Consider the following 56,773-nt stretch of genomic DNA (forward strand, 5'->3'; position numbering starts at 1 on the left):
TGCGCTGGAGGGAAGAGGGGGCGACGGAAGGAGCTTCCCGCCATGGCCGCACATGCTTCGGTGCAGGCACACGGAACGCGCGCGCCCGCACAGCGTCACTCCATCCTCAGCTGGGCGCTGCCCGTCACGCTCGGGGTGATCCTCGGCTGGTACGCGACGTCCATCGTCCGGGGCGGCGGAGTGCTCACGGGCGGGCAGCTCGCCCTCGGACTGATCTCGGGCGCCGTCCTCGCGGTGCTCTGCTTCGGCCTGGGCCGGATGCAGAAGCGGCTGCCGCGCGAGCTGCGGGCGGCTGCCTACGGCGCGCTGTTCGGCGGCTCGATCGGCTTCCTGTACAGCCTGTCGGACAAGAGCGTGCTCGCGGCCTCGGTGCTGGGCCTGCTGACCGGGGCGGCCATGCTGGTAGCCGCGTTCTACGTCTTCTACACGCACGAGAACTGAGCACCTCGGCCCCGGTGCGCATCCCTCCGTGAGCCATCCTTGACCTTCTCCGCGGGGGAAGGCCAAGGATCGGCGTGCCGGGCGAGCACCGCCCGGTATGAGGAGGCACGAGGTGACGGACGACGGGCAGGGGCGGCCGCCCGAAGCGGCGCTGATGACGATCGGGGCGTTCGCCCGGCTGTCCCGGCTGTCCGCGAAGACGCTGCGCCGATACGACGAGCTCGGTCTGCTGCGGCCCGCTCTGGTCGACCCGGTGAACGGCTACCGGTACTACGGCCGGGCGCAGGCGCGGACGGCCAGGCTGGTGGCCTGGCTCCGCCGGATCGGCATGCCGCTCGCCCGGATCACGGAGGTGATCGCGCTGGACGCCGGCGCGGCCGCCACGGCGATCCGGGGGTACTGGGCGCAGGTCGAGGCCGAGACAGCGGTCCGCCGGGACCTCGCCACCTTCCTCATCGACCAGCTGTCGACGGAGGAAGCCATGACACAGGTGGGAACGCTCGGAATCCGGTACGCGGCACGCACCGACATCGGTGCGGTGCGGGAGACCAACCAGGACGCGGCGTACGCCGGAGCCCGGCTGCTCGCGGTCGCCGACGGGTTCGGCGAGGGCGGCGCGGGGGCGAGCACGGCGGCGATCGACGCCCTGAAACCGGTGGTGCGGGCGGCGGTGCCGGCCGCGGAGCTGCTGAACATCCTGCACGACGCGGCGGAGCGGGCCGCGCGAGCGGTGCGGGACGCGGTGGCGGGGAGCGGGGCGCCCGACGAGTCGGGGACCACGCTGACCGCGATGGTGTGGACGGGTGCGCGGCTGGGGCTCGTGCACATCGGGGACTCGCGGGCGTATCTGCTGCGCGGGGGCGAACTGTTCCGGATCACGCACGACCACAGCCTGGTCCAGTCGATGATCGACGACGGCTCGCTCACCGAGGAGGAGGCCGCCTCGCACCCACAGCGGGCGCTGCTGCTCAAGGCGCTGTCGGGCGGCGGCCAGGACGGCTCCGGGCCGGCCGAGGGCTCCGGTCCCGACCTGGGGGTGCGGGACGCCCGTGCCGGTGACCGCTATCTGCTCTGCTCGGACGGGCTCTCGGCGGTCGTCGACGGCAGGGAACTGGCCGGCGTGCTCGCCGCGGCGGACGGCCCCGGCACGGCTGTGCGCGAGCTGGTCGCGCTGGCCGGTGCGGCGGGCACCCCCGACAACGTGGCCTGTGCGGTGGCGGACGTCGTGGCGCTGTGACGGCACGGGGCGGGCCCGCGCGATCGTGCTGAACGCGCGGGCCCGCCCCCTGCTCGTGTCGCGTCGGGCGTCAGCCGCGCACCACCGTCACCGGGCACGGCGCGTGCTGGGTGACGTGGAGGCTGACCGAGCCGAGCAGGGTGGCCTTGAAGCCGCTGTATCCGCGCGCGCCCACGACCAGCAGACTCGCGCCCTTGGCCCGGTCCAGCAGGGACTGCGCCGGGTTGCCGATCACCACGACCTTGCTGACCGCTGCGGCACCCACCGCGCCGAGGGCCTCCTCCAGCGCCTCGGTGAGCGACACGGTGGCCAGGGCCTGCGGGTCGAAGTCCTCCGGCAGGCCCGGCATCATGGACGCCCAGCTGGTGGAGGGGTACTCCCAGCTGTTGACGGCCTCGACCGTGTCACCGGTCAGCTCTGCCTGGCGTACGGCCCAGTGCAGTGCCTTGATCGACGACTCGGAGCCGTCAACGCCCACCACGATCCTGCCCATCTCTGCCTCCAGCTCGGTTCGGCACGGTTGCAGGGGTGCGCCGTGCGGATTCCCGGCGACGCGCCCTCCCGCCCAACTCTAATCAAATCGGACGAAAGCGCGGCGCCCGGGTCGGTCAGGTCTGCCGGAGGCCGGCCAGTTGCTCCTCGAACGGGACCACCTCGTCGTCCAGGCCGAGGGCCCTGGACGCCCCGGAGACGGCCCGGCCGCCGGTGATCGCGCTCGCCAGCTCACCGCCCGCGCGCCGGATCCTTGCCGGCAGTCCGTCGGTGTACCCGTCGCCCGACGCACCCCAGTCCTCCGACGCCGCGTACACCGACGTCGGCAGCGTGACGGCCCGCAGGTAGCCGAAGAGCGGGCGCATCGCGTGCTCCAGCACCAGCGAGTGCCGGGCGGTCCCGCCGGTCGCCGCGACGACGACGGGCTTACCGGTCAGCGCGGTGTTCTCGACGAGGTCGAAGAACGACTTGAACAGCCCGCTGTACGAGGCGGTGAAGACCGGGCTGACGGCGATCAGCCCGTCCGACTCCGTCACCGCCGCGATCGCTTCCTCCAGCGTGGCCGAGGGGAACCCGGTCACCAGGTGGTTGGCGATGTCGACGGCCAGGTCGCGCAGCTCGATCACCCGGATCTCGACCGGGCGGTCCTGCTCGGCGTCCAGCCGGTCCCGGGCGGCCCCGGCCAGCCGGTCGGCCAGCAGCCTGGTCGACGAGGGGCGGCTCAGCCCGGCCGAGACGGCGACGATCCTCAGTGGTTCGGTGGCGAACACGGTGTCAGCTCTCCTTCGCGTTGGCGGCGACGACGGCCGGGTGCAGGGGCGCGGACTCGGGGACCCCGGCCGGCCGCAGGGCGGCGAACTCCTTGCGCAGCACCGGTATGACCTCCTCGCCGAGGATGTCGAGCTGCTCCAGGACGGTCTTCAGCGGCAGCCCCGCGTGGTCCATCAGGAACAGCTGGCGCTGGTAGTCGCCGACGGCGTCCCGGAAGGACAGCGTCCGCTCGATGACCTCCTGCGGGGAGCCCACGGTCAGCGGGGTCTGCTGGGTGAAGTCCTCCATCGAGGGGCCGTGCCCGTAGACCGGTGCGTTGTCGAAGTACGGGCGGAACTCCCGTACCGCGTCCTGCGAGTTCTTCCGCATGAACACCTGGCCGCCGAGGCCCACGATGGCCTGCTCGGCGGTGCCGTGCCCGTAGTGCGCGTACCGCTGCCGGTAGAGGCTCACCATCTTCTTCGTGTGCTCGATGGGCCAGAAGATGTTGTTGTGGAAGAAGCCGTCGCCGTAGTACGCGGCCTGCTCGGCGATCTCCGGGGAGCGGATGGAGCCGTGCCAGACGAACGGCGGGACGCCGTCCAGCGGGCGCGGGGTCGCGGTGAAGGACTGGAGCGGCGTACGGAACGTGCCCTCCCAGTCGACGACCTCCTCGCGCCACAGCTTGTGCAGCAGGGCGTAGTTCTCGATGGCAAGCGGCATGCCCTGGCGGATGTCCTTGCCGAACCAGGGGTAGACGGGGCCGGTGTTGCCGCGGCCCATCATCAGGTCGACGCGGCCGTCGGCGAGGTGCTGGAGCGTGGCGTAGTCCTCGGCGATCTTCACCGGGTCGTTGGTGGTGATCAGCGTCGTGGACGTGGACAGGATCAGGTTCTCGGTGCGGGCGGCGATGTAGCCGAGGGTGGTCGTGGGCGAGGACGGGACGAACGGCGGGTTGTGGTGCTCGCCGGTCGCGAAGACGTCGAGGCCGACCTCCTCCGCCTTCTGCGCGATGGCGATCGTGGCCTTGATCCGCTCGTGCTCGCTCGGCGTCCTGCCGGTCGTCGGGTCGGTGGTGACATCCCCGACGGTGAAGATCCCGAACTGCATGGCGCCCGCCTCCAATATTGTTGAACATTGAACTATGTGAACACACCCTACAACGGAGTACCCCCTCTCTCTATTCCACGAGGCCGTCCGGCGCCGGGTCTGGGTACGCTGAACGGCTACGGAGGCCGCCCGGGCCCCGCGTCGACGGAGGCAGACATGAGCGGGACCGGCCCCGCGCGAGACGGCGGCGCGCCGCGGCCCGCGCGCGAGACGGACCGCGACTACGGCGGCGGCAGCGAGGCCTGGAAGGAACGCGGCGTCGCCCTGCGCGTCTTCATCTACGTCTTCGCCACGCACCTGTTCGCGGGCTTCGTCTGGATTCTGTTCTACGTGGGCGAACACGCCAAGAAATGAGCGACCCGGCGGGGATCAGGCCGCCGGGCCGCCGGGCTCCTCGGTGTGCGGGCTCCGCCCGCCGAGCAGGCGCTCCCGGCCCCACGCCCCGAGCGGGCTCAGTGCCTCGTTGAATGTGCCGTGCCGTGGGGCCGGGGCGCGCTACCATCCCCGCATGACCTCCGTACCGTGCCGGAACTGGTGGCGCTCCTCCTAGGAGCGGCCACCTCTTCTGCGCGGGACCAGGGCCGTTCGACATGGACGGCCCTTTTTCTCTGCCCTCTTGCGGGTACGGGCTCCTCGCCCGGCGGGCCGTCCTCCACGCACACACCGACGCGAGGAGAGACCCACTCATGAGCACGACCTGTGCCGACGCCGCCCCGGAGACCACTCTGGAGGAGCGAATCCGGCGCGACCCCGCCCGCTTCCGGGTCCTGACCGGCGACCGGCCCACCGGGGCGCTCCACCTCGGGCACTACTTCGGCACCCTCCACAACCGGGTGCGGCTCCAGGACCTCGGGGTGGAGACGTTCGTCGTCATCCCCGACTACCAGGTGCTCACCGACCGGGACGTCGCCGAACGGCTCGTCGCGACCATGGAGGGGCTGCTGCTGGACTACCTGGCCGTCGGCATCGACCCGGAACGCTCGGTGATCTTCAACCACAGCGCCGTGCCCGCGCTCAACCAGCTGCTGCTGCCGTTCCTGAGCCTGGTCTCCGTCGCCGAACTGGGCCGCAACCCCACGGTCAAGGACGAGATCGCGCACTCCCGGCAGTCCTCCGTCAGCGGTCTGATGTTCACCTACCCGGTCCATCAGGCGGCCGACATCCTGTTCTGCAAGGGCAATCTGGTGCCGGTCGGCCAGGACCAGCTGCCCCACCTCGAAGTGGCCCGGACCGTCGCCCGGCGGTTCAACGAGCGCTACGGACAGGTCTTCCCGGAACCCGAGGCGCTGCTCTCCGCCGTGCCGCAGCTGCTCGGCACCGACGGCACCAAGATGAGCAAGAGCCGCGCCAACTCCATCGCGCTGAGCGCCGACGCCGACGAGACGGCACGCCTGATCAAGGGCGCGACAACGGACGCCGACCGCCACATCACCTACGACCCCGAGGCGCGGCCCGGCGTGTCCGGCCTGGTGCTGCTGGCCGCGCTCTGCCTCGACCGCGATCCGCACGACGTGGCCGGGGAGATCGGCGGCGGGGGCGCGGCCGCCCTGAAGCGGACCGTGACCGACGCGGTCAACACCCGGCTGGCACCGATGCGGGCCCGACGGGCCGAGTACGCACGGGACATGGGGTACGTCCGGTCCGTGCTGCGGGCCGGCAACGAGCGCGCCAACGCCATCGCCGACGCGACACTGACGCAGGTGCGGGAGGTCATGGGGGGTCTGGTACGGGGCCACTCGTCCTGACCGGTCAGCGACGCGTCAACGAGCCCCGCCTGCGCAGGAGTTCGGCCAGACCGCGCCGGGTGGCGGCGATGACCACCCGGTCGGTGGGCTGGAGCACGTACCCGGGGTGCAGGTTCCACACGAGGCCGCCGGGGCGCTCCGTGCCCGCTCCGGGGGCCTGCGGGGGCGGGACGGGCGCCGCCAGGTCCGGGCGGCGGTCGGCGGTCGGGGCGACGTCCAGCGCGAGGACCCGCCAGGCGCCGGACCGGAACGCCTGCTCCACCGTCCGGCCCTCCAGCTGCGGATGCCCGGCCACCTCGATCGCGGCGAACAGCATCACCTTCCGCTCGACCGGCACCGCCCCCAGGATCTGCCGGCCCATCATGGCGACGGCGAACGAGGGCGCGGCCAGATGGGAGACCGAGCGGGAGCGGGTCAGCGCCTGCGGGTGGGCGGTGCGCAGGGTGCGGTAGACGGCGGTGGCGAACTCGTCGTCGAACAGGCGCAGCGTCACCCGCAGATCCGGCTTGACCGAGCGGGCGTACAGCGCGGCCTCCAGATTGGTGGTGTCGATGCTGGTCAGGGCGAGCAGGGCGCGGGAGCGCCGGATCTTCGCCGCCTCCAGCACGCCCTCCTGCGTGACGTCCCCGATGACCACCGGCACGTGCAGCCGCCGGGCCACCGGGATGCCGCGCGCGTCCGGGTCGTCCTCCACGCACACCACGGGGATGCCGAGTTCGCGCAGCTGGACGAGGACGCGGGTGCCGATCTTGCCGAGGCCCAGCAGCACCACGTGTCCGGACAGCCCGCGCGGCGGGCGGCGCAGCGAGGAGACGGTACGGAGCGAGCCGAAGGCCTCCAGCACCCCGGCGACGAGCAGCGGCAGGAGCATCAGCCCGGCGACCCCGGACAGGAGCTGGATGATCTGGCGGGCGGTGGGATCGCCGATGGCCGGGTCGCCCATCGCGAACAGGTCGAGCAGGGTCAGATAGGCGGCGTGCAGCGGATCGTCCCCGGTGGTGAACGTGGACGCCACCGCGAGTCCGAGGACGGCCGTGCCGACGCCCAGCGCGGACCAGCGCAGCCGGCGCGAGAAGATCTGGCTCAGCGGTGCGCCCCGGCCGCCCATCCGGGGCGTCGGGGAGGCCGGACCGCTCTGGCTGACGGCCTCCAGGACGACGGTTCCGCGCCCGGTCGCCGCGGCCACCTCGGTCTGGTCGGGCAGGAGCCGGGGGCCCTCGTCGCCGCTGCTGTCGGAGCCCTCGGTGCCCGCCGGGTCATGGGTGGTGGAGGAGAGCAGGGCCAGTGTGCACAGGCCCGGGTCGGCGACCTGGCCGTCGCGGGGCGGGGTGCGTTCGGCGGCCCGAAGGAGCAGGCCCTCCGCCTGGATCACCTTGCTGGATCCGGCGAGCGCGGTCGCCGCGAGGGCGGGGGCCGCGGTGTCGGCGTCGGACAGGACCGTGGTGGAGGCGTCCAGCGCGGTCTGGTCGAGCCCCGGCGAGGCGACGGCGGCCGCCTGGTCGAGCAGGGTCTCCAGATGCTGGCCGAGCTTGCGGTTGTAGAGCCGGATCACCAGCCGGACGCGGGGGTTGAGCCGGCGGGCGGTCAGCGCGGCGCGGATGTTGCGCTCGTCGTCGTCGTAGACGAGGGCGAGCGCGGCGGCCGTGTCGACACCGGCCTCCTCCAACGCCTCGTCGGAGGGCTCGGGCGCCTGGAGGATGCGCACCGCCTCCACCCCGGCGTTGGTGTCGCTGTCACCGTTCCCGGCGCCGTTGCCGCCGTTGCGGCTCATCGCCGACGACATCCGGCCGAACAGGGCGGCCGCCCGCCCGCGCCCGGTCAGCGGCAGTTCCGGCCGTCTCGGATCGGGCCCCGGCGGCAGGACGAGGGTGACCCGTTCCCCGTAGACGTAGCGCAGTTCCACGGCGAGCCGCTGGGCGAGCGCGTCGTCGCCGCAGACGACCATGTGGCCGGAGAACGGGGAGCGTTGGGGCTGCTGCGGAAGTGGGGGCACATGACCCAGCATGCCTGTTCCCTTCTCGGGGTCGCTTCTCCGATCGCCGCCGTCAGTGGTCCCCGGGGGGCCCGGACGGCGGCCGGGCGAGGAGCTGGCGGGGGTCCGCCGCCCGGCTGATCGCCGATTCGACCGCCGCGATCCGGTCCGCGAGCAGTCCCAGTGCGGCCACCGCACGGGTCACGGGGTCGCCGTCCGGCCCGCCGAGCGCCTGGGCGCGGACGTAGCCGGCGGTGACGGCGGACCAGCGGGCGGCCCGCTCCGGACCGAGTGTTCCGCGCAGTGCGGCGAGCTTCAGCAGGGCGGCCTCCGCGCCCGAGGTGAGCGTCTGGGCCTCGCCCGCGTAGTGGTCGTCGATGACGTCGGACAGTTCGGCGTCGTTCATCACGGGCACGATCCGCTCGGCGATCCGGTTCATGTTGCGGTACGAGCCCTGCAGCCGGAACGGCGGTTCGGTGCGCGTCGTGTCCGTCTGCGCCGCCGAGGCGATGTAGGCGGCGTTGACGGCGAGAACGGTGTCGCGTGCGGTGAGCAGATGGCGCAGCACGGCGACGACGCGTTCCACCTCGACGGGCGCGTACGGGTGCTCCAGCCGGTTCGCACCGGAGGCGGGTTCCGTGCCGGCGGCGAGCCGCAGCAGCAGTGCGAGGTCGTCGCGGGACCGCCCGGCGAGCGGGGCCAGCACCGGGTTGGCGGTCAGCGCGTTCTCCACGAAGCTCAGCGCGAAGACGTCCTCCCGGCCGCTCAGCACCTCGCCGAGATTCCAGACGTCGGCCCGGTTGGCGAGCATGTCGGGAATCCGGAACCGCTCCCCGGACTCGGTGTAGGGGTTGCCCGCCATGCACACCGCGAACCGCTTGCCCCGCAGGTCGTAGCTGCGCGGCTCGCCGTCCCGCACGCCCTCGATCCGGCGGGTGGCGTCGCAGAGCGGGATGAACTTCTGGAGCAGTTCCGGTGAGGTGTGCTGGATGTCGTCGAGGTAGAGGAGGGTGTTGTTGCCCGCCTCCAGCGCGAAGTTGATCTTCTCGATCTCCTGGCGCGCGGTCGCGCTGCGCGCCTGCGCGGGGTCCAGCGAGGTCACGTCGTGGCCGAGGTTGGGTCCGCTGATCTTGACGAGGACCAGGCCGAGCCGGTCGGCGACGTACTCCATCAGCGTCGTCTTGCCGTAGCCGGGCGGCGACACGAGCAGCAGCAGGCCCTGCGAGTCGGTGCGCCGGTCGGCGTCGGCGGTGCCGAGCTGCTTGGCGAGGCTGTCGCCGATCAGCGGCAGGTACACCTCGTCGAGCAGCCGGTTGCGGACGAACGCCGACACCACGCGCGGCCGGTGGTCGTCCAGCCGCAGCCGGGTGCGCTCGGCTGCGGCCAGTGCGGTGCGCCGTCGCTGGTAGGCGCGGAAGCCGGGCGCCGTGACCGTGCGGAACTCCTCGGTACGGGAGAGGAGTTCGTCGATCCGCAGGGGCAGCCGGCCCCGGTCGATGCGCGGGTGGACACCGAGGAGCCCGTCCACGGTCGCGGTGAGCGGCGCCTCGCCCTCGTACCGGCGCACGGTGGGTTCCGGGCAGAGCTCCACGGCGACGGCCTCCGCGAGATCGCCGTCGTCGAGGTCCGAGCCGCTCGCGCGGGAGTACGCGCTGAGCCACCCCTCGACGAGCTGGCGGCGGGCCGGCAGGTCGTCCCCCAGGGCCGCGAGATCCTCGTCGTAGGCCGAAGTGCCGGTGGTACGGCGGAACTTGTCCAGGAAGGTGCGGACGCCGGCACTGGTGACGAACCCCTCGGGGCCGCTCGTCAGTTCCTCGAAGAGGTACGAGGCGACGGCCCGCGAGCCCTCGCCCGCGATGACGCCCGCCCACTCCTCCTGGAGCGCGGCGACGGCCGGGGCGAGCCCGAAGGTGTCGCGGGCGCGGGCCAGCGAGCGGGCCCGGCGGGTCCAGGAGGTCCGTCGGGCCTCGTCCGCCCGGTGCGCCCAGAAGAGCTGGGCGGCGGCCCGGACGGCGGGCGGGCAGCGCAGCAGTCCGGCTCCGGCACGCAGGCGCAGCAGTACGGTCAGGATCGCTGCGGCGTCCTCGTCGTGGACGCCGCGCTGATACCCCTCGTCGTACGCGGCTGCCGCGGACTCCCTGACCAATGCGGCGAGTTCGTCCGGTTCCAGGGAGGCCAGCCGGTCCGCGCCCTGCTCGGCCAGCAGCCGGGCGGCCAGGTGCTCGCCGCGGTAGACGGACGGGGACTCGGAGGGCAGCTGCTGGTCCCAGTACGGGCGGGTCTCGACGAAGGCCGGGTCGGTGACCGGCATCCGGTAGTCGGTCCCGGTGACCGCGAACGCGAGCCCGTCCCCCTGGGGGACCAGCGTCAGATCGAACGGCTGGGTGTTCACCGCGAACCGATGGCGGCCCAGCCGGATGGTCGCCCCGCCGTCCGCGTACAGCTCGCTGCGGTCGCGCAGCGCCCGCAGGGCCTCCTGGCGGGCCGCGAGCAGCTGCCCCTCCAGCTCCTCGGCCCGTACCGCGTCGCCGAGTTCGCGCAGCTCGGCCGCGGTGCGGCGGACCTTGGCGACCATCGGGTCGGAGGCGAAGCAGGTGTGGACGGCGTCCGCGTCGGGCAGCGCGGCGCTGCGGCGGGCGACCGTGTCCAGCACCCGGACGGCGGACTGGGCGAGGCGCTCGGTGCGGCGGGCGACGGCGTCCTGAAGGGTCTGCCTGCGGGCCGAGAACGCCTCGTACACCTCCGTCCGCCGCTCGCCCAGCGCGGTCAGGAAGTCGTCGAACTCGGCGAACCGCGCCTCCAGGTTCTCCAGCTGGAGCAACAGCCGCGCGAGCTGCTCGTCGCAGGCACCGGGGGTGCCCGCGGCGGCCAGCGCCCCCGTCACCGCCTGTCCCAGCAGGGCGAACTCGGCGGCGAACTCGGCCCGTCCCTCGTGGTCGAGGAGTTCACGGCGGCGGGCGTCGAGCGTGGCGCGGGCCCGGTTCACCCCGCCGAGCACCTCGGCGATCCGCTCCAGGATCGAGGTACGGACCACGCCGTCACCGATGTCGAGCCCGGTGACGACGTCGGTGACCGTGCTCAGCCCGTCCGTCATCCCCGCCAGCCGGTCGCCGAGCGCGGCGGCGTCGGTGACGGTGGCGAGCGCGGACGCCTCCTCGGTGAGGCGGGCGATGTCCTCGTGGTACCCGGCGAACGCGCCGTCCCTGGCCAGGAACGCGACCGCGCGCCGGCCGGCCGAGGCCAGGTCGTCGGCGGTGGCGGCGGTGAGTTCGGCGATCCGCTCGGTGTCCGCGTACCGCATCTCGCCGAGCGTGGCCAGATGGCCGTGCGCGGTGCGGAGTTCGGTGAGCCGGGTGACCCAGTCGGCGGCGTACTGCGGGGCCTCGCCGCGGACCCGGCGCACCAGTGCGGTGATCCGGTCCGCGCTCTCGGCGAGCGCGTCGGCGGCCTGCCGGGTCAGTTCCTGGACGCCCTCGAACTCTGCGAGGACCTGCTGCGCGGTGTCCCGGAGCGCGGTCAACGGGTCGGCGAGAGAGCCGAGTTCGCTGTCCCCCAGCCAGTGGTAGCGGTCGGTGGCCCGGGTGCAGTCGGCCACCAGCCGCGCGTAGACCGCGCCGGTCGGGCTGGTCGCGTCGGCGCTGTGCGCGAGCGCGAGGCAGTCGGAGATGCCGCGCACCAGGTCGGCGTTGCCGATCCGGGCCAGCGGGCCGGTGCCGGCGGGGCGGGAGGCGGCGTAGGTGTCGGAGACGTACGGCGTCTGCCAGCGCTGCAACGGGTGCACCCGGGCCGGTCCGGCGTCCGGGCCCTCCACCGGTTCCCGCAGGAGTACGAGCGTCCCGTCGTCGAGCAGGGCGTGGCCGCGGCCCTGGAGCGGGGTGGCGACCTCCTGGCGGATCACGTTGTAGGGGAGCAGCAGGCTGCGGCCGTTGTCCCGGGAGCGGAACGCGTAGAGGACGTCCTCGCCGTTGGGGGAGCGGACGGCCCCCTCGAAGGCGGGCTCGGTGAGCGGCCGCGCGATGTCGAAGGTCTTGGCGGCGCCGGTGGTCAGGTAGAAGCCGCCGGGGAAGATGATCCCCTGGTCCTCGGGGAGCCGGTGGCAGGCCGGGCCGATGCCGTCCAGCCGCAGCACGGTGCCCAGGAGCGAGTTGAACACGAGGTGGCGGGTGGCCTCCTCCTTGTACGGGCGGATGCGGAGCAGGACCAGCGGGCCGAGCTCCGCGTACTCGACCTCGGCGTCGGCGAGTGACTGGAGGGGCTCGGTGACCGGCTCCCGGTAGATCCCGTCCGGGGTGTCCGTGTCGTTGACGGTCTTGACGGTGAGGTGGCCGCCGAGGGTGGTGACGTACAGCCGCGCGTCGCTCCCGTCGCCCGTACCCCCGATCGCGATGTGCGGGTGCCGGCCGGGGAGGTGGGACTCGCGTCCGGCGACGGTCCAGGTGAAGTCGTGCGACGGCGGGAACACGTGGTCGCGTTCGCCGCGGGCGTCGAGGAACGCGCCGGGTGTGCCGTCGGCGTCGAGGGCCCAGCGCAGGACGCGGATGTCCTCGGCGCTCTCGCCGGTCCGGAACACGGCCAGGAGCCGGCCGTCGGTACGGCGCAGCCGCAGCAGCCGGGCGTCGCGGTAGTAGCGGTGCAGCCCGTTGAACTCGCGGACGAACGCCTCGTCGGTGAGGAGCGGGCCGGTGCCGGGTGTCAGCTCGGCGTCGTACAGCGCGAGTACGTCGTCGACGGCGGGCTCGTCGCCCCGGCCGGGGCCGCGTTCGAAGCCGAACAGCAGCCGGCCGCCGATCGCGACGAGGTCGCGGGGGGTGGAGGGCTGCTCGGTACGGATGCGCTCGCTGCCGAGCAGCCGCAGTCCGGTGGAGCCGAACTCCTCCGTGCGGCGGGAGTTGAGCGCCTCGGCCCGGCGGGTGAGCTCCGCGGCCTGGGTGCCGAGCCGGCGGCGCAGCACGTCGTAGGCCCCGGCCTCCACGGGGCCGCCCGGGGGCGGCGGGGTTCCGGTGTCCATGCGGGGCGGCTCCTTACGGGTGGGCGGATCTGTGGGGTCCGGGGCGGCCGGGCGGCCCGGCGTTGTCCTCGATCGCCGGACGGGCTCGACCGGGGTTCGGGTGCCACCGGGGCACCGTCCGTCCTCAACCGCCGGACGGGCTTGACCGGCCCGCCCCTGCCGTGGATCCGCGGGCGGCCTTTCCAGCCCGTCCGGCGATCGAGGACAGGGCGTTGCTCCGGAGGGGCCGGGGCGACGCGTCCGGCTACGACACCGGCGTACCGTTCCGGGACGGGGCCGGTACCTCGTTCAGGCGTACGTCCGCGAGGCCCAGCTCCCGCGCGTGGTCCAGGAGCCGGCGGACCTGGTCCGCCCCCGCACCCCCCACCCCCGGCGCGGCCATCATCCGCATCAGCAGCGCCGACACCGTCAGGTTCTGCACATCACCCGACGACACCGACCCCAGCACCCGCGTCAGATCGTCCGTGAACGACGAGGTGCCGTTCAGCCACGGCCCCGCGAGCGCCTGCGCCGTGTCCGAGTTCCCGACGAAGCCGTCGAGGCTCTTGCCCATGGAGATGGACGAGACCAGCCGGTCGAAGAAGACCGACTCCCCGCCGACGATGTCGATGTCGGCGTTCTCCAGCCCGGCGGACACGATCGTCGCCTGCGCCTCGGCGACCTGCCGCTGCACATCCAGCCCGGCGAGCCGGATCTCCTTCTCCGCCTCCAGCCGCAGCCGGTACTCCTCGTGGCCGCGCGAGGCGTCGTCCAGGGCGGCCATCGCGGCCGCCTTGTCGGTGAGCCCCGCCGCCTCGGCCTTCAGCTTCTCGCCGATCATCGCCGCGTCGGCCGTCGCCTGGGCCTGTGTACCCTCCGCCGCCGCCAGCGCCTTCAGCCTGGAGCCCTCCGCCTCGGCCCTGAGCCGGGCGGACGTCGCCTCGGCCTCGGCCAGGCCGGTCTTCTCGATGACCTCGGCCGCCGCGTCCCGTACCTGCACCTCCGCGAGGCCGGCCGCGGCCGACTCCGCCTGGACGCCCTCGGCCAGCCGCAGCTTCGCGCGGGCGTCCAGGTCCGCGGTCTTCAGCCGGGCCTCGGCGAGCGTGAGCTGCTCGGCCGCCCGGTGGGTGGCCGAGGCCTCGGCGGCCTCCGCGGCCTTGATGTCCTTGACCAGCTGCTCCTGGGCCTCCGCCTCGGCGGCGATGATCACCGACTTGCGGGTGCGCTCGGACTCCTCGACCGACCGCAGCGTCTTGATGGACTCCTCCTGCTCGGCGACCGTACGGTCGACCGCGATCCGTTCCCGGATCACATCGGCGACCTCGCGGCGCTCGGCCTCGACCTCCTTCGTCGCGGCGATCCGGTTGAGCTCGGTCTGCCGCTCGCGCCCGATGACCTCGATCATCCGGTCCTTCTCGATGCGCTCGTTCTCCACCGCGATGACGCGCTCGCGGTTCTTCTGCGCGACCGCGATCTCCCGCGCCTGGTTCTCCCGCTGGATGCCGAGCTGCTCCTCGGTCCGGATGAACGCCCCCTGCGCACCCAGGCGTTCCTCCTCCTGGACCCGGGCGGTCGCCGCCTCCTCGCGGGCGCGCAGCGTCTCGACCTCGCGGCGCTGCTTGATCTCGGCCTCGGCCTGCCGGCGTTCCAGCTCCAGAATGGTCTCCCGGGCGTCGACGTCCTGCCGGGTGATCTCCTTCTGCTCGGTGCGCTGGAACTCGTTGGTCCGCACGTGCTCGATCGCGGTCAGCTCGGTGATCTTCCGAATGCCCTGTGCGTCAAGGATGTTGGCGCCGTCCAGCTGCACCATCGGCGTCTGCTCGAGGAAGTCGATCGCGGCGTCGTCCAGGTGGTAGCCGTTCAGATCGGTGCCGATGACGCGGATGATCCGGTCCCGGAACTCCTCGCGCTTGGTGTACAGGTCGACGAAGTCCAGCTGCTTGCCGACGGTCTTGAGCGCCTCGGAGAACTTCGCGGCGAAGAACTCCTGGATCGCCACCTTGTCGCTGGCCCGTTCCGTCCCGATGGCCTGGGCGACCTTGATGACGTCCTCGACGGTCTTGTTGACCCGTACGAAGAACGTGATGTGGATATCGGCGCGGATGTTGTCCTGGCAGATCAGCCCCTCGCGCCCGGTGCGCCGGATCTCGATGGTCTTCACCGAGATGTCCATCGATTCGGCCTTGTGCAGCACCGGCAGGACGACGGCACCGGTGAAGGTCACATCGACCTTCTTGGTCTTGGAGATGATCAGGGCCTTGCCCTGCTCCACCTTGCGGAAGAGCCGGGTGACGATCAGCAGCAGGGCGATCGCGATGAGCAGGACCACGGCGATGAGCAGGCCGAGGCCCAAGGAGATGGCTTCCATGACAGTCCTTGGCGGCTGGTGGTACGGAGAATGAGAGGTGGAGGGGCACGGCTCGCTGTCCGGGCGTGGCGGTGCGGACCGGTGCCGCGCGCGGCGGTGCGGTGCGGGTGGGCGCGGGGCTCAGGCGGTGTGGCCGGGGGCCGCACGCCGGTGCGTGGGCAGCGGCTGCGGCGGTCCCGGGTCGAGCGCCTTGTCGTACGGCGAGACCCAGAAGAACTCGCCCGCGGCGTCGTACGCGTACAGCAGCCCCGAACTCCCCGAGGTCAGCTCCGCGTCGTGCGGCCGCAACTGCCGCACCTGGACGATCGCGGTGGACCCGTCGGCCGCGGCGACCTCGGCCTGGCCGAGGTCCGAACCGACCGAGCCGGTACGGACCGTGCAGACCCGGCCCAGGAAGTCCTGGCGCGATGGCGGGGGCTGGTCCGGGAAGAAGCGGCGGAAGTGGTGCACGAGCACCCGCACCACGGCCCAGGCGATCAGCAGCGCGCCGACGAGGACGCCGACGGCGAGCGCGGCCCGGGTGGTACCGGTGGTGGCGGTGCGGTGCAGCAGGACCGAACCGGTCAGGGACGTGAACCAGGCGACGGCCACCATCACGGATACCGAGACGGTGACCGGCACACCGCCGACCCCGGCCAGATCGGCGTCGAGGTCCGCGTCGAACGCGTGGTGGTCGGCCGCGCCGACCAGGACGAGCAGCCAGAAGGCGATCACGACGACGAGCGCCGCGGCGAAGAGAACGGCCGGGAAGGACAACGTCGCTGTCAGGAACTCCCGCATCGGTCCCACCCCCTGCCGTCGCGCCGGCACGACGTGCCGGCGTCTGCGCGTGGTCCGGCGTGACCCAGGTGCTGCGGTACCGCCGTCAGCGGTACCGCAGCAGCCGGATCGTCCCCCGTCCCCCCGTTGCACCCCCGTGTTTCCCCCGTGGTCCCCCGGTTGGTGCTGACCGGATCGTGTCATCCGGGGCCGGGCCGTCGCACTGCCGGAATACGGCAATCTTTCTCCACCCTCGATGCCGGGCACCGGCACTGGGCCGTAAGCGTTGTGTAAATATCAGTAACGAAGCAGAACTGGGGGCGTACGCGTGCCGGAGCCGGAGATTCCCGACAGCTTTCTCGAGGGCTACGCCCGCGTACTGGGGGAGGTCGCCGTCACCGGACGCCGGCTCACCCGGGAGGAGGTGGAGACCCGCCGCGCCCTGGGCAGGCAGGCCGCCGAGGCCGGACACCAGCTGCGCGCCCTGGTCCGTATGCACCTGGCCGAGACCCGTACCTCCTGGCCGGCCGCCGCCCCCGGCGCCACGACGGCCGCCGTGGCCGCGGTCGCCGAGAGCGTGCTGGCCGCGGCGGAGCAGGCGGTCGACGCGTTCGCCGAGGGCTTCGAGCGGGCGCAGCGGCTCACCGTGCGGCGGGAGGAGGCGGCCCGCCGGGAGTTCATCGACGACCTGCTGTACGGGCGCAGCGACCTGGGCCGGCTCGCCGAGCGGGCCACGCGCTTCGGGCTGCGGCTCTCCCGCGCCCATGCGGTGGCGGTGGCGGCGGGCCCCGAGGCGTACACCGAGACGGATGCCGTGCCCAGGCATGTGGAGTCGGCGCTGCTGGCCCGGTTCGGCGGCCGGAAGATCCTCATCACGACGAAGGACGGGCGGCTGATCTGTATCGCGCCCGGCAGTCAGCCCGACGTCCTGAGGTACTTCGCCAAGCAGGCGCACGCGGCGACGGACGGCGGCCGGGTCGCCGTCGGCCGCGCCCACCGGGGCCCGGGCGGTGTCGTCCAGTCGTACGACGAGGCGCTCGACGCGCTCGATCTGGCCGACCGGATGGGCCTGGACGATCCGGTGCTGTACTCCGCCGACCTGCTGGTCTACCCGGTGCTGACCCGGGACCGGCAGGCGATGTCCGATCTGGTGCGCAGCGAGCTGGGCCCGCTCCAGCAGGCGCGGGGTGGTGCGGAACCGCTGCTCAAGACGCTGTCCGTGTACTTCGAGTCGGGCTGTGTCGCGGCCGAGACGGCCCGCCGGCTGGCGCTGAGCGTGCGCGCCCTCACCTACCGGCTGGAGCGGATCCACCAGCTGACCGGCTCCGACCCCTCCGACCCGATGCACCGCTACACGCTGCAGACGGCGGTGATCGGGGCCCGGCTGCTGGACTGGCCGGCGAAGGAGGTGTGAGCCGCCCACCTGCCGATCTCCCGGTTCTGCCGGGTCCCGGCAGGACCGTGCCCCGGCGACGCTCCCCGCATGCGGGCAGGCCCACCTCCACCTAGCGTGATCAGTCGGGGGATTCTGGCGGTGTGCGCAACGAGGGAGATCCACACCATGGCCCGACACGCGCGTCAGCCAAGGAAATCGGCCGAGAGCGGGGAGGGGCGCGGTCCGTCGCACCGTTGGTGGGTGCTGGCGGTGATCGGGCTCGCCCAGCTGATGGTGGTGCTGGACGCGACGATCGTGAACATCGCGCTGCCCTCCGCCCAGCAGGACCTCGGCTTCAGCGACGGGAACCGCCAGTGGATCGTGACGGCGTACGCCCTCGCCTTCGGCTCGCTGCTGCTGCTCGGCGGCCGCATCGCCGACCTGGTCGGCCGCCGGGTGGTGTTCCTGACCGGGCTGGTCGGCTTCGCGGTGGCCTCGGCGATCGGTGGTGCCGCCCCGAGCTTCGAGGTCCTGGTGCTGGCCCGCACCCTCCAGGGCATGTTCGGCGCGCTGCTGGCCCCGGCCGCGCTCTCCCTGCTCACCACGACGTTCACCGTCCCGAAGGAACGGGCGAAGGCCTTCGGCATCTACGGGGCCATCGCGGGCACGGGCGGCGCGGTGGGGCTGCTGCTCGGCGGGGTGCTCACCGAGTACCTGGACTGGCGCTGGTGCCTGTACGTGAACCTGCTGTTCGCGCTCGTCGCCTTCGTCGGCGGCTGGCGCCTGCTCACCGCGGGTGCGCCCACCGACCGCCCGAAGCTCGACATCCCGGGGACCGTGCTGGTCTCGGCCGGGCTCTTCTGCATCGTGTTCGGGTTCTCCAGGGCCGAGACGCATCCGTGGAGCTCACCCGACACCTGGGCATTCCTGCTGGCCGGGGTGGTGCTCGTGGCGGCGTTCGTGTGGTGGCAGACCAGGGCCGCGCATCCGCTGCTGCCGATGCGGGTGGTGCTCGACCGGGACCGGGCCGCGTCGTACCTCGCGATGTTCATCTCCGGCGGCGGCCTGTTCGGGGTGTTCCTGTTCCTCACGTACTTCCTGCAGAAGAGCCTGTTCTACTCGCCGGTCAGTACCGGTCTGGCGTTCCTGCCGATGATCGCCGTGATGATCGTGACGTCCGTGACGACGACCAACGTCCTGGTGCCGAGGGTCGGCGCCAAACCGATCGTGCCGCTCGGCATGGGTATCGCGGCGGGCGGCATGGTGTGGCTGACCACCCTGGACCTGAACAGCACCTATTTCGCCCATGTGCTGCCCCCGCTGGTCTGCCTGGGGCTCGGACTGGGCATGATCTTCGCCACGGCGATGAACCTGGCCACCGCCGGGGTCTCCGCCCGGGACGCCGGAGTGGCCTCGGCGATGGTCAACACCAGCCAGCAGGTGGGCGGCTCCATCGGTACGGCGCTGCTGAACACCCTCGCCACCAGCGCGGCCGCCGACTACCTGGCCGGCCGCCGCCCGACCCCGGCCGCCGTCGCCCAGGCCCAGCTGGAGAGCTACTCCACCGCGTACTGGTGGTCCGCGGGCTTCTTCGCCGTCGGACTGCTGCTCACGGTGACCCTCTACCGGCGGGGCGTGCCGCAGTCCCACCTGGTGGACGAGCCCGCACCCGTACGGGCCTGACCCCGGCCCTCAGCGGTCGCTGCCCGCTCTCAGCGGTCGCTGCCGGCGGTCCGGACGCCCTCCGTGAGCCGTACGAACGCGATGGACTCGCCCACGGCCCGGTAGCCCTCCGCGCTGCCGTCGACCGCGAACCCCAGGTACGAGCAGAGCCGCCGCGCGATCCGGGGGTGCCGGGGCGCGTACCGCACCATCAGCTCGCCGCCCTCCTCGGCCGGCAGATCGGCCGCCGTCACCGCGTGGAACCGGCGGCCGACCTGCACGGTGGCCTGCGGCGTACGTTTCAGATTGGCGTACCAGTCGGCGGCGGGCCCGAATCCGGACGCCACCGTCCAGCTCCGCCGGCCGTCCACCGTCGCGGACTCGACGACCTCGACGGCGGTCCGGCGCGGCTGTCCCGAGGTGCGCCCGGTGTGGACGAGGAGCAGCAGGCGCCCCCGGAACAGTGGTCCGAGCCCGACCCGGAACATATGGACGGGCAGCCGGACGGCGGTACGCCGCCAGCCGGTCGGAGGGGCCGGGTGCCGGGGTTCGGGCGAAGCTTCGGATTGATGCGTCACGGTGCAAACGTTGCACAATCCAAAGATGTGCGCCACCGTCGCACGCCGTGGGCCGGGGGGCCGGTACGACACCTTTCGGTCACGGTCCGGCCCGGGTGCGAGTACGGCCGTCCGGCACGGTACAAAGGGGCATGGCCGCGCACGAACAGGCATCTGAGGAACGACCGTCCGCCCCGCGCCGGGACGACGTCGATGCGGTGACGCGGGCGGTGCTGACGGCGTCGAGACTGCTGGTGGCCGTCTCCGCGCGGTCGCTGGCGGCGTTCGAGGACCGGGTGACGCTGCCGCAGTTCCGGCTGCTCGTGGTCCTGGCCACGCACGGGGACGCCAAGCTGGTCTCACTGGCCGAGCGGCTGGGCGTCAATCCGTCGACCGCCATGCGCATGCTGGACCGGCTGATCGTCGCCGGTCTCGCCGAACGGCAGGTCAACCCGGCCAACCGCCGCGAGACGGCGCTGCGGGTGACCCCGGAGGGGCTCCAGCTGGTCGAGGACGTCACGGCCGGCCGCCGCCGGGAGATCGCCTCGATCGTCGAACGCCTCGCGCCGGAGCAGCGGTCCGCGCTGATCGAGGCGCTGACGGCGTTCACCGCGGCGGGCGGCGAGCCGGCCGTGTCCGGGGGCGGCGCGGACGCGTACCCCCTGGGCTGGGTGCCCGACCTCCCCGCCGCCCCGGACGGCTGACGTTCAGTCGGCGGTCGGAGCCAGCTCCTCCCGCGGCACGGTCACCCGGGCGGCGGGAGCCGCGCCGCTGCCGGCCCCGGGAGCCGTGCCGCCGTCCTTGCCGCGCCACTTCTGGATCAGTTCGACGGCGGGCTGGGTCCAGCGCGCGGTGAGCGGGCCGACGATGACCAGGATCAGGACGTACGCGGTGGCGATGGGGCCGATGCGCGGCTCGGTCGCCACGGCCAGACCGGCGATGACGATGGAGAACTCGCCGCGGGCGACGAGCGTGCCGCCCGCCCGCCAGCGCCCACGCGATCCGATACCGGCCCGCCGGGCCGCGTACCAGCCGGTGGCGATCTTGGTGAAGACGGTGACGACGGCCAGCAGCGCGGCCGGGAGCAGCACCGGCGGGATCTCCGCGGGATTGGTGGAGAGCCCGAAGAACACGAAGAAGACGGCGGCGAAGAGATCCCGCAACGGGGTCAGCAGCTTGCGCGCGCCCTCCGCGACCTCTCCGGAGAGCGCGATGCCGACGAGGAACGCCCCGACGGCCGCCGAGACCTGAAGCTGCTGGGCCACCCCGGCGACCAGGACGGTCAGCCCGAGCACGACGAGCAGCAGCATCTCGGGATTGTCGGAGGACACGGCCCGGCTGATCAGCCGCCCGTGCCGCAGCGCGAGATAGAGCACGAACCCGACGGTGCCGAGCGCGACGAGCAGCGCGATGCTCCCCCCGGCGAAGCCCACGCCCGCGAGCATCGCGGTGAGCAGCGGCAGATAGACGGCCATCGACAGGTCCTCGATGACCAGCACCCCGAGGATGACGGGCGTCTCCCGGTTGCCGAGCCGCCCCAGATCGGCGAGGACCTTGGCGATCACCCCGGACGAAGAGATCCAGGTGACCCCGGCCAGCGCCACGGCGCCCACGGGCCCCCACCCGAGCAGCAGCGCGGCGACGGCGCCGGGGGTGGCATTGAGTACGAAGTCCACGGCCCCGGACGGATATTGCGTCTTCAGACTGGTGACGAGCTCACTGGCGCTGTACTCCAGCCCCAGCAGGAGCAGCAGCAGGATGACACCGATCTCGGCGCCGACGGCGGTGAACTCCTCACTGGCCCCGAGCGGCAGCAGCCCGCCCTGGCCGAAGGCGAGTCCGGCCAGCAGATAGAGGGGGATCGGCGAGAGCCCTATTCGCCCGGCGAACCGCCCGATGATGCCCAGCCCCAGAATGACGGAGCCGAGCTCCACCAGCAGTGCGGTCGTGTCGTGCACGATCAGCCCTCCGCAATGATCTCGGAGAGCGTGTCCACGCCCTCGCGCGTACCGACGGCGACGAGCGTGTCCCCGATGGCCAGCCGGAAGTCCGGCCCGGGTGACGGATGCGCACTGTGCGTCCGCAACACCGCCACGATCGAGGCCCCGGTCCGGGTCCGCGCCCGGGTGTCCCCGAGCAGCCGGCCGCCGTACGGGGATCGCGTCCCGAGCGGTATGTGCTCGGTGACCAGATCAATGCCATCGGTCCGTACGGCGTCGATCGGCGCAGCGTCGATGAGGTGCGCGAGCCCGGTGGCCTCCTGTGGAGTCAGGGGTACGGAGAGCCGGCACGAATCAGGATCGTCCTGGTCGTAGAACCCGATGAACCGGCGCCCGTCGTGGTGCACGACGACGGAGATGTGCTGGCCCGACTCGGTGGTGTAGTCGTACTGCACTCCGACTCCGGGCAGCGTGGTGCGGTGGGTTCCCATGGCTTCCTCCCGAGGAGTGCGACGCTCACAAAACGCACTTGGTGATCTCTTTAGTCCCGCATTACCCTAACCGGACCTTCCGCTGCGCCGGGGGTGCGGGTTTCGGCCCTCCGGTGACGGGGGCGGGCGGTTTGATCACCGGAGGGGTGCCTCGTTTTGATCAGGCCGCATACCCTCGGCCACATGCCTCGCCGTTCGGATACACCGCGCCGGCTGGTCGCCTCCGGGCGCGTGTACATGTGGACGATGCGCCACAGCCACCGGAACAAGGACGGCAGCCCCGCGGACTGCCGCCAGACCCTCACGCTGTCCCCGCAGCCGTCCGGCACCGGCGGCCCGCTGCGCATCGTCTTTGACCGCGGCCCCGGCCGGTACGTCCCGGGCGGGGCACCCCTCGGCTCCGGGGACGTGGGCTTCATCCGGGGCCCGGACCTGAACCTGCACGAACCGGGCGCCGTCCGGGCGCTGCTCGACGTGGCACTGGCCCGTGGGTGGCAACCGGACGAGCGGAGGGTGGAGGAGGTCGACGGCTGGTCCCTGTTGGAGGCGGCCGCCGCCATGCGAGCGAGAGACACCGGCCCCGAGGGCCCGTAGGGGTGCTCCCCTTCGCCTGATCTGGACAGGGGCGCTGACCGTGCGCGTCGATCTTGCGGGGCGAGGGTGGACGCACGCGTGCCCGGGCGGTGGGGAACCGGCCGGGCACGTGTGGGTGTTGCTGTGGTGGACGGTCAGTCCGTGACTTCGATCTTGCCGTTCTGGGCGGTGGTGGTGGCGGTGTCCGACTGGGCCGGGATCTCCGTCTTCGGGGTCGCGCCCTTGAGGTTCTTGAGCAGGGCGGCGAGGTCGACGCCCGTGGTGGAGCTGAGGAGCTCCATGCCCTGGGCGACGTTGTCCGTGACGGTGCGCGAGAGCTGGCTCGCGCCGTCCGTCGAGATCACGGTCAGCTTGTCGATGGCGCTCAGCGGCTCGGACGCCTTGGCGACGACCTGCGGGAGTACCTCGACGAGCATCTGGAGCACGGCCGCGTCGCCGTACTGGGCGAAGGCGTCCGCCTTCTTCTGCATGGCCTCGGCCTCGGCCGAACCCCTCGCGGCGATGGCGGCGCCCTCGGCCTCGCCCTCGATGCGTACGGCGTCGGCCAGTGCGGAGCGGTGCAGCTTCTCGCCCTCACCGGTCAGGCGGGAGCGCTCCGCGTCCGCCTCGGCCTGCTTCACCTGGGCGATACGGCGGGCTTCCGCCTCCTGCTCGGCCTGGTAACGGGCGGCGTCGGCGGGCTTGCGGACCTTGGTGTCGAGCTCGCGGTCGGTCAGTGCGGCCTGGCGCTCGGCGACCTTCTCCTGCTCCTGGAGGACCTCCTGCTGGCGGGCGGCCTCGGCGAGGGGACCGGCGGCGTTCGCCTTCGCGGCGGCCGCTTCCGTCTCGGCCTTGATCTCGGCCTGCTTGAGGTAGAACGTCCGCTCGGCGATGGCGATTTCCTCGGCGGCCTTCAGCCGGGCCTGCTCCGAGGCGCGGCGGGCGATCGCCTCGGCGATGTCCGCCTCCTGCTTGGCGCGGGCGGCCTCCGGGCGGCCGAGGTCCTCCAGGTAGGAGCCCTCGGTGGTGATGTCCTGGATCTGGAAGGCGTCCAGGATCAGGCCCTGGCCGGACAGGCTGGCCTCGGCCTCCTCCGCCACCTGGCCGGCGAACGCGGCCCGGTCGCGGATGATGTCCTCGACCGACATCCGGCCGACGATGGCGCGCAGCGCGCCGGAGAGCACTTCCTGGGTGAAGCCGACGATGCCGTTCTGCTGCTGCAGGAAGCGCTGGGCGGCGGCCCGGATCGCGTCCTCGCTGCCGCCGACCTTGACGATCGCGACGCCTTCGAGGTTGGACTTCACCCCGCGCAGTGTGACGGCCCCGCGCACGGCGATCGGGATGTGCCGGCTGGAGAGGTCCAGGGTGAACTTCTGCTGGACGAACGGCACGACGAAGACGCCGCCGCCGACGACGACCTTCTGGCCGCTGTTGTCGATGCTGGCCCGCCCGGTCACCGGGTCGACGGACTTTTTGCCGCGGCGGCCGGTGATGATGAACGCCTCGCTGGGCCCGGCGACCTTGTAGCGGGTGATGACCACGAGGGCCAGCAGGACGAGGAGTACGACGACTCCGACGATGGCGATCAGGACTGGACTCATAAGGGTGTCCCCCTCTGCCTCCCGACGGGGACGGCAGTTCTGTTGCGAGCGGTGGTGGCCGGCCGGCTTGCCGGCTCAGCGTTCGACGGGGCGGACCGAGACCGAGGTGGTCGAGAGTGTGGCCTCGACCCAGATCTCGGTGCCGCGTTCGACCGGCACGGGGCTCTTCGCCGACAGCTTCACGACATGACCCCCCAACCGCAGCAGTACCTCGCCGTAGCCGTCGGCCGGAATGGCCGTGACCACGGAGCCGGCCGAGCCGATGAGATCCGCGTCCCGCGGCGTGGCGTTGGTCTGGTCCCGCATCAGGGCCTGGCTGAACTTCCAGGTCAGCCAGGCGGCGACCAGACCGGCCAGGACACCGGCCCCGACGGCGGCGAACGTGCCGACGCCGGTCGTGCCGAGCACGATGGCGCCGCCGAAGCCGAGCATCGAGACGAAGCCGGCGATCACCGGAAGGGAGAGCAGCCCGTCGAAGAGGCCGTCCAGTACGCCTCCGAAGAGGCCTTCGAGGATTCCGTCGAAGATCAGGGACAGTGCGAGCAGCACGACTCCCGCAATACCGAGACCGAGAAACAAGGTCACGTGATCACCCCTCCCGATCTGCGGAATCCCCCGAACATTTCCGTCGAACTGGCTGGATGGTCCCATACATACCGGTCCGGCGACACTGCCGGGGCCCGGCAGTGTTCTAAGCGCTCTGGATGCCGGAGAGGTGGCCGGCCAGCGTGTCCAGTGACTGGAACGTGGCGCCGAGGAGCGCCACGTGCTTCCAGCGCAGTACCCCTTCGGCGTCGATCAGGAACACCGCCCGCCGTACCCCGATGCCGGGCGCCGCCACCCCGTACGCCCGCGCGATCTCACGGCCGGTGTCCGCCAGCAGCGGCATGCGCAGGCTGTGGGCGCGGGCGAAGGACTCATGGCTGTCCACATCCTGGGGACTGATCCCCCAGACCTCCGCGTCGAGTCCCTCGAAGGTCTCCATGCCCAAGGAGTACGAGCAGAGCTGCTTGGTGCACACGGCCGTGTTGTCGCCGGGGTAGAAGGCGAGGACCACGGCCCGGCCGCGGGCGGCGGAGAGCGTGTAGTCGCGGCGTTCGAACGCGTCACCGTCGAGCGCGCCGCCCGCGAGTGTGAAGTCCTGGACGGTGCTGCCGAGTTGCGGTGAAGATCCCATGGCGTGTCCTTTGGTGTCCGGCGCTGCGGCGGTGGTGCCGCCCGTGCTCCGTACAGCATGCTCGGTACGGCTTCACCCATCCGCACCAGGAGGTATGCATGACGCTACGACAACCGCCCGAGGCGGCGGTACTCCTGCTGCACGGCGGACGGGAGACCGGGCTCGGGGCGCCGCTGCCCGGACCGTTCAACCTGCCGGCGCTGCGGATGCGTCCGTTCGCGCAGGCACTGGGGCGGGCGATGGCGGGGGGCGTCCTGGTGCGCGCCGTCCGGTACGGGCACCGGGGCTGGAACGGGTCCCGGGCGGACCCGCTGCACGATGCCGTGCGCGCCCTGGACGAGCTGCGGCGTGCGGCGGGGGAGATTCCGGTGGTGCTGGTGGGGCACTCGATGGGCGGCCGCGCCGCACTGCACGCCGCCGGGCATCCGCTGGTACGGGGTGTGGTCGGTCTCGCCCCGTGGTGCCCGGACGGGGACCCGGTCGAGCAGCTCGCCGGGCGGGACGTCGTCCTCGTGCACAGCACCCGCGACCGCGTCACCAGTCCGGCGGCCTCCCGCACGCTCACCGCACGGGCCCGCCGGGCCGGGGCCCGTACCTGTCTGGTCACCGTGCACGGCAGCGACCACGCGATGCTCCGCCGCGCCCCCGCCTGGCACCGGCTGACCACCGCCCTGGTCACCGGGCTGCTGGGTCTGTCCCCGCTCCCCGGCCCCGTCGCCGAGGCCCTGCGGCTGCCGCCGGGGGCCCCGGCGGAGGACGGGGCGGTGGATGCGGACCGGCTGATCCCGGCGGCGCGGACAGCGGGATGAGCGGGGCGAGCGGGGCGGTGCCGCCGGGCAGCCCCCGCTGATCGGCGGCGAGCGGTTCCGGTTCGGGCGGCCGGTGCGGGCGGTCTGGGGATGCGGGGGCGGTGCGGGCGGCCGACGATGGAGGGCCGGGCAGTCGGGCGGCCCGCGCCCGGTCACAGGAGGTTGCCTTGCAGGCCGATGTGTACGCCGACAGTCCGCCGCCGCTCGACACCATGGCGCTCGCGGCCCTGATCGGCGGAACCACGGCCGGGGTGGGGGTCCTGGACACCAAGCTGCGCTACCTCTATGTGAACCCGGCCCTCGAACGGCTCAACGGCGTCCCGGCCGCCGATCACCTGGGCCGCACCGTCGCCGAGGTGCTCCCCGAGGTCGACGCCCGCGAGGACCTGATGCTGGCGGTGCTCTCCGACGGCCGGTCCCGTGAGATCACCTCCAGCGGCCGGACCCCCGCCATGTCCGCCTCCGCCCGGCGTTACTGGCACGGCGCCTACCACCGGCTGGAGGTGGCCGGCCGGGTGGTGGGCGTCGCCGGCATCCTGCTGGAGGTCACGGCCTCCGACGAGGAGCAGCGCCAGCTGGCCCAGGCCCGGCGCCATCTGAGTCTCCTGGACAGTGCGAACACCCGCATCGGCACCACGCTCGACATGGACACCACCTGCGCCGAGCTGGTCGACCTCGTCGTCCCGGGGCTCGCCGATCTCGCCACGGTCGAGGTCTTCCCGCCGGACGTCGCCCCGCCGGTGCGTCCCGCACCGCCCGGGGTGACCCGACTGAGGCGGGCGGCGGTGACGGCGGTGCCGAGGCTGCGCGCGCGGGTCGCGCGGTTCGGGGTGGCCGGCGACTACGTCGACTACCAGGAGGAAGCGGCGGTGACGCGCTGTCTGGCCACCAACCAGCCGGTCATCGAGAACCTGACCGGGGACGAGCGACTGGGCCGCGCCGCGCCCTCCCCCGAACGGGTTGCCACCTACCGGGCCCTCGGGATGCACTCGGCGGTCATCGTTCCGCTCTCCGTGCGCGGCGGGCCGATCGGCGTCCTCGGCCTGGTCAGGGCGGGGGACTCGCCGGCCTTCACGGAGCAGGACGTGGTGGTCGCCCGGGAGCTCGCCGGACGGGCCGCCGTCGACCTCGACCACGCGCGCCGGTTCGCCCACGAGCACACCATCGCCCTGGAGCTCCAGCGCTCCCTGCTCTCCGAACCCCGCCAGCCGCACCCGCACATCGAGGTCGCCACCCGCTATCTGCCGGCGGACCGGAGCGTGCTGGTGGGCGGCGACTGGTTCGACATCATCCCGATGCGCGACGGACGCCACCTGAAGGCGATCGGCGATGTGATGGGGCACGGGGTGGAGGCGGCCGTCGCGATGAGTCACTACCGCTCGCTGCTGCGGCTGCTCGCCGACGAGGAACTGCCGCCGCACCGCATCCTGGAGCAGCTCGACCGGATGGTGGAGCGGTCCGGTCTCGACCGGGCGGCGACCTGTCTGCTGGCGGTGGTCGACCGGTCCGGCGCGATGTGCCAGGTGTCGAGCGCGGGCCATCTGCCGCCGGTCTTCATCGATCCCGGGGCGGCGGGCACCCGGCTGGGCGACGTAACGGCGGGGCCGCCACTCGGCACCGGGTTCGGCGGCTACCGGACGACGGAGGTGCGGTGCACCCCGGGCACGGTGCTGTTCATGTACACCGACGGCCTGGTGGAGCGGCGCGGCGAGGACATCGACGTGTCCGTCGGCCGGCTCCGGGAGCTGACCCTGCCGGAGAGCGGGAATCTGGAGGAACTGCTGGACGAGGTGCTCGACCGTTTCGGTCCGGGCGCCGAGGACGATATCGCGGTGATGGCCTCGCGGGCCCGTTTCGCCCCCTGGCGGCGGATGCGCGGCGGGGCGAAAGCGAGGAGGGGCGAGCCCGGGGCAGGTGAGCCCGAAGAGGTGTGAGCCCGACGGCCCGGGGCGCTGTCAGTGGCGGCTGCGAGGATCGGTGTCATGAAGCCGTTCCTCCTCGCCGACATCGAGGCCGCAGTGCGCAGCAGCTGGGGCGCCGACACCACCACGCCCGAGCACCGGCCGCACTGGACCCCCGGCAATCCTGCCCGGGACCAGTGCGGGGTCACCGCCCTGGTCCTGCACGACCTGCTGGGCGGTGACCTCATACGCGGTGAGGTCCGGGTCGACGGGGTGCGCACGGACTACCACTGGTGGAACCGGCTGGGCCCGGGGACGGAGATCGACCTGACCCGTGAGCAGTTCGCCCCCGAGGAGATCGTCTGCGGCGGCACGGTGATTCCGCGTCCCCCGGAGATCGTCCGCCTGCGCGAGGAGTACGAGCTGCTCAGGGACCGGGTCCTGGAGCTGCTCCACGGCCGGGCGTAGCGGTCAGCCCAGTTCGAGGCTGGTGATGCCGAACAGCCCGGTGTGATCGACGTCCGGAGCCGGCCCGGTGTACATGCGGGCCGTCTCGAACGACGGGGTGAGCCCGAGCTGTCCGGCGAGCCGTACCGCCGCCGGGTTGACGTCGGGTACGTCCACGGCGACCGGGGTGGACGGGTCGGTGGCCGCGAGCGCGCTGACCAGGGCGGCGGCCGTCTCCGGCGTGGCCGCGTACAGCGGGCCGATGCGTGAGGACGTACGGCAGGCGCGCAGCACGGCGAGCCCCCGCACCTCTCCCTCGCGCAGCGCGACCAGCGCGGTGCGGCCGGGGATGGTGGTCCAGGCCGCCAGGAAGCCGTCGCGCTCCGCCGGGAAGAACCGGCGGTCGTACGCGGTGACCTGGCCGAAGGGCAGGGTGCGGGCGTCGGCGAGGGTGACGCCGGGCGGCGGCGCGATGTCCACCGGCACCAGTCCCTCGTACCGCATGTTCGTCCAGGCCGGGCGGAAGCCGGATCTGCGGTAGTTGGCCTGCTGTTCCACCACCCCGTCCAGGCCGGTGTTCCGCCCGCCCAGCCGGGCCGTCCCGGTGGCCCAGAGCCGGCTCCCGTAGCCCTGGCCGCGCAGCTCCGGGCGGGTGAGGTAGAAGCCCAGGAAGCCGTGGTCCACGCCGTAGCGGATCACGGAGACGCAGGAGACGGGCGCACCGTCGAGCCTGCCGATCAGGAAGCCGCAGGGGTCGGCGGCGAAGAAGGCCTGACCGTCGGTCAGGCCGGGGTTCCAGCCCTCGGCATGGGCCCAGTCCGCCATCATCCTGATGTCGTCCGCGCTTGCTGTGGTGATCTCGAATGTCGGCACGGAACCACCCATACCCGGGGCGCGGGTGGTTCAACGACCACCCGTCTCGTTCACCACCCCGTCCAGAGCAGGTGGTTGACGAGCAGGGCGACGACGGCCTGGGCGGCCAGCCAGCCGCGGCGGCCGGGCGCGGGCAGCAGGGCGGCGGCGGGCAGCAGCCAGAGCATGAAGGGCTGCCAGATCCGTTCGGTCTCCGCCTTGCTCATCCCGGACAGGTCGGCGGCCAGCAGCATGAGGAACGCCGCGAGCACGAGCAGGACCAGCCGCTGCGGTGCGGCCGTGGTCCCCGTCCGCAGCGCTCGCACGGCCCCGGGCGCGGCCGCCGCGGTCCGGCGCAGACCCGCGACCGTCGCGAGTCCGACGGCGGTCACGGTGCAGGCGAGGTTGGCCCAGACCCAGTACCAGTACGGGCGGAATCCGCCCGCCGCCTGGTAGTAGCGCTCGACCAGCAGGTGGTAGGCCTCCCACCAGTTGAAGCCCGCCAGTGTGAAGGCGACCGGGACGACCAGGGCCCCCAGGGCGAAGAGGGGGAGGGGCCGGGCGGTCCGGGTGAGCAGGAGAACGGTCAGGAGCAGCAGCGCGATGAGCGCCAGACCGTAACTGAGGTAGCAGGTCAGGCCGTACAGCAGCCCCGAGCCGAGGGCGGCGGCCCCGGGGCTGCGGACCTTCCCGGTCGCGGCCAGGGCCAGCAGGGCGACGGACCAGGCGGCGACGGCGGCGAAGTAGCCGTCCGCCGAGGTGCCGGCCCAGACCGCGACCGGTGCGAGGACCAGGAAGGGCGCGGCGCGGCGGGCGGTGCGTTCGTCGGCCAGCACGCGGACGGCGATCAGCGCGGCCACCGCGGCGGTGCTGCCGGTCACGATGCACCAGACCCCGGCCCAGGCGCCGCCGCCGAGCCCGATGCGGTCCAGCAGGACGAAGGTGAGGGTGGCGCCCGGCGGGTGGCCGGCCACATGGGCGGGCCAGTTGCCCGGCGGGCCGATCAGGATGTGGTCGTTGAAGCCGCGCAGGGCGGCGCCGATGTCGTCGAAGCGGCCGATGACCCTGAGGTACTCGTGCTTGGTGGTCAGGCGTTCGGCGATGCCGCGGCCCCAGCCGTCGATCAGCGCCAGGGAGAAGACCCAGGCGAGCGAGGCGCCCCAGCAGCTCAGCAGCAGGGTCCGCCAAGGCAGCCGTTCGGCGAGGACGGGACCGTACGCGATGACGGCCACGGCGACGGTGGGCGCGGCCGCGGTGCCGGGGCCGATGTGCGGGTACCAGGTCGCCAGCAGCGGTGGCCAGTGGACGTACAGGGTGTGGTCGGCGTTCTCCACGGCCCAGCCGACGAGGGCGGCGGCGACGACGAGCAGTGCGCCCGCACCGGCCGCGGCCAGGTCGGGGCGGTGGCCGGTGCGGTGGTCGCTCTCCGGTTCGGTGCGCTGCTCCGGGCGGTCCTTGGTCTTCACCCAGGCACGGTATGCACGCCGGGGCGGTGCGGGCGGGTGCTGACGGGGCGCGTCACCGAACCGTCAGATTCCGCACCCGACCGGGGCCACGGCGGACAGCAGCCGGATGACGTCAGACGGCGGGTCTGCTGCTGCTGCGGCGCTCGCTCGGCCCGCGCCCCGGCCTGGTCGGCTTCGTCCGGTGCCGGTCTTCCTGTCCGGTCTGCTCCTGCTGATGTGGTGGCCGCTGATCACCCGGCACACGAAGCGCTACGAACCGGCGAGCGGCCTCTCCCCCGACGTGTTCCTGGGGAACTGGCTGCTGATCACGGCCACGCTGTTCGCGTGGTCGGCGCTCTGGCCGGTCGTCAGGACGCTGCGGCTGCGGCGCAGGGAGACGAACGTGCGGCCGTCCGCCTCCCACTGATCCGCGGTGAGCCAGCCCAGGAGCCCGGCGTACCGGAGCAGTGCCGGGGTGCCGAGCCGGGCCCAGGGGAAGGGTGCGGCGGGCGCGGGCCGGGCCCGGTCGGCGCGTCCGTCGTCCAGCTGGACCCGGACCCGCTCGTCGATGTCCTGCGGCGCGGTCTCCGCGATGAGCAGCCCGCCGGGGGCGAGCACGGCCGCCGTCCGGTGCAGGAGCCGGCGCGGGTCGCCGCCGATGCCGATGTTGCCGTCGACGAGCAGGACGGTGCCCCAACGGCCCTCGCCCGGAAGGGGTTCGAAGACCGAGCGGTGCAGCGCGGAGCCGCCGACCCGCAGGGTGCGGGCCACCGCCGCCTCGCTCACGTCGATGCCGAGCGCGCGGTGGCCGCGGGCCGCGAGCGCCGCGACCAGCCGGCCGGGCCCGCACCCGATGTCCAGGACGGGTCCCTCGCAGCGGTGCAGCGCCGACAGGTCCGCGGCGTCCGCGCCCGCGCACCAGCGCTCCACGTCCAGCGGCAGCAGCCAGCCGTCCGTGCGGCGCAGGAAGAGCGGGCCGTGGCCGTTGCGCAGGGCGTTGGCGTACGGGTCGGTGCTCCAGGAGGTGGCGTCCGGGGGCGGCGGGCGGACCGTTTCGTGCTGGGGAACCGTCTGGCTCATCGGGCCACCGCCCCGGTCAGTGCGGCGAGCACGGCGGCGAACCGGCCGTGCGGTGCCAGGGCGGCGACGTCCACGGCGTCGGCCGCCGTGTCCACGTCCCGCAGCCGGGGCAGATCACGCACCGTCAGCCCGGCTTCGACCAGCCGGCGGCGCTGCACCGCGCCGGTCTCCGGCACGGACATCGGTACCCCGCGCAGCAGTTCGGGGTCCGGCTCGGCGAGCCCCAGCGCCCAGAAGCCGCCGTCCTCGGCCGGGCCGAACCAGGCGTCGCAGCCGTCCCAGGAACCGGGGGAGAGCGCGGGCGCCAGATCGGCGGCGGTGATCTGCGGGGTGTCCATGCCGATGAGGAGCGTCGGCCCCGTGCAGCCGCCGAACGCGGCGGCGAGCCGTTCGTCGAGACCGCCCGCGCACTGGCCCACCACCTCGATGCCCGGCGGCAGCCAGGGTCCGGGCGCCCCGTCGAGGACGAGCACCCGCCGCGCGGCGGGCAGGGCGAGGACGGTGCGCAGGGTGTCGGCGAGCGAGGCCTCGGCGAGCCGGGCGGCCTCCTGCGGGGTGAAGGGCGGCGTCAGCCGGGTCTTGACCCGGCCGGGCAGCGGTTCCTTGGCGATGACCAGCAGGGTCACCGCCCCGACGGCTTCGCCTTCGGCTCCGGTGACGGCTCCGGTTGTGGCGCGGTTCGTCGTTGCGTCCGCTCCGGCCCCTGTGCGGCTCGTTCCGCCGGTCGCTCCGGGCCCGGCGCCGGTACACGCGGTCGGGTTCACCGGGTCACCCCCACGGGAACGGGCGCCTCGCCCAGCACGGCGCGCATGTCGCGCACCGCGTGCCAGGTGCCCCGCCAGGTGCCGGTGACCTTCGACTTCCCGGTGCGCGAGAGGTACGGGACATCCGTCTCGGCCACCCGCAGCCCCGCGTCCGCCGCCCGCACCACCATCTGCAACGGGTATCCGCTGCGCCGGTCGGTGAGGCCGAGCGCCAGCAGGTCCGCCCGGCGCGCGGCGCGCATCGGCCCCAGGTCGTGCAGCCGCAGCCCGGTACGTCTGCGCAGCAGCCGGGACAGCGCCAGATTGCCCGCGCGGGCGTGCAGGGGCCAGGCGCCGAGCCGGTCGGGGCGGCGGCGGCCGAGCAGCAGATCGCTCTCGCCGTCCGCGATCCGGCGGACGAAGCCGGGGAGCAGCCCGGGGTCCAGGGACCCGTCGCAGTCGCAGAAGCAGACGAACTCCGCCTCGGCGGCGAGCAGCCCGGCGTGGCAGGCGGAGCCGAAACCGCGCCGCGGCTCGTGCACCACCGTCGCGCCGAGTGAACGGGCCAGTTCGGCCGAGCCGTCGGTGGAGCCGTTGTCGACGACGATCGCGCGCCAGCCGCGCGGGATCGCGCCGAGCACCCCGGGCAGGGCGGCGGCCTCGTCCAGACAGGGCAGCACGATGTCGGCGCGGGGGCCGGAGTTATCGGGGGAGTCGGTCACCCGGCTCACCCTACGGAGCCGAAACCGACAATTCGGGCCACGGTTTCTTACGAAACGTGGACATCGACCGTGTGGCGGTGTCCGCGCGCCCGGCGCGCGGGGAGCGGGTGCCAGGGTGGGGCCATGCAGCCCGCCATTCCAGCCCGTCCGGCGTCCGAGGGCCGGGGAGCCGGGGGCGAGGCCCCCGACCCCGCCCCTGCCCCCGACCCCGCCCCTGCCCCCGGCCGTGAACCTGCCCCTGCCCCCGTCCCCGTCCCCGGCCACGTTCTCGTCGTGGACGACGATCCGACCGTCTCCGAGGTCGTCGCCGGATACCTGACCGGTGCCGGCTACGACGTGGCCCGCGCGGCGGACGGCCCGGCCGCGTTGGAGTGCTTCGCCCGCCGCCGCGCCGACCTGGTGGTGCTGGACCTGATGCTGCCCGGCATGGACGGCTTCGAGGTCTGCCGCCGGATGCGGGCACACGGACCGGTGCCCGTGATCATGCTGACCGCGCGCGGCGACGAGGACGACCGCATCCTCGGCCTGGAGACGGGGGCGGACGACTACGTCACCAAGCCGTTCAGCCCCCGCGAACTCGTCCTGCGTGTCGACTCCGTGCTGCGCCGTGCCGGCGCGGCCGCCGTACCCGCCGGCCGCTCGGCGCTGATCGAGGGCGCGGGCCTGGTCCTCGACCCGGCGGCCAGGCGCGCGAGCCGGGACGGCCGGGTGCTGGCCCTCACCCTGCGCGAGTTCGACCTGCTCGCCTTCCTGCTGCGCCACCCGGGCCGGGTCTTCACCCGGGAGGAGCTGATGCGCGAGGTCTGGGGCTGGGACTTCGGCGACCTGTCGACGGTGACGGTCCATGTGCGCCGACTGCGCGGCAAGGCCGAGGCGGACCCGGCCCGCCCGGAGCTGATCCGTACGGTCTGGGGTGTGGGCTACCGCCTGGACCTGCCGGCCGGCGCCCCCGACGCCTGCGGAGCGCCGTCATGACGGACATGCTCCTCATCGCGCTCTTCGCGTTCCTGGGCGCGGCGGCGGCCGGGCTGCTGGGCGCGCTCGTGCTGCGGTTCTTCCGGCACCGCTCGCTCGTCGTCTCGCTGACCGTCGTCGCCGCCGTCGCCGTGACCGCGATGCTCGCCGGGACGCTGGCCGTCGCCTGGGCGATGTTCCTGTCGCCGCACGACCTCCAGGTGGTCACGACCGTCGTCGCCATGGCCGCCGTCGTCTCGCTCCTCACCGCGATGCTGCTCGGCCGCTGGGTGGCCGCGCGGAGCCGCGACCTGACCCTCGCCGCCCGCTCCTTCGGCGACGGCGGCACCTTCGCGGCCCCTGCGGCCCCGGCCACCGCCGAACTCGCCGCGCTCACCCGCGAACTGGCCGCCACCAGCGCCAAGCTCGACAGCTCACGCGAACGGGAGCGCGCCCTGGAGACCTCGCGGCGGGAACTCGTCGCCTGGATCTCGCACGATCTGCGTACCCCGCTCGCCGGACTGCGGGCCATGTCGGAGGCGCTGGAGGACGGCATGGCCGTCGACTCGCGGCGCTATCTGCGGCAGATACGCACCGAGGTGGAGCGTATGAACGACATGGTCGGCGACCTCTTCGAGCTCTCCCGCATCCACGCCGGTTCGCTCACCCTGACCCCCACCCGGATCTCCGTGTACGACCTGGTGGGCGACGCGCTCGCCGGTGCCGACCCGCTGGCCCGCGAGCACGGCGTACGGCTGGTCGGCGACCGGATCGAGGCGGTGCCCGTCGAGGTCGACGGCAAGGAGATGAGCCGGGTCCTGGGCAACCTCCTGATCAACGCGATCCGCCGCACCCCCGCCGACGGCACCGTGGCGGTGGCCGCGCAACGCACCGGCGGCGGTGTGGTCCTGTCGGTGACCGACGGCTGCGGCGGCATCCCGGAGGAGGACCTGGCCAGGGTCTTCGACACCGGATGGCGCGGCAGCCACGCCCGTACGCCCCCGGCCGGCGCGGGCCTCGGGCTCGCCATCGTGCGCGGGATCGTCGAGGCGCACGCCGGCCGGGCCGAGGTCCGCAACGTCACCGGCGGCTGCTGCTTCGAGGTCACCCTGCCGGTGGCGTGAGCGTGCGGGGGCGGCGGACGCGGGGGCAGCGGGCCGGTCAGCTCGTGGCCATGTCCCGCTGCGGGGCCGCCGCGAACTGCGCCATCCCCTCGGCGAAGCCCACCGCGGGCTTCCAGCCCAGCTCGTCGCGGAGCCGCCGGGAGTCGGCCGTGACATGGCGTACGTCCCCGAGCCGGTACTCACCGGTGATTACCGGGGCCGGGCCGCCGTGGGCCGACGCCAGCGCCGCGGCCATCTCGCCGATGGTGTGCGGCTCCCCGCTCCCGGTGTTGTACGCGGCGAAGCCGCCCGGCCGGAGCCCGGCAACGGCCTCCAGCGCCACCACGTTCGCGGACGCCACGTCCCGCACATGGACGAAGTCCCGCCGCTGGGCGCCGTCCTCGAAAACCTGCGGCGACTCGCCCCGGGCCAGGGACGAGCGGAAGAACGAGGCCACTCCCGCGTACGGGGTGTCGCGCGGCATCCCCGGCCCGTACACGTTGTGGTAGCGCAGCGACAGCGCCCGGCCGCCGGTGGCGCGGGCCCAGGAGGAGGCGAGGTGTTCCTGGGCGAGCTTGGTCGTCGCGTACACATTGCGCGGGTCCACGGGCGCGTCCTCGCCGACGAGCCCCGGGGTCAGCTCCGTACCGCAGGACGGGCAGAGCGGCTCGAACCGGCCCGCGGCCAGATCGGACTGCGCCCTCGGCCCCGGCCGGACCGGCCCGTGGAGCCGGCAGTCGTAGCGGCCCTCGCCGTAGACCACCATCGATCCGGCGAGCACCAGGCTCCGCACCCCGGCCGCGGCCGCGGCGGCGAGCAGCACGGCCGTCCCGAGGTCGTTGCACCCGACGTACTGCGGGGCGTCCGCGAAGTCCTTGCCCAGGCCGACCATCGCCGCCTGGTGGCACACGGCGTCGATGCCGCGCAGCGCGCGGTCCACGGCCTCGCGGTCGCGCACGTCCGCCACGATCAGCCGGCTGTCGGCCCGCCGGTCCGCTCCCTCGCCGTGCGCCGAGGGGAGCAGGGCGTCGAGCACCACCGCCTCGTGCCCGGCCGATGTGAGGGTCCGGACGATCTCCGACCCGATGAACCCGGCTCCGCCGGTGACCAGTACGCGCATGAGCGCAACGCTAGGGCGCGGCGGCCGGTGGGCGCGGTTGCGCGGTCGGCACGTCACGGGACCGTAAGAACCGACCCGTTCGGCGGGACGGCTTCCGGCGTCCCCCTCTTCCCGCCCCCGGACGGCTCAGCCGAACAGGAACGCGCAGGCCGTGGCCGCGCCCAGCGCGGTCCCGGCGGTCACCTGGCCGACCGTGTGGTAGCCGAGCGCGACCCGTGACCAGCACACGGCGGCCGTCATCAGGTACCCGAACAGCCACCACGGCGAATGGACCACGGCGAGCAGGGCGACGACGGCCGAGGCGACCGAGGCGTCCACCGAGATCTTCCAGACCGTGTTCACGGCCAGCAGGACGACGGTCATCGCCCAGAGCCCGAGCATCGCGGTCAGGATGCCGGTGGGGGCGCCGCCCAGCACCATGACCGCCGAACCGGTGCCGATGGAGCCGAGGATGACGAGGAAGATCGGGGCCCGCTTGGTGCGGTCGACGACATGGCGGTCGCCCCAGGTGCCGCGTCCGCGCTCCCACTCGATGTAGCCGGCCGGGACGATCCCGGCGCACAGGGCGCCGAGCAGTCCCCACAGCAGCCCCGTCCACTCGCCCGCCGCCGCGAATCCGGTCGCGAGCATCCCGGCGAGCAGGAGATTACGTGGCTGGAAGACATCGGTCACCGTACGGGCGGTGGAGGTGGTGCGGGCGGCGGTCCCCGCGCTGTCGGCGGTGTCGGACGGGCCGGACGCGTCGGCGCTGTTGGCGGTGTCGGACGTGTCGGCGGTGCTCATGCTGTCTGCTCCTTGGCTGCTGCGGAGGACTCCAGGACCTGCCGGGCCCGTTCCGCCGTGACCGTCCGGTACGCGGCGGCGACCCGGACCAGCCAGGCGACCTCGCCGTCCTGGTCGGTCGCGTGCTGGGTGCCGAAGGCCGCCGCGTCCCCCGGGGCCGCGCCGTCGCCGTGGGCCGCGAGGGCTGCCTTGATCCAGTACGCGTCCGTGAGCGGTCCCGTGCGCTCCCGGTCGGTGGTGCCGGCCCCGGCGGCGGCCCCGGCGGCCGCGAGGAGGGTGTCGGGGGCGTAGTGGCGCAGCTTCTCCACCGCGTCGGCGATGTCCGCCGCCCAGCGGTCGATCCGCAGGTCCGCCGGGGTGTCGAACCGGGTCAGCTCGCGGACCAGCGATGCCGGGGGGTCGAAGGGCTGGTCGGGGAAGGCCGCCATCAACTCGTACCAGAGCGCGTGCAGTCGCACCTGGGCGCGCCAGAGCTTCGCCCGGCGGCGGACGTTGCTCAGGGCGGGGATGGAGGCGCCCACCGCGAAGAAGGTGAACAGCACGACCTGCGAGGCCTCGGTGATCTCGTCGAAGTCCAGCGCGAAGGCCTCGCTCGGCGGGTCGATCACGCTCACCCAGAGGAACAGCGTCCGGCTGACGGTGTATCCGACCCCGATGAACATCGCGAACGTCATCATGCCGAGGCCGATCCGCAGCCGGCGCAGCCCGGCGCTCGCGGTGGCCAGCGCCCACTGGTAGGCGCAGACGGCGGACGCGGTGCCGAGGTAGAGGTAGAACACGCTCATGTAGAGCGTCGCGCCCCACTGCCCGGCGTGGTCGGCGACGAAGCGGTCCGAGGGGACGGAACGGTCGACGACCGTGAAGAACAGCACCGTCAGCAGCACCAGCGTGGCGACCGACGCCTTCGCGGCGACCTGCTGGATCAGCCGGGCGAACCGTACGTGCCGCGGGACGTCCCCGGCGTCGGCGTACTGGCCGTAGATGGCGACGATGTAGCTGAGGATGGCCAGGATCGCGACGGTCGCCGTGTAGTGCTTGATCAGCACCGAGAGGTCGGTGACGGAGCTGTCGTTGAGCCCGATGCGCACGACCCGGGTCTTGGTCCACAGGGCGGCGGCGAATCCCGCGTAGCAGCCCCACAGGGCCCGGCGGCGTCTGTCCTCCTCGTCGCCCCAGAGGGCGGCCGGCATGCGCCACAGGGCGACGGCTGTCATCAGGCCGGCTATCAGGTAGCCGGCCAGGTCGAGCGGGGTCACGGCGGACGTCCTCGGGGTGGGGGGAAAGGGGTCGGCTGCGGACCGGGGGCCGGTCCGGTGCTACGTGCGGCGGAACAGACCGCGGCGGCGGTGGGCGACCGGGCGGGAGAGCGAGTTGGCGAGCCGCCCCACCATGTCATCGCTCGTCACCTCCCTGGCCATCCGAGGGATGAGCGAGGCACCGAATTCGGCCATGCGTTCGTCGTGGGTGTCGTACTGCGCGCGGGCCTGTACGGCGTCCGGGGACCGGAGCGCGTCGGTGCCGACGACCCGGGAGATCAGCGAGGTGTCGAAGACGGGCAGCAGCCGCTGGAGCTGCTCGGCGTCCAGCGAGGTGCCGTGGTCGAACCACTCGTGGCACAGCTCGTGCAGGATGACGTGCTGGGTCTGGTACGCGGTGGGGCGCCGGCGGTGGAGGACGAAGCTGGTCCCGCCGGCCTTCAGCCGCAGCCCGCAGGCGCCGTTGACGCGCGCCAGCCGGTCGGGCATCTCGTGCAGCACGATGGTGCGGCCGCCGGCCGCCTCCATGTTCGCCACCAGTCCGGCGATCGAGAAGGGCGCGGGCAGGGGGAGCCCGGCCAGTCCGGCCTCGCACTCTTTCCGCAGTTGGCGCAGGGACATGGGGCCTAACTCCGTGGTCCGCCGTCGACCGGGCGCTGCCGGCTCTTCGCGTCCTCCAGCAGAGCGAGCGCGAACTGCAGCAGCTCCGGGGGCAGTCCGTCCTCGTCGAGTCCCCGTCCGGCCAGTCCGCTGATCTCCCCGGTGCGCCGCTTGGCCAGGAACTGCAGACCGTCGACGACGTCGTCGACGACCTCGGACTCCTCCTTGAAGAAGCGCCAGTCCACGCCGAAACCGAGGCCGAGCGCCTTGAGGATGTCCTCGGAGGGCTGGGTGACCTTGCCGGCCAGGATGTTGGAGAAGTAGCTGTGCGAGAGCGATCCGCCGCGCTCCTTGACCAGGTCCGCGAAGACCCGCCCCGAGATCTTCCGGCCGGGGAAGGTCTTCTCGACCATGTACTCGACCTTCTGCCGCAGCGTCCGCAGCTCCGGCGCGCGTTCTTCGCCGCTGTCCATCCGGCCCCCCACGTGTCCGTCCCCCGCCCGGTGCCTGTCCGGCGCCGCGCGGTGTCCGATTCGGTCAACGGGCTCGTACTGTAACCAACCCGGTCCGTCGTCCCCGGCGCGGGAGCCGCGGGCGCATCGAACGGGGACGTAGCGGCACATCCTGTGCCGGTGTACAGAGGCAGGGTTGCGCAAATACTCTACGTCACTGTTAACTCGAAAAAACACGGGCAGGGGACCACGAGGGGAGCCCCTTGCCCGTGAATTCGGCGACGAGGCGTGCGCGAACGAGGCCTCCCGTGACGGGGAGAGGTGCGCACAGGGGTGTAGCCCTTCACGACGGGGGATGCGTGAAGGGCTACCCGTGCATTATGGCCCGAGGTCCCGCAGTCATCAACTGACCCGCCGGTCAGTGTTCTTGGCGGGTGCGGTGTCCGCTGCCCGCGGATACGGCGGAAACGGCCGGGAGCGCGGCCGGGCCGGCGGCCCCGGGGACGGCCTGCTCAGATAACTTCCCCCGTCCGGCCAGGTAAATCTGTCGCGGCTATGATAGAGACGATGGCTCGCACAACGAGAGTTTCTCCTCCGGTCAACGAAGTCGGCGACACGCGGCAGGTGCCCATGCCCCCCGATACCCCTCCGCATCCCACCGACCGTCTCGATGACGACGACTACCCCGCCTACACCATGGGCCGCGCCGCGGAGATGATCGGCGCCACGCCCGGATTCCTCCGTGCGATCGGCGAGGCCAGGCTGATCACCCCCCTGCGGTCCGAGGGCGGCCACCGCCGCTACTCCCGCTACCAGCTCCGCATCGCCGCCCGGGCCCGGGAGCTCGTCGACGGGGGTGCGCCGGTCGAGGCCGCCTGCCGCATCGTGATCCTGGAGGACCAGCTCGAAGAGGCGCTCCGGCTCAACGAGGAGCTGCGCAGGCCCGCTCCGGGCGGCTGATCAGCCTCTGAGGCCGCGCTTTCCGGCTGTTCACCCCACCGCCGCCTCCGCCGTGCTGCCCCGTTCGATGAGGCGGGGCAGCGGCACCTGGATGGTGTGCGCCGTGCCGCCGTCGAGCAGCGCGGTCAGCTCCCGCGCCGCGAGCCGCCCGAACGCGACCGTGTCCCTGGACAGCGCGGTCAGCCACGGAGCCGTCAGCCGGCACAGCGCGGAGTCCTCCCACGACACCACCGACACATCGGCCGGGACCCGGAAGCCGAGGCCCGCCGTGACCGCCACCCCGGCCGCGGCCATCACGTCGTTGTCGTAGATCAGCGCGGTCGGCGGGGTGTCCTGCTCCAGCACCCGGCGGGTCACGGCCGCGCCCTCGGTGTCCGAGTAGTCCGTGGTCACCGAGTGGGCCTCGGTCAGTCCGCGCCGGTCGGCCTCGATGCGCAGGGACCGGATGCGCCGGTCGGTGTGCGCGAGTGAGGGCAGCCCGGCGATGTGGACGATGCGCCGGTGCCCCAGCTCGTGCAGCCGGCCGACGACGGCCGCCATCGCTCCGGCGTCGTCGGCGCGGATCTGCGAGAGGCCCGGGTGGGGGCCGGTGTCGCTGCCGGGGAGGGCGCCGATGACGACGCCGGGCAGGCCCAGTTCGTCCAGCAGGCCGACGCGGGGGTCATCGGTGCGCGGGTCGACGACGAGTACGCCGTCGACCCGCCGCTCGGCCCACCAGCGCCGGTAGACCGCGCACTCGGCCGTCACGTCCTCCGCCACCTGGAAGAGCAGCCCGAGCCGGCGTTCGGCCAGGACCTCCTGGATGCCGGAGATCAGCTGGAGGAAGAAGGAGTCCACGCCCAGGTTCGCCGCCGGACGGGCCACCACGAGACCCACGGTGGCCGAGCCCTCGCCCGACAGCGCACGGGCCGCGGTGCTCGGATGCCAGCCCAACTGCTCGGCCACGCGCCGGATTCGGTCACGGGTGATCGCCGAGACCCCCGGGCGGTCGTTGAGCGCGAAGGAGACGGCGCTCTCCGACACTCCGGCCCGCTGGGCGATGTCCTTCATGGTCGGCCGTCGTGCGGGCGTGCGTCTGGCCGGCGAAGTGTCCCCGGCCGGCGGCCTCTTCGGTGTCACCGAGTGCCTCTCTCCTGCGTTCCCTGTGGCTCTCATGGGTCGTCGGGTTCGCTCTCCCCCGGGGGCATCGTAGGGCTTCCGGGTCCATTGGTCGAGTGAGGTGCTCCGACAACTAATGCGCTTGAGCTGATGGCACCTAAAGCGCATTAGTCATTGATCTTCAATGTGTCTCGACTCCGCTCTGACCTGCGAGTATGCCGAAGGGTGCGGCTTAGTTGCGGGAAATGTATTGACTTTCAGTCACGCGCATTGCAGGGTCTGCTGGGCGAACGCATCCGGCCGGTCCGCGACCTCCGGTTCGCCGTCCGCACGCCTGGTCCGAGCAAAGGAGCCGTTCACCGTGCGCATCTCTCGCAGAGCAGTCGCCACTGCCGCCGTCCTCGCCACCGTCCTGCCGTTGAGCGCCTGTGGCGGCGGGTCGGGGACCGGCTCGTCCGATGCCTCGGGCAAGGTCGAAGGCAAGATCACCTTCCAGACCTGGAACCTCCAGGCGAACTTCAAGGACTACTTCAACGGCGTGATCGCGGACTTCGAGAAGAAGTACCCGGGAACCGACGTCAAGTGGGTCGACCGGCCCGGCGAGGGCTACGCGGACAAGATCAGCGCGGACGCGGCCGGCGGCACCCTGCCGGACGTCGTCAATGTGTCGCCCGACCTGGTGGCCCCGCTGGCCAAGGCGGGCATCGCGCTGGACCTCGACAAGGCGGCGTCGAAGTACCGCAAGGAGTACCTGCCCGGCGCCTGGCAGAGCCATCAGATACCGGGCACGGAAGGGACGTTCGCCTTCCCCTGGTACCTCAACACCGGGCCGATGTTCTACAACAAGCGCCTCCTCAAGGACGCCGGGCTCGACCCGCAGGATCCGCCGTCCACGTACGACGAGGTCTTCTCGGACGGCCTGAAGCTGGCCGAGAAGAGCAAGGGCAAGGTCGCCACCCTCGCGAACGTGCCCACCATCGAGGACTTCGGCCGCTACGGCGGACAGCTGATGAACAAGGAAGGCACCGGCTTCGCCTTCAACGACGCCAAGGGCATCGAACTCCTCACCCATTTCAAGGAGTTGTACGACGCCAAGGCGCTGGACCCGCAGGCCCTGACCGCGACCCCGGAGTCTTCGGGGCACAAGTTCCTCACCGAGTCCGTGGCGATGAACCCCGGCAGCGCGCTGGACCTGGCCAACTTCAAGAAGCAGGCCCCTGGCCTCTACAAGAACATCGGGATCACCGACCAGGTCAGCAGCACCGGCAAGGCCAACATGTACGTCATGGGCATCATGGTGAACGCGCAGACCAAGCAGAAGCCCGCCGCCGTGGCCTTCGCCCACTACATGACCGACGCGACCCGCCAGATGGAGTTCGCGAAGAAGGTCGCCATCTTCCCCAGCACCGCCGGATCGCTCGACGACCCGTACTTCACCAAGGAGGACGGCACCGACGAGACCCGCGTCCGGGTCGCCGCCGCCAAGTCCCTGAAGACGGCCGTCAATTACACGCCGGTCCTGTTCAGCGACCAGATGAAGACCGAGCTGCGCAACCAGATCGCCAGGGCGCTCCAGGGGAAGCAGAGCCCCAAGGAAGCCCTTGACAACGCTGTCAAGGCGTGTAACCGGCTGTTGCAGCAGAGCTGAGCCCCCCAGTGACTACGCCTGCCCCCGCCCCCGCCCGCCGGATCAGCCGCCATCTGCCCCTCAGCCCCTGGCTGTTCGCGGCCCCCGGACTGATCGTGGTCGGCGCCTTCAGCCTCTACCCGTTCCTCAGCACGCTGATCAACGCCTTCACGGACCGGCGGACCCTGGTCCCGGGGAAGTTCGTCGGCCTGGCGAACTTCCGGGAACTGCTGCACGACGAGATGTTCTGGACCGGTCTGCGCAACAGCGCGCTGTACGTCCTGGTCGTCGTCCCGGCACTCGTCATCCTGCCGCTGCTGCTGGCGATGCTCGTCCAGCGGCACATCCCCGGCATCACCTTCTTCCGCTCCGCCTTCTACACCCCGGTCGTCGCGTCCATCGTCGTCGTCGGCCTGATCTGGGTGTGGATGCTCGACGACCGGGGGCTGATCAACGCGGTCCTGGAGGCCGTGGGCATCGGCAAGGTCGGCTTCCTCAGCGACCAATGGCTGCTGCTGGGCAGCGCGATGGCGGTCACGGTCTGGAAGGGGCTCGGCTACTACATGATCATTTACCTGGCCGCGCTGTCGAACGTACCGAGGGAGCTGCACGAGGCCGCCTCCGTGGACGGTGCCGGGGTCGTGCGCCGCTTCTTCACCGTCACCGTTCCCGCCATCCGCTCCACCATGGTGCTGGTCGCGGCGCTGTCCTCGGTCTCCGCCTTCAAGGTCTTCTCCGAGGTCTATCTGATGGCCGGCCCCTCCGGCGGCCCGGCGGGTGAGGACACCACCCTGGTGATGCTCGTCCAGCGGGTCGGCACCGGGCTGACCGGGCGGGTCGGATACGCCTCCGCCATCTCGGTCGTCATCTTCGTCGTCACCGTCGGCCTGATGCTCCTGGTGCTGCGCGCCGACCGCAAGGAGGACGCGTGAGTTTCCTGAAGACCACCGACGCCGAAGGGCGCCGCGTCCCGCCCTGGCAGCTCGTCCTGCGGTACGTGCTGCTGCTCGCCGTACTGGTGCTGACCGTGGGGCCGTTCCTGTGGCAGCTCTCGACCTCGCTGAAGGGTCCGGGCGAGGACATCTTCAGCTCGCCGCCGAAGTTCTTCCCCAGCGATCCGACCCTGGACAACTACAGCAGGGTCGCCGACACCATCCCGGTGTGGGACTACGCCTTCAACTCCCTCAAGGTCGCCGCCGCCAACGTGGTCACCAACTGCGTCGGCGCCGCACTGGCGGGCTACGCACTGGCCCGGCTGCGCTACCGGGGGCGCGGGGCCGCGACGCTGGCGTTCATCCTCGCCATGCTGGTCCCCGTGGAGGGCATCATCATCGCCCAGTTCACCACCATGCGTGATCTCGGGCTGAACAACACCCTGCTCGGGGTGCTGCTGCCGGGGTCCATCGGGGCGATGAACGTCCTGCTGATGCGCAACGCCTTCCTGAACCTTCCGCAGGAGGTGGAGGAAGCGGCCTTCGTGGACGGTGCCAATGTCTGGCAGCGCTTCCTCCGGATCGCGCTGCCCTCGGTCAAGGGCACCCTCGCCGTTGTCGCGATCTTCGCCTTCATGGGCTCATGGGACGACTTCCTGTGGCCGCTGATCGTCCTCAGTGACCCGGAGAACTTCACCCTGACCATCGGGCTGAACTACCTGCACGGCACCTTCGCGAACGACGAACGGCTCGTCGCCGCGGGCACCATCATCGCCGTGCTTCCGCTCATCGTGCTGTTCGCCGGTCTGCAGCGCTTCTTCTTCCGGGGCGTCGGCGAAGGCGCCGTCAAGGGCTGACCCGCCCGGCCCCGGCCCGCAGGACCGGCCGCAACCGACCGCCGCCCCCGCACCACAGAACCAGGATGCCTGTTCCGTATGAGCCCCTCCCCGCTCCGATTCGGCGCCAACTACACGCCCAGCCAGGGCTGGTTCCACCACTGGCTGGACTTCGACCTCGACGCCGTGCGGGCCGACCTGGACTCGATCGCCGGTCTCGGCCTCGACCACATCCGGGTCTTCCCGCTCTGGCCGCTCTTCCAGCCCAACCGCACCCTGATCCGCCCGCGCGCCGTCGAGCAGCTCGTCCAGCTGGCCGACGCCGCCGCGGAACGCGGGCTCGACGTCAGCGTGGACGGGCTCCAGGGCCATCTGTCGAGCTTCGACTTCCTGCCCGCCTGGACCCGGACCTGGCACCGGCGCAACATCTTCACCGATCCCGACGTGGTCGCCGGACAGGCCGAGTACCTGCGCACCCTGGCCGCCGCCCTCGCCGACCGGCCCCACTTCATCGGGATGACGCTCGGCAACGAGATCAACCAGTTCTCGGGGGAGCCGCACCCCGACCCGGACCGCATCACCCCCGAGCAGGCGGGCAGTTGGCTGACCCGGATGCTCGACGCCTGCGAGGAGGGGGCGCCCGGGAAGCTCCATCTGCACGCCGAGTACGACGCCTCCTGGTACCAGGACGACCACGCCTTCACTCCCGCGCACGCGGCCCGGATCGGGGCCGTCACCGCCGTGCACTCCTGGGTCTTCAACGGCACCGCCCAGCGGCACGGCCGTACCGGCACCGCCACCGAGCACCACGCCGCCTACCTGATCGAGCTCTCCAAGGCCTGGGCCCTCGACCCGCACCGGCCGGTCTGGCTCCAGGAGGTCGGCGCCCCCGCCCCGCTGATCCCGGCCGAGCACGCCGCCGAGTTCACCGCGGCGACCGTCGAGAACGCGCTGGACTGCGAGGACGTCTGGGGCGTCACCTGGTGGTGCTCCCACGATGTGTCCCGTTCACTGGCCGACTTCCCCGAACTCGAATACGGGCTGGGGCTGTTGACCAACGACCGGCAGGTCAAGCCGGCCGGGCGGGCCATCGCCGCGATCGTCGAGGAGCAGCGCGGCAGGACCCGCCGACCCGCGCCCCGGACCACCGCCCTCGTCGTCGGCACCGGCGACGACACGACCGCGCCCCGCCGCTCCACCTGCGCGCCCGGGGGCGAGGTCTTCGAGGCCTTCGCCCGGCTCACCGCGGACGGGGTCCGGCCCACGACCGTCCTCGCGAGCAGGGCCGGGGACCCGCAGTACCTCGCCGCCCGCGGCATCACCGAGGTCATCACACCCGACCAGGTCCGGTGACCGCGCCCCGGTCCGTGACCACCCCGCCCCCAACCGCCCCGCACAGCACCGGAATCGCACCTCACACGATACGGAGCGCACCATGAACCGGCCCCAGCCCCGCCCGGCCGCCCCCACCCGACGCACCGTGGTCCTCGCGGGCGCCGGAACGGCCGCCGCCCTCCTGGCCCCCGCCTCCGCGGGCTCCGCCGCGGCCGCCACCGGCGACCGGACCGGGGGCGCGCGGCAGCCGTACGCCTCCTACTGGTTCCCGGACTCACTGCCGGCCGGGGACCCCGGCGACGGTGTCACCTGGCGCAGCCTGAAGGCGTGGCGCCCCGAGAGCGACCCCGACCTGGCGTTCAACACCTCGGCCGTCCCGCTCGCGGAGCGTTTCACCCCCGTCCCGGTGAACACGACGGCCCGCACCGGCCAGGCACGGATCACCTCCCTGGTCGCCTTCGGGAACACCGCGGGCAACCCGTCCCAGGGCTCCGCCACCGCCGACACCTACGCCCTGAACCACTGGGCGTACATCGACGAACTCGTCTTCTGGGGCGGCTCGGCGGGCGAGGGGCTGATCCTCGCGCCCAACGCCCCGGTGGTGGACGCGGCGCACCGCAACGGCGTCCCGGTGCTCGGCACCGTGTTCCTGCCGCCCGTGCACCACGGCGGCGAGCTGCGCTGGACGCGCGACCTCGTGCAGCGCGACGGTGCCGGACGCTTCCCGCTGGCCGCGAAGCTCGTGGCGGCGGCGCTCGCGTACGGCTTCGACGGCTGGTTCATCAACGCGGAGACGGAGGGCGGGGACGCCGCGCTCGGCGCCGAGATGCTCGCCTTCGTCACCGACCTGCGGGCCCGCGGCGAGGCGGCGGGCCTGCGCATCACCTGGTACGACGCGATGACGGTGCGGGGCGAGGTCGGCTGGCAGGGCGCCCTCAACGCGCAGAACACGGCGCTGTTCGAGCAGGCGGACTCGATGTTCGTGGACTTCCGCTGGACCCCCGCGACGCTCGCCGCCTCCGGGAGGGCCGCCGAGGCCGTCGGCCGGAGCCGCTACGACCTGTGGGCGGGCGTCGACGTCGAATCGACCGGCTGGAACCGGTCCGTCGACTGGGACGCGATCATTCCGGCCGAGGGGCCGCACACCGTCAGTTACGGCTTCTACCGGCCGGAGTGGACCCTCAACCACCTCCCCGACGACCGCACCCCCGGCCAGTTCCACGCCGCCGACCAGCGGTTCTGGACCGGGCAGTCCCTCGACCCGGCCCGCCCCGACCGCGCCGGCGGCTGGCGGGCCCCCGCGACGGCGGTGGCCGACCGCTCGACCGTCGACCGCCTGCCGTTCGCCACCACGTTCAACACCGGCCACGGTCTGCGCTGGTACGAGGACGGCCGGGTCTCCTCGGACTCCGAGTGGAACCACCTCGGCCTCCAGGACCGGCTGCCCGGCCGCCGCTGGGTGGTCCGTACCGAGGGCCGCACCCCGTCCGTCGCCTTCGACTTCACCGACGCCTGGCGCGGTGGCAGCAGCCTGCTGGTCGACGGCGACCTGGACGCCCCCGCCACCGTCGAGCTGTACGGCACCCGGCTGCCGCTCACCCGGCGCACCGTCGTCGAGCTCACCCACCGGACCGACACGGAATCAGGACCGGTCACCGTCGAACTCGCCGTCGCCCTGCACGAGCCGGACCGGCCGGGGGACCCGATCGCGTACACCTGTGTCCCGGCGGGCGAACTCCGGGCGGGCGGCACCGGCTGGACCACCTCCACCCTCCGGCTGAACTCCCTCTCCGGGACCGTCCGCGCGCTGGGGGTGCGCCTCACGGCGGCCGGTCCGGTGCGCTGGCGGCTCGGAGCCCTGGCCGTACGGGACACGGCGCGGACCCCGTCCGCACCGGCCGGACTGCGCGTCACCGGCGCGTCCTCGGGAGCCGGCGGCACCGACCTGCGCTTCGGCTGGCACCGGGCCCCCGCCGCCCCGCGCCACTACGAGCTGCACCGGGTCCTGCCCGACGGCACCCGGCGCTTCCTCGGCGGCACCTGTGGAACCGCGTTCTTCGTGCCGGGCCTTCGGCGGGAACCGGGCGAGAAAAGCGCTCGTTTCCAGGTCAGGGCCGTCGGCGAGCTGTACACGACCTCCGGCGCCGCCTCCGTCGCGCACCGCTGGTAATCCACCCCACCCGCACCCCACCCATATCGGAGCCACCCTCATGCACGACGACCGCAGTCTGGTCGAAGCCCGTCTGAAGCGCGTCCTCGACGAGCGCATCCGGCCGGCCGTATACCCGGAATCCGTACCGCTGGACGTCGCCGTCTGGAACGCACCGGGCGAGCCCGTCCCGGTCGCCGAGGGGCTGGCCGGTGCCACCGAACCGATCGCGGTCGGCGACCGGTGGGGCGCCCCGTGGGGCACCTGCTGGTTCCGGGTCTCCGGGACGGTCCCCGAGGCCTGGGCGGGCCGGACCGTCGAGGCGCTGCTCGACCTCGGCTTCGACGAGAACATGCCGGGCTTCCAGTGCGAGGGCCTCGTCTACCGCCCCGACGGCACTCCGGTGAAGGGCCTCAACCCGCGCAACCAGTGGGTGCGCGTCGGCGCCCCCGCAGCCGGTGGCGAGGAGGTGCTGCTGCACATCGAGGCCGCGTCCAACCCGGTCATCCTCGACTACCACCCCTTCCTGCCGACCCGGCTGGGCGACAAGGAGACCGCGGGCAGCGAACCGCAGTACACCCTCGCCCGGATGGACCTCGCCCTCTTCGACGAGAACGTGTGGAACCTCGTCCAGGACCTGGAGGTGCTCGGTGAGCTGATGCAGGAGCTGCCGGTCGAGGGCGCCCGCCGCTGGGACATCCTGCGGGCCATCGGCCGCTCGCTCGACGCGGTCGACCTCCAGGACGTCAACGGCACCGCGGCCGCCGCCCGCGAGCAGCTCGCCGCCGTCCTCGCGACGCCCGCGCAGCCGTCCGCGCACCGCATCAGCGCCGTCGGCCACGCCCACATAGACTCGGCCTGGCTGTGGCCGCTGCGCGAGACGGTCCGCAAGGTCGCCCGTACGACGTCCAACATGACCGCCCTGCTGGAGGACGAGCCCGACTTCGTCTTCGCGATGTCGCAGGCCCAGCAGTTCGCCTGGATCAAGGAGCACCGCCCCGAGGTCTACGCCAAGGTCAAGCAGGCCGTGGCGGACGGGCGGTTCGTGCCGTCCGGCGGCATGTGGGTCGAGTCCGACACCAACATGCCCGGCTCCGAGGCGATGGCCCGCCAGTTCGTGCACGGCAAGCGCTTCTTCCTCGACGAGTTCGGCATCGAGAACGACGAGGCGTGGCTGCCCGACACCTTCGGCTTCGCGGCCGGACTGCCGCAGATCATCAAGGCCGCGGGCTCCAAGTGGCTCCTCACGCAGAAGATCTCGTGGAGCCAGACCAACAAGTTCCCGCACCACACCTTCCAGTGGGAGGGCATCGACGGCACCCGGATCTTCACGCACTTCCCGCCCGTCGACACCTACAACTGCTCCATGAAGGGCAGCGAGATCGCCCACGCGGCGAAGAACTTCAAGGACAAGGGAGTCGCGCGGCACTCCCTCGCGCCGACCGGCTGGGGCGACGGGGGCGGTGGCACCACCCGCGAGATGATCGCCAAGGCGGCCAGGATGCGCAGCCTCGAAGGCTCCGCGACGGTCACCTGGGAGACGCCCGCCGACTTCTTCACCAAGGCGGAGGCGGAGTACCCGAACGCACCGGTGTGGGTCGGCGAGCTCTACCTGGAGCTGCACCGCGCCACCCTGACCAGCCAGGCGAAGACGAAGCAGGGCAACCGCCGCAGCGAGCACCTGCTGCGGGAGGCCGAGCTGTGGGCCGCCACCGCCGCCGTGCGGACCGGCTCCGCCTACCCGTACGAGCAGTTGGACCGGATCTGGAAGACGGTGCTGCTGCACCAGTTCCACGACATCCTGCCCGGCTCGTCGATCGCCTGGGTGCACCGCGAGGCGGAGAAGACGTACGCGGCCGTCGCCGAGGAGCTGAACGGCATCGTCGACACCGCGCAGCGCGCGCTGGCCGGCGATACCGCGACGGGACGGACCCTGCTCTTCAACTCCGCCCCGCACGCCCGCGGCGGCGTCCCGGCCGGTGCGGCGACTGCCGTCACGGCCGCCGGCGGCGGCACGCTCGCACCGCGCGAGGGCGGCGGGTTCGTCCTGGACAACGGTCTGCTCCGGGTGGAGATCGACGCCCGCGGACTGGTCGTCTCGGCGTACGACATCGGTGCCGGGCGCGAGACGGTGGCCCCGGGCCAGGCCGCGAACCTGCTCCAGATCCACCCGGACTTCCCGAACATGTGGGACGCCTGGGACGTCGATGAGTTCTACCGCAACACCGTCACCGACCTGACGGACCTCGACGAGCTCACCCCCGTCCAGGAGGAGGGCGCCGTATCCGTACGGATCGTCCGCGGCTTCGGTGACTCGAAGGTCACCCAGCTGCTGACCCTCGCGCCGGGCGTCAAGCGGCTCGACATCGACACCGAGGTCGACTGGCACGAGACGGAGAAGTTCCTCAAGGCGGCGTTCCCGCTGGACATCCACGCCGAGCGGTACGCCTCCGAGACGCAGTTCGGGCACTTCTACCGGGCCACCCACACCAACACGAGCTGGGAGGCCGCCAAGTTCGAGGCCTGCAACCACCGCTTCGTCCACCTGGAGGAGCCGGGCTGGGGCGTGGCCCTGGTCAACGACTCGACGTACGGGCACGACGTGACCCGCACGGTCCGCGACAGCGACGCGGGCACGACCACCACCGTGCGGGTCTCCCTGCTGCGCGCCCCCCGCTTCCCCGACCCGGAGACCGACCAGGGCGTGCACCGCTTCCGGCACGCGCTCGCACCGGGTGCGGGGATCGGCGACGCGGTCCGTGAGGGCTTCCGCATCAACCTGCCGGAGCGCCGGGTGACGGGTGAGCGCGAGGTGGCTCCGCTGGTGACCGTCGACAACGACGCGGTCGTGGTCAGCGCGGTCAAGCTGGCGGACGACGCGAGCGGCGACCTCGTCGTACGGCTCTACGAGTCGACGGGCGGCCGCGCCGGGGTGCGGCTCGCGGCCGGTTTCGAGGCCGTCGGCGTGGCGGTGACCGACCTGCTGGAGCGGCCGCTGGCCGACGCGGTGGTGCCCGAGCTCGGTGACGGCGGTGTCCAGCTGTCGCTGCGGCCGTTCGAGCTGATCACGCTGAGGTTCGCGCGCGGCTGAGGCAGCGGTCGAACTGCCCGTAATCTCCCCCCTGGTCCTGAATCAGGGGGGAGGTCAGGGCGTCGGGAGCCGGAGCACTGCCCCGTGCGGCGGCGAATATCTACAGCGACAAGCACAGAATTTTACGCAATGTGCGATGAGGGTTTATGACACGCCGGGTGGAGTGTAATTACTTGCCGCGCCCGGCCGCTTTCATTGTGCTACTGTAGATCTCAGTTGCAGTTGTGGTTCCCAAAGACTCCAAGTGCTCTCCTCAGCTAAATGGGCTGGTGGGTGCACTTTTGTATTTCCGGTTCATTATCCGGATGGGGTAATCATCGCGGCGACGTGGGACTGGCACAGTGCGAGTCCCCGGGCTCTGCCCCAGAAGGAGATAGAACATGGCTACTGGCACCGTCAAGTGGTTCAACGCGGAAAAGGGCTTCGGCTTCATCGAGCAGGATGGTGGCGGCGCTGACGTCTTCGCCCACTACTCGAACATCGCCGCCAGCGGCTTCCGTGAGCTGCAGGAGGGCCAGAAGGTGAACTTCGACGTCACGCAGGGCCAGAAGGGCCCGCAGGCGGAGAACATCACCCCCGCGTGAACCTGATTGCTCCGGCGCTCACGCGCTGAGATGCTTTCGCGCAGCTGGGGCCCGCACCTTGGGGTGCGGGCCCCAGCTCGTTGCTTTTCCGGGCCCACCCCCGAGCGATGCCGTGCCGGTGCACCACCGCCACGAGCTGCCGGGCAGGCGCCCAGAACCACGATCTTCACCGTGTGGCGGACGATCCGCCATGGCTCCCGGACCGGAACACCGGCCCGCCGGAGCCCCGTGACGTGACCTGCAGGACCGCTCCGCGGGCCCGCTCGCCGCGTCATTGCGAAGCACCGGACCCGGTTCGGCCGGGCCCGTATCGGCTCAAGACCGGCTGCCGGGCTTCGTTCACGTATGCCAACGGCCCGTTCTTGCGATTCTTGTGCCGCTCGTCGCCGCAATGAATTCCTCGATACGCGCCATATCGAGGAAGGGTTCTGTATGAACCGCGACCGCACAGCTCGCTCAAATGACCGTTATTCCCGCACTTCCGGCGGCTCCCGTTCGGGCGGCGGCTTCCGCTCGCAGGCCCCGGGCCGCCAGGGCGGCCAGGGCCGCTTCGGCGCCCCGGCCCAGCGTTCGGGTGGCGGCGGTGGCTACGGCCGCCGGCCCGCCGCCAAGCAGGGCGAGTTCGCACTGCCGCAGACCATCACCCCGGCGCTGCCCGCCGTGGAGGCCTTCGCCGATCTGGACATGCCCGCGCCGCTGCTGTCGGCGCTCGCCACCGAGGGCGTCACGGTACCGTTCCCGATCCAGGCGGCCACGCTGCCGAACTCGCTGGCCGGCCGTGACGTACTGGGCCGCGGCCGTACCGGGTCGGGCAAGACGCTCGCCTTCGGTCTGGCCCTGCTGGCCCGTATCGAAGGCCGTCGCGCCGACGCCCGCCGCCCGCTGGCCCTGGTGCTCGTCCCCACCCGGGAACTGGCCCAGCAGGTCACCGACGCGCTCACCCCGTACGCCCGCTCGCTCAAGCTGCGGTTGGCCACGGTCGTCGGCGGCATGTCGATCGGCCGTCAGTCGGCCGCGCTGCGCGGCGGCTCCGAGGTCGTCGTCGCCACTCCGGGCCGGCTGAAGGACCTGATCGAGCGCGGCGACTGCTCGCTGGACCGGGTCTCCATCACCGTCCTGGACGAGGCCGACCAGATGGCCGACATGGGCTTCATGCCGCAGGTCACCGAGCTGCTCGACCAGGTGCAGGCGGAGGGCCAGCGGATGCTGTTCTCGGCCACCCTGGACCGCAACGTCGACCTGCTGGTGCGCCGCTACCTGCACGACCCGGTCGTCCACTCGGTCGACCCCGCCGCCGGTGCGGTGACGACGATGGAGCACCACGTGCTCTACGTCCACGGCGCTGACAAGTACGCCACCACGACGGAGATCGCCGCTCGCGACGGCCGCGTGATCATGTTCCTGGACACCAAGCACGCCGTGGACAAGCTCACCGACCACCTGCTCAACAGCGGGGTCCGGGCGGCGGCGCTGCACGGCGGGAAGTCGCAGCCGCAGCGCACCCGCACCCTGACCCGGTTCAAGACCGGGCACGTCACGGTGCTGGTCGCCACCAATGTCGCGGCCCGCGGCATCCACGTCGACAACCTCGACCTGGTGGTCAACGTCGACCCGCCGAGTGACCACAAGGACTACCTGCACCGCGGCGGCCGTACCGCCCGTGCCGGGGAGTCCGGCAGTGTCGTCACGCTGGTGCTGCCCAACCAGCGCCGCGAGATGACGCGCCTGATGGCCGACGCCGGGATCACCCCGCAGATCGCCCAGGTCCGTTCCGGCGAGGCCGAGCTGAGCCGGATCACCGGTGCGCAGGCGCCCTCGGGCGTGCCCGTCGTCATCACCTCGCCGGTGTCGGAGCGGCCCAAGGGCGGGTCCTCGTCCCGTGGCCGGCGCAGCCGTCCGGCCCAGGCCCGGCGCACCTCGTCGTCCTCGTCGTCGTCCTCCCAGTCGCGGGGCGGCGGTGCGCAGCGCCGGTCCTCCGGCAACCGTGCAGCCTGACCGATACCCGCGTTCCCGTCCGGTTCCGCTCCCCGACCCCGTTGAGGCACTATGCGCTGCGTCATCGCCCGCTTCCCCTTCGACCTTTTCAAGCACGAGGTCGAGGCATCGATGAAGGGCATCAAGCCCGAACCCGTCACCGGGGATTCGGTGATCATCAGCCGTCGTGTCTACCCGGTCAAGCAGGTGGGTGAAGTGATCACCCGGCAGGACCGCCGCGACTTCACGGCCGGTGAGGTGACCAGGGCGCTGGGGCGTCTCGGCTTCACCTGCCGGTCCGTACCGGCGCCGTCCGCTCCGGTGGAGCTGAGCCCCATGGAGGCCGCTTCGGCCGCGCTGGGGACCCCCGGACAGGACGCCTGAACCACCGCACCACCCGCCGAGGCCCGGCTCCTCCGAGGGGGAGCCGGGCCTCGGCGCGTCGTGCGTCCTGCGGCGGTCAGCCCCAGAGCGCCTCGGCGAGCGTGATGCCGGCGAACACCGCGCCCAGCCCCGCCACGACGCTCGCGGCCACATTGGCGGCCGCGTAGAACCGCGCGCCGTCCTCGGCCAGTCGCAGGGTCTCGTAGCTGAAGGTCGAGTACGTGCTCAGCGCCCCGCAGAGCCCGGTACCGAGCAGCAGCTGGACGTGCGAGGAGGCGGCGCCGGCGGTCACCGCGCCGGTCAGCAGCCCCAGCACCAGGCAGCCCGTCACGTTCACCGTGAACGTCCCCCACGGGAAGACGGAGTCGTGCCGGGACTGCACCGCGCGGTCGGTCAGGTACCGCAGCGGGGCGCCGACCGCGGCGCCGGCGATCACCAGCAGCCAGTTCACCGGGCTTCCTCCGCCTCGCCCCAACGCACCAGCTCGCAGGCGTCCAGGACGAGCGGGCCGGTGCCGATCAGCTCCTTGACCAGCGGCAGGAAGGCGCGCACCTTCTCCTCGGTGTCCACGATCACCACCGCCACCGGCAGGTCCTCGCTCAGCGAGAGCAGCCGCTGGGTGTGGATCACCGACGAGGCACCGAATCCCTCGATGCCGCGGAACACGCTGGCGCCCGCCAGTCCCGCCGCGTGCGCCCGGTGCACGATCTCGGTGTAGACCGGCCGGTGGTGCCAGCCGTCGGACTCCCCGACCAGGACGGTCAGGCGCAGGGCACGTTCGGTCCTCGGTGTCTTCATGACTGCCTCCACGCCAGCACGCGGCGTGTCAGCCACACCGCGCTCCACACCGCCGCGAGGGCCGCGAACAGTGTCAGTCCCAGATACACCAGGCCGCTGCGGGCCCGGCCCGCGTCGACGAGGCGCTCGATGTCCACGGCGTAGGTGGAGAAGGTGGTGAACCCGCCCAGCACCCCGGTACCGAAGAACGGCCGCACCAGCCGGTGGGCCGTCCATACCTCGCTGATCACCACCATGAACACGCCGATCGCCGCGCACCCGATGACGTTCACGACGAGGGTCGTCCAAGGGAACCCGCCCGTCGCCGTGGGCCACAGCAGCGACGCCCCGTAGCGCGCGCAGGCACCGGCCGCACCGCCGAGCGCGATCGCCGCGACGACCGGGGCCTGGGGGTTCAGGGGCTTGTCGGGCACACCTCTCCTACCTGCCGGGGCGCCCGCCGGACGCGGGCGTGCTCGTACGCAAGTAGGGACCGTTGGCGGCGCGATCGCGCCGCGGTTCGGGTACGGCGGGCCCCACCGCCGCGCAGCGGCCGTCTCCGGCCCCGCTTTCTCCAGATTATCGCGTGGGCCGTGCGGGGGCGTGCCGGGCCTCGTGCGGCTCCGGAGCGCGAAGAACCCCGGTGTTAGGCTCGCGCGGCCGTCCGCGCCGATCGCGGTGTCACGAGGGACCGACACGAGGGAATGGCCGTGGCTCAGACGCCTGTGAGGATCGTGGTGGTCGTACCCACCTATGACGAGCGGACGAACCTGCCGGTCCTCGTCGGCCTGCTGATGGACCTGGGCCTGCCCGGCCTGCACGTTCTCGTGGTGGACGACAACTCGCCGGACGGCACGGGCGAGGTGGCGGACCGGCTCGCGGCGGAGACCGGGGGCGTCGTGGGGGTGCTGCACCGGACGGAGAAGGACGGAATCGGCCGGGCCTATGTGGCGGGGATGGCGCGGGCGCTCGCCGAGGGCGCGGACGTGGTGATCCAGATGGACGCCGACCTCTCCCATCCGGTGTCCAGGGTGCCGGTCATGGTCGACACGCTGTTCGCCGAGGACGCCGCGGTGGTGATCGGATCGCGCTATGTGGAGGGCGGTTCGCTCGCGACGGAGTGGCCCCGGCACCGCAAGGCGCTGTCCGCGTGGGCGAATTTCTACGTCAACGCGATTCTGCGGCTCGGGGTGAAGGACGCCACCGCCGGGTTCAAGGCGTGGCGGGCCTCGGCGCTGAAGGCGATCGACGTCCCGTCGGTGCGCAGCAACGGGTACTCGTTCCAGGTGGAGATGAACCACCGCGCGGTCCGGCGCGGGCTGCGGATCGTCGAGGTCCCGATCCGGTTCGAGGAGCGGGTCAGCGGTGAGTCGAAGCTCGGTCTGCGGGTGCAGATCGAGTCCGCGATCGCCCCGTGGAAGCTGCTCCTCGGCCGGAACAGGGACTGACCCCCGGCCGTTCACCCGATCGGCCACCGCATCTGCGGGCCCGGAGGCGAGGCCGCAGGGTGGTCCCATGTGGC

51 protein-coding genes and 1 pseudogene (1 of these 52 only partly in view) are annotated in these 56,773 nt (G+C 72.5%); 25 read left to right on the forward strand and 27 right to left on the reverse strand.

The genetic code is table 11. From position 1 onward, the window contains the following. The first annotated feature begins 42 nt into the window (after positions 1–42). Together OG322_RS18830 and OG322_RS18835 are read left to right on the forward strand one after the other, a co-directional pair. Positions 43–441, forward strand: coding sequence for a hypothetical protein (locus OG322_RS18830; protein ID WP_123460337.1), 399 nt, complete (start codon positions 43–45; stop codon positions 439–441). A gap of 97 nt (positions 442–538) precedes the next feature. Continuing rightward, complete coding sequence (locus tag OG322_RS18835; RefSeq protein ID WP_329306711.1) at positions 539–1,678, forward strand: MerR family transcriptional regulator; 1,140 nt, start codon at positions 539–541, stop codon at positions 1,676–1,678. Between the two features lie 70 nt (positions 1,679–1,748). Here the strand turns inward: OG322_RS18835 and OG322_RS18840 are convergent, their stop codons facing one another. The 3 genes from OG322_RS18840 to OG322_RS18850 form a co-directional block, all read right to left on the reverse strand. Beyond that, positions 1,749–2,171 (reverse strand): universal stress protein, encoded by a 423-nt coding sequence (locus OG322_RS18840; RefSeq protein WP_123460335.1) that lies wholly within the window; start codon positions 2,169–2,171, stop codon positions 1,749–1,751. A 115-nt stretch (positions 2,172–2,286) separates the two neighbouring features. Beyond that, positions 2,287–2,940, reverse strand: a complete 654-nt coding sequence (locus tag OG322_RS18845) for an FMN reductase (protein ID WP_123460334.1) — start codon at positions 2,938–2,940, stop codon at positions 2,287–2,289. A 4-nt stretch (positions 2,941–2,944) separates the two neighbouring features. Continuing rightward, positions 2,945–4,030: an LLM class flavin-dependent oxidoreductase gene (locus OG322_RS18850; protein WP_329306712.1), complete on the reverse strand. Its 1,086-nt coding sequence runs from the start codon at positions 4,028–4,030 to the stop codon at positions 2,945–2,947. A gap of 156 nt (positions 4,031–4,186) precedes the next feature. On the opposite strand from OG322_RS18850, the gene OG322_RS18855 reads away from it, so the two are divergent. Both OG322_RS18855 and trpS read left to right on the forward strand, forming a co-directional pair. Next, positions 4,187–4,384: a DUF6126 family protein gene (locus OG322_RS18855; RefSeq protein WP_123460332.1), complete on the forward strand. Its 198-nt coding sequence runs from the start codon at positions 4,187–4,189 to the stop codon at positions 4,382–4,384. A gap of 332 nt (positions 4,385–4,716) precedes the next feature. After that, positions 4,717–5,775 (forward strand): tryptophan--tRNA ligase, encoded by a 1,059-nt coding sequence (gene trpS / locus OG322_RS18860; RefSeq protein WP_123460331.1) that lies wholly within the window; start codon positions 4,717–4,719, stop codon positions 5,773–5,775. Between the two features lie 4 nt (positions 5,776–5,779). Here the strand turns inward: trpS and OG322_RS18865 are convergent, their stop codons facing one another. The 4 genes from OG322_RS18865 to OG322_RS18880 form a co-directional block, all read right to left on the reverse strand. Further along, the gene (locus OG322_RS18865; RefSeq protein ID WP_123460330.1) at positions 5,780–7,780 is read right to left on the reverse strand and encodes an NAD-binding protein; all 2,001 of its coding nucleotides are present in this window, start codon (positions 7,778–7,780) and stop codon (positions 5,780–5,782) included. 40 nt (positions 7,781–7,820) lie between these two features. Then, positions 7,821–12,755, reverse strand: coding sequence for a DNA repair ATPase (locus OG322_RS18870; RefSeq protein ID WP_329306713.1), 4,935 nt, complete (start codon positions 12,753–12,755; stop codon positions 7,821–7,823). A 244-nt stretch (positions 12,756–12,999) separates the two neighbouring features. Beyond that, positions 13,000–15,102, reverse strand: coding sequence for a flotillin family protein (locus OG322_RS18875; RefSeq protein WP_123460328.1), 2,103 nt, complete (start codon positions 15,100–15,102; stop codon positions 13,000–13,002). 120 nt (positions 15,103–15,222) lie between these two features. Further along, positions 15,223–15,882, reverse strand: coding sequence for a hypothetical protein (locus tag OG322_RS18880; protein ID WP_329306714.1), 660 nt, complete (start codon positions 15,880–15,882; stop codon positions 15,223–15,225). 307 nt (positions 15,883–16,189) lie between these two features. Between OG322_RS18880 and OG322_RS18885 the strand changes: the two genes are divergently transcribed. Beyond that, positions 16,190–17,275, forward strand: coding sequence for a PucR family transcriptional regulator (locus OG322_RS18885; protein WP_123460326.1), 1,086 nt, complete (start codon positions 16,190–16,192; stop codon positions 17,273–17,275). Positions 17,276–17,422: 147 nt separating this feature from the next. Further along, positions 17,423–18,919 (forward strand): MFS transporter, encoded by a 1,497-nt coding sequence (locus tag OG322_RS18890; protein WP_329306715.1) that lies wholly within the window; start codon positions 17,423–17,425, stop codon positions 18,917–18,919. A 29-nt stretch (positions 18,920–18,948) separates the two neighbouring features. On the opposite strand, the gene OG322_RS18895 is transcribed toward OG322_RS18890, so the two are convergent. After that, positions 18,949–19,476: a nitroreductase family deazaflavin-dependent oxidoreductase gene (locus tag OG322_RS18895; RefSeq protein WP_241200062.1), complete on the reverse strand. Its 528-nt coding sequence runs from the start codon at positions 19,474–19,476 to the stop codon at positions 18,949–18,951. 131 nt (positions 19,477–19,607) lie between these two features. On the opposite strand from OG322_RS18895, the gene OG322_RS18900 reads away from it, so the two are divergent. Beyond that, on the forward strand, positions 19,608–20,159 hold the full coding sequence (locus OG322_RS18900) for a MarR family winged helix-turn-helix transcriptional regulator (protein WP_123460323.1): 552 nt from the start codon (positions 19,608–19,610) through the stop codon (positions 20,157–20,159). Positions 20,160–20,162: 3 nt separating this feature from the next. On the opposite strand, the gene OG322_RS18905 is transcribed toward OG322_RS18900, so the two are convergent. Both OG322_RS18905 and OG322_RS18910 read right to left on the reverse strand, forming a co-directional pair. After that, positions 20,163–21,413: a cation:proton antiporter gene (locus OG322_RS18905; RefSeq protein WP_123460322.1), complete on the reverse strand. Its 1,251-nt coding sequence runs from the start codon at positions 21,411–21,413 to the stop codon at positions 20,163–20,165. Between the two features lie 2 nt (positions 21,414–21,415). After that, the gene (locus OG322_RS18910) at positions 21,416–21,886 is read right to left on the reverse strand and encodes a cation:proton antiporter regulatory subunit (protein ID WP_123460321.1); all 471 of its coding nucleotides are present in this window, start codon (positions 21,884–21,886) and stop codon (positions 21,416–21,418) included. A 183-nt stretch (positions 21,887–22,069) separates the two neighbouring features. On the opposite strand from OG322_RS18910, the gene OG322_RS18915 reads away from it, so the two are divergent. Next, positions 22,070–22,480, forward strand: coding sequence for a hypothetical protein (locus OG322_RS18915; protein ID WP_185095327.1), 411 nt, complete (start codon positions 22,070–22,072; stop codon positions 22,478–22,480). A gap of 134 nt (positions 22,481–22,614) precedes the next feature. Here the strand turns inward: OG322_RS18915 and OG322_RS18920 are convergent, their stop codons facing one another. The 3 genes from OG322_RS18920 to OG322_RS18930 form a co-directional block, all read right to left on the reverse strand. After that, positions 22,615–24,060, reverse strand: a complete 1,446-nt coding sequence (locus tag OG322_RS18920) for a flotillin family protein (protein WP_123460320.1) — start codon at positions 24,058–24,060, stop codon at positions 22,615–22,617. A gap of 75 nt (positions 24,061–24,135) precedes the next feature. After that, the gene (locus tag OG322_RS18925; protein WP_123460319.1) at positions 24,136–24,645 is read right to left on the reverse strand and encodes a hypothetical protein; all 510 of its coding nucleotides are present in this window, start codon (positions 24,643–24,645) and stop codon (positions 24,136–24,138) included. Between the two features lie 106 nt (positions 24,646–24,751). Then, positions 24,752–25,237, reverse strand: a complete 486-nt coding sequence (locus tag OG322_RS18930) for a peroxiredoxin (protein WP_124284486.1) — start codon at positions 25,235–25,237, stop codon at positions 24,752–24,754. A gap of 98 nt (positions 25,238–25,335) precedes the next feature. Between OG322_RS18930 and OG322_RS18935 the strand changes: the two genes are divergently transcribed. From OG322_RS18935 to OG322_RS18945, 3 genes are all read left to right on the forward strand, one after another. After that, positions 25,336–26,046 (forward strand): alpha/beta hydrolase, encoded by a 711-nt coding sequence (locus OG322_RS18935; RefSeq protein WP_266411556.1) that lies wholly within the window; start codon positions 25,336–25,338, stop codon positions 26,044–26,046. A gap of 212 nt (positions 26,047–26,258) precedes the next feature. Continuing rightward, positions 26,259–27,980, forward strand: coding sequence for a SpoIIE family protein phosphatase (locus OG322_RS18940; protein ID WP_124285226.1), 1,722 nt, complete (start codon positions 26,259–26,261; stop codon positions 27,978–27,980). Positions 27,981–28,028: 48 nt separating this feature from the next. Continuing rightward, on the forward strand, positions 28,029–28,415 hold the full coding sequence (locus tag OG322_RS18945; protein ID WP_123460316.1) for a YunG family protein: 387 nt from the start codon (positions 28,029–28,031) through the stop codon (positions 28,413–28,415). Between the two features lie 3 nt (positions 28,416–28,418). Here OG322_RS18945 and OG322_RS18950 read toward each other — a convergent pair whose 3' ends face one another. The 5 genes and pseudogenes from OG322_RS18950 to OG322_RS18970 all read right to left on the reverse strand — a co-directional run. Beyond that, positions 28,419–29,267, reverse strand: a complete 849-nt coding sequence (locus tag OG322_RS18950) for a GNAT family N-acetyltransferase (RefSeq protein ID WP_123462159.1) — start codon at positions 29,265–29,267, stop codon at positions 28,419–28,421. A 50-nt stretch (positions 29,268–29,317) separates the two neighbouring features. Further along, the gene (locus OG322_RS18955; RefSeq protein ID WP_329306716.1) at positions 29,318–30,712 is read right to left on the reverse strand and encodes a hypothetical protein; all 1,395 of its coding nucleotides are present in this window, start codon (positions 30,710–30,712) and stop codon (positions 29,318–29,320) included. Between the two features lie 249 nt (positions 30,713–30,961). Then, the gene (locus OG322_RS18960; protein ID WP_123460314.1) at positions 30,962–31,771 is read right to left on the reverse strand and encodes a class I SAM-dependent methyltransferase; all 810 of its coding nucleotides are present in this window, start codon (positions 31,769–31,771) and stop codon (positions 30,962–30,964) included. Then, on the reverse strand, positions 31,768–32,397 hold the full coding sequence (locus tag OG322_RS18965; RefSeq protein ID WP_241200190.1) for a TIGR04282 family arsenosugar biosynthesis glycosyltransferase: 630 nt from the start codon (positions 32,395–32,397) through the stop codon (positions 31,768–31,770). The genes OG322_RS18960 and OG322_RS18965 overlap by 4 nt, the downstream gene beginning before the upstream one ends. A gap of 371 nt (positions 32,398–32,768) precedes the next feature. Continuing rightward, positions 32,769–33,245, reverse strand: a pseudogene (locus OG322_RS18970) (glycosyltransferase family 2 protein); the annotation flags it as partial. A gap of 114 nt (positions 33,246–33,359) precedes the next feature. Here OG322_RS18970 and OG322_RS18975 point away from each other — a divergent pair. Beyond that, complete coding sequence (locus tag OG322_RS18975; protein ID WP_405700326.1) at positions 33,360–34,211, forward strand: response regulator transcription factor; 852 nt, start codon at positions 33,360–33,362, stop codon at positions 34,209–34,211. Then, a complete protein-coding gene (locus OG322_RS18980; protein WP_123460312.1) occupies positions 34,208–35,314 on the forward strand; it encodes a sensor histidine kinase in 1,107 nt (368 codons plus the stop codon). The genes OG322_RS18975 and OG322_RS18980 overlap by 4 nt, the downstream gene beginning before the upstream one ends. Positions 35,315–35,351: 37 nt before the next feature. Here the strand turns inward: OG322_RS18980 and OG322_RS18985 are convergent, their stop codons facing one another. The 5 genes from OG322_RS18985 to OG322_RS19005 form a co-directional block, all read right to left on the reverse strand. Beyond that, the gene (locus tag OG322_RS18985; protein ID WP_123460311.1) at positions 35,352–36,413 is read right to left on the reverse strand and encodes an NAD-dependent epimerase/dehydratase family protein; all 1,062 of its coding nucleotides are present in this window, start codon (positions 36,411–36,413) and stop codon (positions 35,352–35,354) included. A 126-nt stretch (positions 36,414–36,539) separates the two neighbouring features. Next, positions 36,540–37,196 (reverse strand): hypothetical protein, encoded by a 657-nt coding sequence (locus tag OG322_RS18990; protein ID WP_207319701.1) that lies wholly within the window; start codon positions 37,194–37,196, stop codon positions 36,540–36,542. Beyond that, the gene (locus tag OG322_RS18995; RefSeq protein ID WP_123460310.1) at positions 37,193–38,452 is read right to left on the reverse strand and encodes an MAB_1171c family putative transporter; all 1,260 of its coding nucleotides are present in this window, start codon (positions 38,450–38,452) and stop codon (positions 37,193–37,195) included. Before OG322_RS18995 ends, OG322_RS18990 begins: the two co-directional genes overlap by 4 nt. Positions 38,453–38,512: 60 nt before the next feature. Next, positions 38,513–39,073, reverse strand: coding sequence for a toxin (locus tag OG322_RS19000; protein ID WP_123460309.1), 561 nt, complete (start codon positions 39,071–39,073; stop codon positions 38,513–38,515). Between the two features lie 5 nt (positions 39,074–39,078). Next, on the reverse strand, positions 39,079–39,525 hold the full coding sequence (locus OG322_RS19005; protein ID WP_123460308.1) for a hypothetical protein: 447 nt from the start codon (positions 39,523–39,525) through the stop codon (positions 39,079–39,081). 609 nt (positions 39,526–40,134) lie between these two features. On the opposite strand from OG322_RS19005, the gene OG322_RS19010 reads away from it, so the two are divergent. Beyond that, on the forward strand, positions 40,135–40,464 hold the full coding sequence (locus OG322_RS19010) for a MerR family transcriptional regulator (RefSeq protein ID WP_123460307.1): 330 nt from the start codon (positions 40,135–40,137) through the stop codon (positions 40,462–40,464). A 30-nt stretch (positions 40,465–40,494) separates the two neighbouring features. Here OG322_RS19010 and OG322_RS19015 read toward each other — a convergent pair whose 3' ends face one another. Continuing rightward, entirely contained in the window at positions 40,495–41,514 is a 1,020-nt protein-coding gene (locus OG322_RS19015) for a LacI family DNA-binding transcriptional regulator (RefSeq protein WP_329306717.1), read from the reverse strand. 409 nt (positions 41,515–41,923) lie between these two features. Here OG322_RS19015 and OG322_RS19020 point away from each other — a divergent pair, with 409 nt between their 5' ends. From OG322_RS19020 to OG322_RS19060, 9 genes are all read left to right on the forward strand, one after another. After that, the gene (locus tag OG322_RS19020; protein ID WP_266411563.1) at positions 41,924–43,210 is read left to right on the forward strand and encodes an ABC transporter substrate-binding protein; all 1,287 of its coding nucleotides are present in this window, start codon (positions 41,924–41,926) and stop codon (positions 43,208–43,210) included. An 8-nt stretch (positions 43,211–43,218) separates the two neighbouring features. Next, positions 43,219–44,121 (forward strand): carbohydrate ABC transporter permease, encoded by a 903-nt coding sequence (locus OG322_RS19025; RefSeq protein WP_241200060.1) that lies wholly within the window; start codon positions 43,219–43,221, stop codon positions 44,119–44,121. Beyond that, positions 44,118–44,978, forward strand: a complete 861-nt coding sequence (locus tag OG322_RS19030) for a carbohydrate ABC transporter permease (protein ID WP_123460303.1) — start codon at positions 44,118–44,120, stop codon at positions 44,976–44,978. The genes OG322_RS19025 and OG322_RS19030 overlap by 4 nt, the downstream gene beginning before the upstream one ends. Before the next feature lie 78 nt (positions 44,979–45,056). Beyond that, the gene (locus OG322_RS19035) at positions 45,057–46,310 is read left to right on the forward strand and encodes a glycoside hydrolase 5 family protein (protein ID WP_266411564.1); all 1,254 of its coding nucleotides are present in this window, start codon (positions 45,057–45,059) and stop codon (positions 46,308–46,310) included. Positions 46,311–46,392: 82 nt separating this feature from the next. Continuing rightward, positions 46,393–48,462 (forward strand): endo-beta-N-acetylglucosaminidase, encoded by a 2,070-nt coding sequence (locus OG322_RS19040; protein WP_329306718.1) that lies wholly within the window; start codon positions 46,393–46,395, stop codon positions 48,460–48,462. A 40-nt stretch (positions 48,463–48,502) separates the two neighbouring features. After that, positions 48,503–51,532, forward strand: a complete 3,030-nt coding sequence (locus tag OG322_RS19045) for an alpha-mannosidase (RefSeq protein WP_266411566.1) — start codon at positions 48,503–48,505, stop codon at positions 51,530–51,532. Positions 51,533–51,912: 380 nt separating this feature from the next. Then, positions 51,913–52,116 (forward strand): cold-shock protein, encoded by a 204-nt coding sequence (locus OG322_RS19050; RefSeq protein WP_015609674.1) that lies wholly within the window; start codon positions 51,913–51,915, stop codon positions 52,114–52,116. 432 nt (positions 52,117–52,548) lie between these two features. Continuing rightward, positions 52,549–54,111, forward strand: coding sequence for a DEAD/DEAH box helicase (locus OG322_RS19055; protein WP_329306719.1), 1,563 nt, complete (start codon positions 52,549–52,551; stop codon positions 54,109–54,111). A 51-nt stretch (positions 54,112–54,162) separates the two neighbouring features. Next, positions 54,163–54,474 (forward strand): SCO5918 family protein, encoded by a 312-nt coding sequence (locus OG322_RS19060; protein WP_123460298.1) that lies wholly within the window; start codon positions 54,163–54,165, stop codon positions 54,472–54,474. Between the two features lie 76 nt (positions 54,475–54,550). Here the strand turns inward: OG322_RS19060 and crcB (OG322_RS19065) are convergent, their stop codons facing one another. The 3 genes from crcB (OG322_RS19065) to crcB (OG322_RS19075) are packed head-to-tail and all read right to left on the reverse strand — an operon-like array spanning position 54,551 to position 55,685. Further along, entirely contained in the window at positions 54,551–54,925 is a 375-nt protein-coding gene (crcB, locus tag OG322_RS19065; protein WP_123460297.1) for a fluoride efflux transporter CrcB, read from the reverse strand. Beyond that, on the reverse strand, positions 54,922–55,272 hold the full coding sequence (locus tag OG322_RS19070) for a DUF190 domain-containing protein (protein WP_124284480.1): 351 nt from the start codon (positions 55,270–55,272) through the stop codon (positions 54,922–54,924). Before OG322_RS19070 ends, crcB (OG322_RS19065) begins: the two co-directional genes overlap by 4 nt. Continuing rightward, positions 55,269–55,685: a fluoride efflux transporter CrcB gene (gene crcB / locus OG322_RS19075; protein WP_123460295.1), complete on the reverse strand. Its 417-nt coding sequence runs from the start codon at positions 55,683–55,685 to the stop codon at positions 55,269–55,271. Before crcB (OG322_RS19075) ends, OG322_RS19070 begins: the two co-directional genes overlap by 4 nt. A gap of 270 nt (positions 55,686–55,955) precedes the next feature. Here crcB (OG322_RS19075) and OG322_RS19080 point away from each other — a divergent pair, with 270 nt between their 5' ends. After that, entirely contained in the window at positions 55,956–56,699 is a 744-nt protein-coding gene (locus OG322_RS19080; protein WP_123460294.1) for a polyprenol monophosphomannose synthase, read from the forward strand. Between the two features lie 67 nt (positions 56,700–56,766). Next, positions 56,767–56,773, forward strand: partial view of a peptidoglycan recognition protein family protein gene (locus OG322_RS19085; RefSeq protein WP_266411569.1) — the 5' end (the start) only. Its footprint extends 737 nt past the window's final position; only the first 7 of its 744 coding nucleotides appear in the window; its start codon is at positions 56,767–56,769; its stop codon lies off the right edge, out of view.

The sequence above is a fragment of the Streptomyces sp. NBC_01260 genome (genome assembly GCF_036226405.1).
Classification (GTDB): domain Bacteria; phylum Actinomycetota; class Actinomycetes; order Streptomycetales; family Streptomycetaceae; genus Streptomyces; species Streptomyces laculatispora.

Coding starts and splice junctions, on each gene's coding strand:
- OG322_RS18830 (WP_123460337.1), top strand. CDS start 43: ATGGCCGCACATGCTTCGGTGCAGGCACACGGAACGCGCGCGCCCGCA.
- OG322_RS18835 (WP_329306711.1), top strand. CDS start 539: ATGAGGAGGCACGAGGTGACGGACGACGGGCAGGGGCGGCCGCCCGAA.
- OG322_RS18840 (WP_123460335.1), bottom strand. CDS start 2,171: ATGGGCAGGATCGTGGTGGGCGTTGACGGCTCCGAGTCGTCGATCAAG.
- OG322_RS18850 (WP_329306712.1), bottom strand. CDS start 4,030: ATGCAGTTCGGGATCTTCACCGTCGGGGATGTCACCACCGACCCGACG.
- OG322_RS18855 (WP_123460332.1), top strand. CDS start 4,187: ATGAGCGGGACCGGCCCCGCGCGAGACGGCGGCGCGCCGCGGCCCGCG.
- trpS (WP_123460331.1), top strand. CDS start 4,717: ATGAGCACGACCTGTGCCGACGCCGCCCCGGAGACCACTCTGGAGGAG.
- OG322_RS18865 (WP_123460330.1), bottom strand. CDS start 7,780: ATGCTGGGTCATGTGCCCCCACTTCCGCAGCAGCCCCAACGCTCCCCG.
- OG322_RS18870 (WP_329306713.1), bottom strand. CDS start 12,755: ATGGACACCGGAACCCCGCCGCCCCCGGGCGGCCCCGTGGAGGCCGGG.
- OG322_RS18875 (WP_123460328.1), bottom strand. CDS start 15,102: ATGGAAGCCATCTCCTTGGGCCTCGGCCTGCTCATCGCCGTGGTCCTG.
- OG322_RS18880 (WP_329306714.1), bottom strand. CDS start 15,882: ATGCGGGAGTTCCTGACAGCGACGTTGTCCTTCCCGGCCGTTCTCTTC.
- OG322_RS18890 (WP_329306715.1), top strand. CDS start 17,423: ATGGCCCGACACGCGCGTCAGCCAAGGAAATCGGCCGAGAGCGGGGAG.
- OG322_RS18900 (WP_123460323.1), top strand. CDS start 19,608: ATGGCCGCGCACGAACAGGCATCTGAGGAACGACCGTCCGCCCCGCGC.
- OG322_RS18910 (WP_123460321.1), bottom strand. CDS start 21,886: ATGGGAACCCACCGCACCACGCTGCCCGGAGTCGGAGTGCAGTACGAC.
- OG322_RS18915 (WP_185095327.1), top strand. CDS start 22,070: ATGCCTCGCCGTTCGGATACACCGCGCCGGCTGGTCGCCTCCGGGCGC.
- OG322_RS18920 (WP_123460320.1), bottom strand. CDS start 24,060: ATGAGTCCAGTCCTGATCGCCATCGTCGGAGTCGTCGTACTCCTCGTC.
- OG322_RS18930 (WP_124284486.1), bottom strand. CDS start 25,237: ATGGGATCTTCACCGCAACTCGGCAGCACCGTCCAGGACTTCACACTC.
- OG322_RS18935 (WP_266411556.1), top strand. CDS start 25,336: ATGACGCTACGACAACCGCCCGAGGCGGCGGTACTCCTGCTGCACGGC.
- OG322_RS18940 (WP_124285226.1), top strand. CDS start 26,259: ATGGCGCTCGCGGCCCTGATCGGCGGAACCACGGCCGGGGTGGGGGTC.
- OG322_RS18945 (WP_123460316.1), top strand. CDS start 28,029: ATGAAGCCGTTCCTCCTCGCCGACATCGAGGCCGCAGTGCGCAGCAGC.
- OG322_RS18960 (WP_123460314.1), bottom strand. CDS start 31,771: ATGAGCCAGACGGTTCCCCAGCACGAAACGGTCCGCCCGCCGCCCCCG.
- OG322_RS18975 (WP_405700326.1), top strand. CDS start 33,360: ATGCAGCCCGCCATTCCAGCCCGTCCGGCGTCCGAGGGCCGGGGAGCC.
- OG322_RS18980 (WP_123460312.1), top strand. CDS start 34,208: ATGACGGACATGCTCCTCATCGCGCTCTTCGCGTTCCTGGGCGCGGCG.
- OG322_RS18985 (WP_123460311.1), bottom strand. CDS start 36,413: ATGCGCGTACTGGTCACCGGCGGAGCCGGGTTCATCGGGTCGGAGATC.
- OG322_RS18990 (WP_207319701.1), bottom strand. CDS start 37,196: ATGAGCACCGCCGACACGTCCGACACCGCCAACAGCGCCGACGCGTCC.
- OG322_RS19000 (WP_123460309.1), bottom strand. CDS start 39,073: ATGTCCCTGCGCCAACTGCGGAAAGAGTGCGAGGCCGGACTGGCCGGG.
- OG322_RS19005 (WP_123460308.1), bottom strand. CDS start 39,525: ATGGACAGCGGCGAAGAACGCGCGCCGGAGCTGCGGACGCTGCGGCAG.
- OG322_RS19010 (WP_123460307.1), top strand. CDS start 40,135: ATGCCCCCCGATACCCCTCCGCATCCCACCGACCGTCTCGATGACGAC.
- OG322_RS19015 (WP_329306717.1), bottom strand. CDS start 41,514: ATGAAGGACATCGCCCAGCGGGCCGGAGTGTCGGAGAGCGCCGTCTCC.
- OG322_RS19035 (WP_266411564.1), top strand. CDS start 45,057: ATGAGCCCCTCCCCGCTCCGATTCGGCGCCAACTACACGCCCAGCCAG.
- OG322_RS19040 (WP_329306718.1), top strand. CDS start 46,393: ATGAACCGGCCCCAGCCCCGCCCGGCCGCCCCCACCCGACGCACCGTG.
- OG322_RS19045 (WP_266411566.1), top strand. CDS start 48,503: ATGCACGACGACCGCAGTCTGGTCGAAGCCCGTCTGAAGCGCGTCCTC.
- OG322_RS19050 (WP_015609674.1), top strand. CDS start 51,913: ATGGCTACTGGCACCGTCAAGTGGTTCAACGCGGAAAAGGGCTTCGGC.
- OG322_RS19055 (WP_329306719.1), top strand. CDS start 52,549: ATGAACCGCGACCGCACAGCTCGCTCAAATGACCGTTATTCCCGCACT.
- OG322_RS19060 (WP_123460298.1), top strand. CDS start 54,163: ATGCGCTGCGTCATCGCCCGCTTCCCCTTCGACCTTTTCAAGCACGAG.
- OG322_RS19070 (WP_124284480.1), bottom strand. CDS start 55,272: ATGAAGACACCGAGGACCGAACGTGCCCTGCGCCTGACCGTCCTGGTC.
- OG322_RS19080 (WP_123460294.1), top strand. CDS start 55,956: ATGGCCGTGGCTCAGACGCCTGTGAGGATCGTGGTGGTCGTACCCACC.